Annotated in this window: 47 protein-coding genes, 1 other RNA gene and 1 other annotated feature (1 of these 49 cut by a window edge); of the genes, 17 read left to right on the top strand and 31 right to left on the bottom strand. The window is 60.2% G+C overall.

What is annotated here, in order from left to right:
• The coding region (locus BRD58_RS18200) for a GntT/GntP/DsdX family permease (RefSeq protein WP_236721574.1) at positions 1-573 on the top strand (573 nt) is incomplete at its 5' end.
• A gap of 291 nt (positions 574-864) precedes the next feature.
• On the top strand, positions 865-1,350 hold the full coding sequence (ybaK, locus tag BRD58_RS05565) for a Cys-tRNA(Pro)/Cys-tRNA(Cys) deacylase YbaK (protein ID WP_012847899.1): 486 nt from the start codon (positions 865-867) through the stop codon (positions 1,348-1,350).
• A 90-nt stretch (positions 1,351-1,440) separates the two neighbouring features.
• Here ybaK and ushA read toward each other — a convergent pair whose 3' ends face one another.
• The 14 genes from ushA to BRD58_RS05495 form a co-directional block, all read right to left on the bottom strand.
• Positions 1,441-3,099, bottom strand: a complete 1,659-nt coding sequence (gene ushA / locus BRD58_RS05560; RefSeq protein ID WP_012847898.1) for a bifunctional UDP-sugar hydrolase/5'-nucleotidase UshA — start codon at positions 3,097-3,099, stop codon at positions 1,441-1,443.
• 270 nt (positions 3,100-3,369) lie between these two features.
• The gene (locus BRD58_RS05555; RefSeq protein WP_073381926.1) at positions 3,370-4,440 is read right to left on the bottom strand and encodes a fimbrial protein; all 1,071 of its coding nucleotides are present in this window, start codon (positions 4,438-4,440) and stop codon (positions 3,370-3,372) included.
• A 12-nt stretch (positions 4,441-4,452) separates the two neighbouring features.
• Entirely contained in the window at positions 4,453-7,044 is a 2,592-nt protein-coding gene (locus BRD58_RS05550; protein ID WP_073381923.1) for a fimbria/pilus outer membrane usher protein, read from the bottom strand.
• 14 nt (positions 7,045-7,058) lie between these two features.
• Complete coding sequence (locus tag BRD58_RS05545; protein WP_073381920.1) at positions 7,059-7,745, bottom strand: fimbrial biogenesis chaperone; 687 nt, start codon at positions 7,743-7,745, stop codon at positions 7,059-7,061.
• Positions 7,746-7,793: 48 nt separating this feature from the next.
• On the bottom strand, positions 7,794-8,327 hold the full coding sequence (locus tag BRD58_RS05540) for a fimbrial protein (protein WP_012847894.1): 534 nt from the start codon (positions 8,325-8,327) through the stop codon (positions 7,794-7,796).
• Positions 8,328-9,008: 681 nt separating this feature from the next.
• The gene (locus BRD58_RS05535) at positions 9,009-10,310 is read right to left on the bottom strand and encodes an inosine/guanosine kinase (protein ID WP_015461131.1); all 1,302 of its coding nucleotides are present in this window, start codon (positions 10,308-10,310) and stop codon (positions 9,009-9,011) included.
• A 72-nt stretch (positions 10,311-10,382) separates the two neighbouring features.
• Complete coding sequence (gene hemH, locus BRD58_RS05530; RefSeq protein ID WP_015461130.1) at positions 10,383-11,351, bottom strand: ferrochelatase; 969 nt, start codon at positions 11,349-11,351, stop codon at positions 10,383-10,385.
• Positions 11,352-11,492: 141 nt separating this feature from the next.
• Positions 11,493-12,137 (bottom strand): adenylate kinase, encoded by a 645-nt coding sequence (gene adk, locus BRD58_RS05525; protein ID WP_012847889.1) that lies wholly within the window; start codon positions 12,135-12,137, stop codon positions 11,493-11,495.
• 212 nt (positions 12,138-12,349) lie between these two features.
• Entirely contained in the window at positions 12,350-14,233 is a 1,884-nt protein-coding gene (htpG, locus tag BRD58_RS05520) for a molecular chaperone HtpG (RefSeq protein WP_012847888.1), read from the bottom strand.
• A gap of 201 nt (positions 14,234-14,434) precedes the next feature.
• Entirely contained in the window at positions 14,435-15,040 is a 606-nt protein-coding gene (recR, locus tag BRD58_RS05515) for a recombination mediator RecR (protein WP_015461129.1), read from the bottom strand.
• Entirely contained in the window at positions 15,040-15,369 is a 330-nt protein-coding gene (locus BRD58_RS05510) for a YbaB/EbfC family nucleoid-associated protein (RefSeq protein WP_012847885.1), read from the bottom strand. The genes recR and BRD58_RS05510 overlap by 1 nt, the downstream gene beginning before the upstream one ends.
• A gap of 44 nt (positions 15,370-15,413) precedes the next feature.
• Entirely contained in the window at positions 15,414-17,372 is a 1,959-nt protein-coding gene (gene dnaX, locus BRD58_RS05505) for a DNA polymerase III subunit gamma/tau (RefSeq protein WP_041692581.1), read from the bottom strand.
• Positions 16,017-16,077, bottom strand: a sequence feature (DnaX frameshifting element). Its footprint overlaps the gene before it by 61 nt.
• A gap of 237 nt (positions 17,373-17,609) precedes the next feature.
• Positions 17,610-18,161, bottom strand: a complete 552-nt coding sequence (gene apt, locus BRD58_RS05500) for an adenine phosphoribosyltransferase (protein ID WP_012847883.1) — start codon at positions 18,159-18,161, stop codon at positions 17,610-17,612.
• Between the two features lie 169 nt (positions 18,162-18,330).
• Positions 18,331-18,711: a DUF454 family protein gene (locus tag BRD58_RS05495; protein WP_015461127.1), complete on the bottom strand. Its 381-nt coding sequence runs from the start codon at positions 18,709-18,711 to the stop codon at positions 18,331-18,333.
• A gap of 70 nt (positions 18,712-18,781) precedes the next feature.
• On the opposite strand from BRD58_RS05495, the gene priC reads away from it, so the two are divergent.
• The 3 genes from priC to rsmS all read left to right on the top strand — a co-directional run bounded on the left by priC (position 18,782) and on the right by rsmS (position 19,823).
• The gene (gene priC, locus BRD58_RS05490) at positions 18,782-19,321 is read left to right on the top strand and encodes a primosomal replication protein PriC (RefSeq protein ID WP_069578331.1); all 540 of its coding nucleotides are present in this window, start codon (positions 18,782-18,784) and stop codon (positions 19,319-19,321) included.
• 77 nt (positions 19,322-19,398) lie between these two features.
• On the top strand, positions 19,399-19,650 hold the full coding sequence (locus BRD58_RS05485; RefSeq protein ID WP_012847880.1) for a GlsB/YeaQ/YmgE family stress response membrane protein: 252 nt from the start codon (positions 19,399-19,401) through the stop codon (positions 19,648-19,650).
• An 8-nt stretch (positions 19,651-19,658) separates the two neighbouring features.
• Entirely contained in the window at positions 19,659-19,823 is a 165-nt protein-coding gene (gene rsmS / locus BRD58_RS05480; protein ID WP_012847879.1) for a pleiotropic regulatory protein RsmS, read from the top strand.
• 37 nt (positions 19,824-19,860) lie between these two features.
• Here rsmS and mscK read toward each other — a convergent pair whose 3' ends face one another.
• From mscK to acrR, 3 genes are all read right to left on the bottom strand, one after another.
• Positions 19,861-23,223, bottom strand: coding sequence for a mechanosensitive channel MscK (gene mscK / locus BRD58_RS05475; protein WP_012847878.1), 3,363 nt, complete (start codon positions 23,221-23,223; stop codon positions 19,861-19,863).
• A 216-nt stretch (positions 23,224-23,439) separates the two neighbouring features.
• The gene (locus BRD58_RS05470) at positions 23,440-23,793 is read right to left on the bottom strand and encodes a DsrE/DsrF/TusD sulfur relay family protein (protein WP_015870491.1); all 354 of its coding nucleotides are present in this window, start codon (positions 23,791-23,793) and stop codon (positions 23,440-23,442) included.
• A 6-nt stretch (positions 23,794-23,799) separates the two neighbouring features.
• The gene (acrR, locus tag BRD58_RS05465) at positions 23,800-24,513 is read right to left on the bottom strand and encodes a multidrug efflux transporter transcriptional repressor AcrR (protein ID WP_012847876.1); all 714 of its coding nucleotides are present in this window, start codon (positions 24,511-24,513) and stop codon (positions 23,800-23,802) included.
• A 141-nt stretch (positions 24,514-24,654) separates the two neighbouring features.
• Between acrR and BRD58_RS05460 the strand changes: the two genes are divergently transcribed.
• The 4 genes from BRD58_RS05460 to BRD58_RS05445 all read left to right on the top strand — a co-directional run bounded on the left by BRD58_RS05460 (position 24,655) and on the right by BRD58_RS05445 (position 29,995).
• Positions 24,655-25,839 carry an efflux RND transporter periplasmic adaptor subunit gene (locus BRD58_RS05460; protein ID WP_012847875.1) on the top strand — a complete coding sequence of 395 codons (1,185 nt, stop codon included), beginning with the start codon at positions 24,655-24,657 and terminating at the stop codon, positions 25,837-25,839.
• 43 nt (positions 25,840-25,882) lie between these two features.
• The gene (locus BRD58_RS05455) at positions 25,883-29,035 is read left to right on the top strand and encodes an efflux RND transporter permease subunit (RefSeq protein WP_012847874.1); all 3,153 of its coding nucleotides are present in this window, start codon (positions 25,883-25,885) and stop codon (positions 29,033-29,035) included.
• A 367-nt stretch (positions 29,036-29,402) separates the two neighbouring features.
• Positions 29,403-29,771, top strand: a complete 369-nt coding sequence (gene tomB, locus BRD58_RS05450) for an Hha toxicity modulator TomB (protein WP_015461125.1) — start codon at positions 29,403-29,405, stop codon at positions 29,769-29,771.
• A gap of 20 nt (positions 29,772-29,791) precedes the next feature.
• Positions 29,792-29,995, top strand: coding sequence for an HHA domain-containing protein (locus tag BRD58_RS05445; protein ID WP_012847872.1), 204 nt, complete (start codon positions 29,792-29,794; stop codon positions 29,993-29,995).
• A gap of 275 nt (positions 29,996-30,270) precedes the next feature.
• On the opposite strand, the gene ffs is transcribed toward BRD58_RS05445, so the two are convergent.
• An RNA gene (gene ffs / locus BRD58_RS05435) (signal recognition particle sRNA small type) lies at positions 30,271-30,367 on the bottom strand.
• Positions 30,368-30,515: 148 nt separating this feature from the next.
• On the opposite strand from ffs, the gene BRD58_RS05430 reads away from it, so the two are divergent.
• Both BRD58_RS05430 and tesB read left to right on the top strand, forming a co-directional pair.
• Complete coding sequence (locus BRD58_RS05430; protein WP_173790620.1) at positions 30,516-30,839, top strand: MGMT family protein; 324 nt, start codon at positions 30,516-30,518, stop codon at positions 30,837-30,839.
• 108 nt (positions 30,840-30,947) lie between these two features.
• Positions 30,948-31,814, top strand: a complete 867-nt coding sequence (gene tesB / locus BRD58_RS05425; protein ID WP_073381913.1) for an acyl-CoA thioesterase II — start codon at positions 30,948-30,950, stop codon at positions 31,812-31,814.
• A 34-nt stretch (positions 31,815-31,848) separates the two neighbouring features.
• Here the strand turns inward: tesB and amtB are convergent, their stop codons facing one another.
• The 4 genes from amtB to cof all read right to left on the bottom strand — a co-directional run bounded on the left by amtB (position 31,849) and on the right by cof (position 35,228).
• A complete protein-coding gene (amtB, locus tag BRD58_RS05420) occupies positions 31,849-33,129 on the bottom strand; it encodes an ammonium transporter AmtB (RefSeq protein WP_041692495.1) in 1,281 nt (426 codons plus the stop codon).
• Between the two features lie 21 nt (positions 33,130-33,150).
• On the bottom strand, positions 33,151-33,489 hold the full coding sequence (glnK, locus tag BRD58_RS05415) for a P-II family nitrogen regulator (protein WP_012847867.1): 339 nt from the start codon (positions 33,487-33,489) through the stop codon (positions 33,151-33,153).
• A 304-nt stretch (positions 33,490-33,793) separates the two neighbouring features.
• Positions 33,794-34,255, bottom strand: a complete 462-nt coding sequence (locus BRD58_RS05410; RefSeq protein WP_012847865.1) for an Lrp/AsnC family transcriptional regulator — start codon at positions 34,253-34,255, stop codon at positions 33,794-33,796.
• Between the two features lie 154 nt (positions 34,256-34,409).
• On the bottom strand, positions 34,410-35,228 hold the full coding sequence (gene cof, locus BRD58_RS05405; protein ID WP_069578326.1) for an HMP-PP phosphatase: 819 nt from the start codon (positions 35,226-35,228) through the stop codon (positions 34,410-34,412).
• Between the two features lie 100 nt (positions 35,229-35,328).
• Between cof and BRD58_RS05400 the strand changes: the two genes are divergently transcribed.
• Together BRD58_RS05400 and queC are read left to right on the top strand one after the other, a co-directional pair.
• The gene (locus tag BRD58_RS05400) at positions 35,329-37,041 is read left to right on the top strand and encodes an SgrR family transcriptional regulator (protein WP_069578324.1); all 1,713 of its coding nucleotides are present in this window, start codon (positions 35,329-35,331) and stop codon (positions 37,039-37,041) included.
• A gap of 51 nt (positions 37,042-37,092) precedes the next feature.
• Positions 37,093-37,782: a 7-cyano-7-deazaguanine synthase QueC gene (gene queC / locus BRD58_RS05395; protein WP_015461122.1), complete on the top strand. Its 690-nt coding sequence runs from the start codon at positions 37,093-37,095 to the stop codon at positions 37,780-37,782.
• A gap of 78 nt (positions 37,783-37,860) precedes the next feature.
• On the opposite strand, the gene BRD58_RS05390 is transcribed toward queC, so the two are convergent.
• From BRD58_RS05390 to bolA, 8 genes are all read right to left on the bottom strand, one after another.
• On the bottom strand, positions 37,861-38,196 hold the full coding sequence (locus BRD58_RS05390) for a ComEA family DNA-binding protein (RefSeq protein ID WP_015461121.1): 336 nt from the start codon (positions 38,194-38,196) through the stop codon (positions 37,861-37,863).
• A gap of 142 nt (positions 38,197-38,338) precedes the next feature.
• Entirely contained in the window at positions 38,339-40,219 is a 1,881-nt protein-coding gene (gene ppiD / locus BRD58_RS05385; protein ID WP_012847860.1) for a peptidylprolyl isomerase, read from the bottom strand.
• A gap of 284 nt (positions 40,220-40,503) precedes the next feature.
• Positions 40,504-40,776 carry a nucleoid-associated protein HU-beta gene (hupB, locus tag BRD58_RS05380; protein ID WP_012847859.1) on the bottom strand — a complete coding sequence of 91 codons (273 nt, stop codon included), beginning with the start codon at positions 40,774-40,776 and terminating at the stop codon, positions 40,504-40,506.
• Positions 40,777-40,992: 216 nt separating this feature from the next.
• Positions 40,993-43,347, bottom strand: a complete 2,355-nt coding sequence (gene lon, locus BRD58_RS05375; RefSeq protein WP_015461120.1) for an endopeptidase La — start codon at positions 43,345-43,347, stop codon at positions 40,993-40,995.
• A gap of 220 nt (positions 43,348-43,567) precedes the next feature.
• Positions 43,568-44,839: an ATP-dependent protease ATP-binding subunit ClpX gene (clpX, locus tag BRD58_RS05370; RefSeq protein WP_012847856.1), complete on the bottom strand. Its 1,272-nt coding sequence runs from the start codon at positions 44,837-44,839 to the stop codon at positions 43,568-43,570.
• Between the two features lie 182 nt (positions 44,840-45,021).
• Positions 45,022-45,642: an ATP-dependent Clp endopeptidase proteolytic subunit ClpP gene (gene clpP, locus BRD58_RS05365; protein WP_015461119.1), complete on the bottom strand. Its 621-nt coding sequence runs from the start codon at positions 45,640-45,642 to the stop codon at positions 45,022-45,024.
• A 226-nt stretch (positions 45,643-45,868) separates the two neighbouring features.
• Entirely contained in the window at positions 45,869-47,170 is a 1,302-nt protein-coding gene (gene tig / locus BRD58_RS05360) for a trigger factor (RefSeq protein WP_015461118.1), read from the bottom strand.
• A 471-nt stretch (positions 47,171-47,641) separates the two neighbouring features.
• A complete protein-coding gene (gene bolA / locus BRD58_RS05355; RefSeq protein ID WP_012847853.1) occupies positions 47,642-47,968 on the bottom strand; it encodes a transcriptional regulator BolA in 327 nt (108 codons plus the stop codon).
• Positions 47,969-48,386: 418 nt separating this feature from the next.
• Between bolA and BRD58_RS05350 the strand changes: the two genes are divergently transcribed.
• From BRD58_RS05350 to BRD58_RS05340, 3 genes are read left to right on the top strand one after another with little or no spacing between them, the layout of a single operon-like run.
• Positions 48,387-48,965: a lipoprotein gene (locus tag BRD58_RS05350; protein WP_069579607.1), complete on the top strand. Its 579-nt coding sequence runs from the start codon at positions 48,387-48,389 to the stop codon at positions 48,963-48,965.
• 43 nt (positions 48,966-49,008) lie between these two features.
• Complete coding sequence (gene ampG / locus BRD58_RS05345; RefSeq protein WP_012847851.1) at positions 49,009-50,490, top strand: muropeptide MFS transporter AmpG; 1,482 nt, start codon at positions 49,009-49,011, stop codon at positions 50,488-50,490.
• Positions 50,491-50,526: 36 nt separating this feature from the next.
• Positions 50,527-51,906 carry an MFS transporter gene (locus BRD58_RS05340; RefSeq protein WP_012847850.1) on the top strand — a complete coding sequence of 460 codons (1,380 nt, stop codon included), beginning with the start codon at positions 50,527-50,529 and terminating at the stop codon, positions 51,904-51,906.
• 35 nt (positions 51,907-51,941) lie between these two features.
• Here BRD58_RS05340 and BRD58_RS05335 read toward each other — a convergent pair whose 3' ends face one another.
• Positions 51,942-52,433, bottom strand: coding sequence for a YajQ family cyclic di-GMP-binding protein (locus BRD58_RS05335; RefSeq protein WP_012847849.1), 492 nt, complete (start codon positions 52,431-52,433; stop codon positions 51,942-51,944).
• Between the two features lie 169 nt (positions 52,434-52,602).
• Here BRD58_RS05335 and panE point away from each other — a divergent pair, with 169 nt between their 5' ends.
• Positions 52,603-53,285 carry the 5' portion of a 2-dehydropantoate 2-reductase gene (gene panE, locus BRD58_RS05330; RefSeq protein ID WP_012847848.1) on the top strand. The gene runs 235 nt beyond the window's last position, so only the first 683 of its 918 coding nucleotides appear in the window; the start codon lies at positions 52,603-52,605; the stop codon falls past the right edge of the window.

Here is a 53,285-nt window from a genome sequence, read left to right as displayed (position 1 = left end):
GTCGTCAACTTTATCGGTTCGTCGCCCATCGCCATGTTTATCGCCATGCTGGTCGCCTTTGTGCTGTTCGGCACCGCGCGCGGCCACGACATGCAGTGGGTTATGAACGCCTTTGAGAACGCCGTAAAAAGCATCGCCATGGTAATCCTGATCATCGGCGCTGGCGGGGTGCTGAAGCAGACGATTATCGATACCGGCATCGGCGATACCATCGGCATGCTGATGTCCCATGGCAATGTCTCCCCCTATATCATGGCCTGGCTTATCACCGTGCTGATCCGTCTGGCGACCGGCCAGGGCGTCGTCTCGGCCATGACCGCCGCCGGGATCATCAGCGCCGCCATACTCGATCCGGCGACCGGTCAGTTGGTCGGCGTGAATCCGGCGCTGCTGGTGCTGGCCACCGCCGCGGGCTCCAACACCCTGACGCACATCAACGATGCCTCATTCTGGCTGTTTAAAGGGTATTTTGATCTGTCGGTCAAAGACACGCTGAAGACCTGGGGGCTGCTGGAGCTGGTTAACTCGGTGGTCGGCCTGATCATCGTGCTGATCATCAGTCTGTTTGCCTAACCCCTTCTGCGGGCGCCCGCACGGCGCATAAAAAAAGGCCAATATCGCTATTGGCCAGTCAAAGAGGAACTTCAGATATTATTATTATGCCGGGCCCCCATAGGGACCCGGTATCCCGTATAGGGTAGCAATCGCCAAGCCGCGCTGGCAACCGTTATCCACCGGAAGTTATCCACCGAGTGATCCCGACGCGCTCCCGCGGCACGCGATCCATGCAACGCCGTCGTCCGGCGCTAGCCAACGTTTTTGTATGATATATACTGGCGCAAAACGCATGATGAGGTATTCCTAATGACGCCAGCCGTTCTGCTACTGGAAAAAAATAACATCGCTTTTTCCCTGCATGCCTATGAGCACGATCCCCATGAAACCAACTTCGGCGACGAAGTGGTGCGCAAGCTGGGGCTGAGCGCCGATCGGGTCTATAAAACGCTGCTGGTCGCCCTGAACGGCGACAGCAAGAAGCTCGCCGTCGCCGTCACGCCGGTCGCCACCCAGCTCGATCTCAAGAAGGTCGCCAAGGCACTCGGCGCCAAAAAGGCCGACATGGCCGACCCCATGCTGGCTCAGCGCGTCACCGGCTACCTGGTCGGCGGTATCAGCCCGCTGGGGCAAAAAAAGCGTCTGCCGACGGTGATTGACGCGCCCGCCCGCCAGTTCGACACCATCTTTGTCTCCGGCGGCAAGCGCGGATTAGACATTGAGCTGGCCGCCGCCGATCTCGCCGCCCTGCTGCAGGGAAGCTTTGCCGATATCGCCAAGCGCGACGCGGCCTGAGCCCGGCTTCGCCGCGATCGAAAACGGCATGCCGCGCATGCCGTTATTTATAGGGATGATGACCGCTACCCGCGGCCTGAAACCCGACGCTTAATCGCGATACACGATCTCACCGTTCGGCTGATAGTCCGTCGCCTTGATCGGCGAATGGCGCTGGATATAGTCCTTCAGCACCTCGGCGTCAACGAAGCCGGTGTTCACGTAGCCCGGATGCTGGGTCACATTGGGGTAGTCATCGCCGCCGCTGGCGTTAAAGCTCAGCAGCGCCACGCGATAGGTCCGATCGGCCACCAGCGGTTTCCCGCCGATCTTCACGTCGCTGACCCCCTGCTTGCCGTCCGCCGTCAGGCTCAGATTGGCAAACTGCGCATAGGCGCCGGAGTTGGGCTTTTTATTGGCGACGACGCCCAGGTATTTCTCCAGCTCCGCGCCGCTCATGTCGACATAGGCGACGGTATTGCCGAACGGCTGCACCTTAAGCACATCCTTATAGCTGATATCGCCGCTGTCCATCGAGTCACGCACGCCGCCGCCGCTCATCACGCCCAGGTCGGCATGGGTTCGCTCCATCTGCGCCGCCAGCAGCAGGCGCCCCATGTTGGTCTGCTCAAAGCGAACCTTGCTGCGATCCCCCTCCAGACGCCCCTCTACGCTGCCGATCTTCACCCCCAGCGCGGCCTGCCCCTGATCCTGGAACGGCGTCAGCAGCTTCAGCATCGCCGTATCCTGCGGGATCGCCTCGGTATAGTAGATCCGCGTCTTCGAACCGTCGGCCTGCTTCTCCTGCCGATTGAGGTTCACCGGGATCAGCTGGTAGCGCTGCAGGGTCAGCTCCCCGTTACGGAAGGTGAAGTCGGCCCGCCCGACATATTTCCCCCACTCATGGGCCTGTACAATCCAGGTCCCATTCTGGCGATCCGGCGCGCAGGGCGTACCGGGGACATAGTTCGCCTGCTTACGGTTTTCCTGTGCCATGCACACCGGATCCTGCGAGTGACCGCCAACGATCATATCGAGGTAGCCCGCCGGCAGCGCGCGCGCCATCTCAACATCGCCCGGGGCGTTGGAGCCGTGCTCGCCGTTGTCGTAGTGACCCATGTGCGTCGCGGCGATCACCACATCAGGCTTCTCGTTGGCCCGCAGCTGTTCGACCACGCCCTTGGCCTCCGCCGCCGGGGGACGGAACTCGATGTTCTTCAGGTATTCAGGGTTGCCTATCTTGGCCGTATCGTCGGTGGTCAGGCCGATCACCGCAATGCGGATCCCCTGGCGATCGAACATCTGATAAGGTTGGAACAGGCGCTTGCCGCTATCCTGCGCATAGATATTGGCCGACAGCAGCGGGAAATCGGCCCACTTCTGCTGCTGGCGCAGTACGCTCAGCGGATTGTCGAACTCGTGGTTGCCGATGGCCATCGCATCGTAGCCCACCAGGTTCATGCCGCGAAAATCGGGCTCGGCATCCTGCAGATCGGACTCCGGCACCCCGGTATTGATATCGCCGCCCGACAGCAGCAGCACGCTGCCGCCCTCGGCGGCAATCTCGGCGCGCAGGCGATCCACCAGCGTTTTCTGGGCAGCCAGGCCATATTCGCCCTGCTCGCTCTGCCAGAAGTGGCCGTGGTGATCGTTGGTATGCAGAATGGTCAGGTTATAGGTTTTATCTTTTTCCCAGGCCAGCGACCAGCCTGGCGTCAGCGCCAGCGTTAGCGCGATCGCGCAGGCGGCACCCCGATAGGTAAATTTCATTGCCCTCTCTCCTTGTCACAATAACGCGCCGCTCATGTCAGCCACGGGGGAGGCACGGCGGCGAACGCCCTTATCTTACCCTGAATCAGGCGGTGATTATGTTGTAAATCAGCCATTTATTGTGACGTGACTCACCTAACAATGCATTAAAGACTCTAGAGTTACATGCAGCGCATGCTAAAACGGGGAGAGGATCGGGCGGGCGACGGCCAAAAAGCCGCCGCGGAGGTGACCCGGATTCGCGCCCCACCCACGGGGCGGCGCACCCGGCTATTTAAAGGTGACGTCGATGTTGGCCGTCGCATGGAAGCGCCCCGCCGTCGGCCGATTAGTCAGCCATTTCAGATTGGCGGTAAAGTTCTCGCTCACCTCATTCTGCTTATCCTGCAGCCGACCGCCGAAGTCGACATTGGTCTGCAGCGGGATCGGCGTAGCGCTGGTATCGCCCGCCTTCGTCAGGAAAATCCCCACGCCGGGGTTGGTATCCGGCAGGATCAGCGATCGATCGCTGACGTCCGGCCTCAGGGTGCTGAAGCTGGCCTGTAGCTGCTGCCCGCCGCACTCGCCGCCGCGCAGCGTCGCCTTGATGCTGAACGGTATCTGGCGAGCGATAACCCCCGGACGCGCGCCGGCGGCGCTCAGCGTACCAAAGTCGATACTGTTGCCGTTATTCGCCAGCACGCTGATCTGCGGGTTGCAGTGGATCACCTGGATCTTATCCAGCCCGGAGATATAGGCGTTAAAGTTGCCGTTGGGGCGCGCGTCCAAGCCGCCCACGCCGTCAATTTGAAACAGCGACGGCAGCCCCAGCGCCGGGAAGTTACCCGCCGGCGGCGTGATGCCGGTGGCCTTGATGTACACCGAATAGCTGACGGTGACCGTACGCGGTCTGGCGACGCCGCCGCCGCTGTTTGAGGTCCCCTCACCCAGATCGGGGCCGCTGGGCCGGCTGCCGCTCTGCTTGAGGTTAATCGCATCATAGTCGATCCCGTTGATCGAGACCCCAACCGACAGCGAACGGTGCAGGCTCCCGAACGCATCCTTCGGGTTCCAGTAAATGTAGGCGTGCTCTCCCTTTCCAGTATTCCAGTTATCCCAACAGGTAAAGGTGGTGGTAAAGTTCTGCGAACGCCAAATCAGGTTACCGGCGGTAAAGTCGGCGGCGGACAGGATAATCGGCCGCCCGATATCGATGCGCTGATAAATACTCCCGATGGGCGACCAGCTCCCTGCATTACTGCCCTCTCGGCAGGAGAGCGCGGACGCCTGGCGGCTGACGCAAAGGCCCAGCAGCAGTAGCAGCGTGAATGCCAGCGCCTGTTTTATACTTAGGCTTTTCATTAATCCGTCACCTTATTGAGTCTGACAGGGTAGAGTGAGTTCCTGGTAGCCGGCCGTGGTGTTCCGCATCGACAGATCGGACGGCAGCGTCAGCGTGCACTGCTGGCCCGGCTGGTTGCCCCAGCGCAGGGTCAGCGTCTCGCCCGGCTGTGCCCCGGATACATACAGATCGCCGTTAAGCCCCACGGTTCCGCTGTTACGCCCCTGCGGGTTAAAGACGCTGGCGCCGACCGCCGGATAGCCGCCGTCGTTGAGGTGGCTATGGATCAGCAGACTCACGCCGTAAAACGTATCGAAGCGCACCTTCACGATCGCCTTCTCCGTCGGCACGACCTGCTTGCTGGCCACCGGCACGTCCAGGCCCGGCTCAAAGTCCTGCGTATGCAGCGCCACCGCGTTGAATCGGTATGGCGTCGCTGAGGGGACGACCGCATAGCCAAAGGGATCGATGGCCACGCCGGTCTGGTTATCCAGGCGAACGCCGCTGGCGTGCTTCGCTTCGACCAGAATCACCGTATTCTGCAGCGGCTGCGACAGCGTCACGCCGCCAGAGTGAAGCAAGACGCCGCCGGAGAGCCCCAGCCCCAGCTGGTTATAGCTGTTGCTGTAGCTATAGCTGCTGTCCAGGTTGCCATAGGCGCCGCGGTAGCCCAGGTTCAGCGCACTGCTCTGTCCCGCCGACTCGGTATGGCCGGTGCTCAGGGCGTAGCTCAGCCGCTGATCGCTCAGCGCCGTTCCGCTGATACCGGTGTTATAGCTATCTCCGCTCTGGCGGCTGTGGGTTCCGCTGACGTTCAGCGAGGCCGAGTGGTTTTCGCGTCCCCAGTTCAACGGGATCGACACCGACAGGTTGATGCTGCGATCGGCGTAGCCATACTGGCTGCGCGTATCCTGCAGGTATACGCCATAGCTAATGCGCTTAAAGGCGTCGTTGTAGCCTAACTGGACGGTACGATCCCGACCACCGCCGCCCCAGTAGCTCTGGCTACTGACGTTGGCATACAGCGTCGCCCCCTGCCACAGCTGCTGGTTAATGGAGACATCCACGCGCTCGCGCTTGTTGGCATAGCGCGAGGTATACACGCGGTGCTGGTTGCGATTGTCCAGATCGGGGATCCCGGTCTGCTCATCGCCCGGATTATAGTAGTTGTTCTCATATATCCCCTGCCGCCAGCGGCTGCGCTCCTCGACCGCATCGGCAAAGTCATAATAGCCCGACGTCGCATAGCGATAGCCTGCCAGCTGCACGTTGGTGCCCATCTGGTTCAGGGACTTGGAATAGAGAAAGCGGTAGCTCTGCCCGCGGGCGCGCTCGCCGTTGGCCAGCGTAGTATCGGAATAGGAACCATCGATGGAGATGGCGCCCCATTCCCCCATATTTTTAGCGACGCCCAGCGCGGCGGCGCGGTAGTTATCCGCCACGATCAGCCCGCCATAGGGCGTCAGACCATAGGCGATGCCGCGCGCCAGCGTCCCCTGCATAAAGTTAGGGGTATAGCGGGTATCGCCGTTCTGGTAGCGACCCGCCGTCAGCTGATAGTTCCAGATCCCTTCGCGCAGCATGTTGGCGATAGAGGAGTAAGAAACGGTAAAGTGCTTACGCGTACCATCGGCCTCATTGACCGTTACCTGCAGGTCACCGCTGTTGGAGTGCGGATAGATATCGCGGATCTCAAAGGGCCCCGGCGCCACGTTGGTGCTGTACACCACGTAGCCGTTCTGACGAATGTCGACGCGGGCGTTGGTGGCGGCGACGCCGCGCACCACCGGCGCATAGCCGCGCAGGCTTTCGGGCAGCATGTCATCCACGCTGGAAAGCTGGGCACCGCGAAACTGAATGCTATTAAAAACGGTATTATTGGTGCTGGCCTGCCCCAGCTGCAGTCGACTGCGCCAGGACGCAATATCCGTCTCCGCCCAGGTCGCGATATTGTCCCACTGTGCCGCCTGACCGCTGACTTTATTCATGGTCATGTTATTGCGCAGACGCCAGTTCCACAGGTTAAGACCGTTATTCAGGGAGAGAAAGGTATATTCGCTGTTTTGGCCGCTCTGGCGCTGGCTGCTGTTACGGTTATAGTTCAGGCTGTAGTTGCTAAAGGCGGCGTTGATCCCCTGATCGTACAGGGTCGTCGGAATGGCGCCGCGCGCGTGCTGCGCCAGCATGACCTGCGGCACAGAAAGGTCTATCTGCTGCACCGCCGGATCGAAGGAGAGCGTCGCGCCATTGACGGCGGCGGCCACGTCGACGCAGCTGCCCGGCGTGAGCGTATCGGGCAGTTTCACCCCATAGTTAAGCAGATCTTCCACCGTCAGACAGGGCTGGGCGGCGGCGCCCTCTTTCGCCGTGAAGCGGATGACTTTGTTGTCGACCTGCTGCTTGTTCAGGTAAATCGCGAACGGATACTCTCCGGGCGGCAGCGCGTTGCCCTCGGCCACCGCATGAGCGGCGTTGACGTTTTCGCTGCCGTGAACGAATGACATGTTGAACTCGGCCCAGGCCGATGCGCTGCACCCCAGGGACAGGCTACCGGCGGCAAACGCCAGGCACATCCAGCGTGTCGGCTCTGTCTTCAGTGATACTGTCCGTTGTTGTTGCGCCATCCCGCTTCTCTCCGTCAGTGTACTATCGCGTCCTTAACCTCAGTCCGACCTCCAAAGTCATTGATGTAGCTGAAGGAGACTGTATTGCCGATGCGAGCCCCCGCCGGAATGGCGATCGCCAGGCGGCTGTGGGGGTCAACCATGTTGGCATCGACCGCGATGGGTTTGCCGTTGCTGCCCTGCATCTGTACAGAGCCAAAGGTGATGTGTAGCGGCCCGTCGTTGATGGCCAGCAATTGATTACCCGCTTTCTGCCAGCGCAGCTTATGCACCTGCTCATCCAGGGTGGTATGCAGCGAACTCGGGCGATAAAACAGCTTAATCCGCGTGCGCACGGCAACCTGTAATACGTTTTCTTGCTTGGGCGTCGGCGGAATTTCCTGCACGTTGACCCACAGCAGCGTTTCCTGATCCTGCGGAAAACCCTGCCCAGAATAGATGAAGCGTAAAATTGCCGATTTTTGCGCATCCAGCTTAACAATCGGCGGCACCACAACCATCGGTAACTTATTCTCTACCTTGGTGCTATCCCCTTTATCCAGCCAGGTCTGCACCATATAGGCATCCGCGCTGTCATTGTGGATAGGCAGTGACGCTGACTTTTCATCGCCGTTATAAATAACGCGCGTAGCATCAACCTGAATTCCTGCGTGGGCAGCAAATGCGCTCACCAGTAATAATGCGGCAACGATTCTTTTCATCTTATTCCTCTATACGGACCGTCCCTGGCCGAATATTCCGACGAATAATTATTTATATTCGATGGTGAACGGGCTGGTCGCGTTGGCCAGACCGGCTGTAACCGTGTTAGCGTAAGAGCGATAGCGCGCCTGCAGGTTAAATATCGCCTTCTTATCGCTAACAACCGTCACCGTGGGCACATCGCCCTGGCTCTGATCGGCGATCGGGAACGGCTTGCCGTTAACGTCCGTAATTTCGATACCCACGCCTTTCGCCGCCGCGGTGGCGCCGCTGCTGGAGACGGCCAGCAGGTCAGGATGACCGGCAACGGTATTGCCATCGAAACGTACGGTGTAGCTCCCCGGCTCACACTGCTCCAGGTTGATCTGGAAAGCCTTGGATGCGGACTTATCGCCAACCGCTTTAAATGCAGAGGTCGGATATTTACCCAAATACACGTTGATATTTTGAGAGTCGCTGCTTACCTGGCAGGTGGAGTTAACGATTTCACCCGTAAACTCAACTTTACCGTTAGCTGCGCTTGCCTGACCACTCACAGCGGCGGCGGCCAGAGCCATAACAGGCAGTAAAATTTTCTTCATTATCATAACTCCGTTTATCAATTAAAAATATCCGACCGCTAGGTTGGCGCGGAACGAGGCTGCGAATATATTTCGCGTAGAGAGCCGACGAGAAAAATCTTTATTCCCGACAGCGCATAAAATGATGGATTTATGCCGAAATACATAAATCCAATCGAGGTAAAGGATTTATTTAAAATAGCAAAAATTGGCACTGCGCTATTAATATGGCGCAATGCGAATCGCAATATTGAATATATTGTCAGGGCATATATCCACTCACTGATATTACAGCAAGGATATTTATTTTATTAATGTAAAAACTTGCGCAAAGATTAATTGTCCGACGAGAAACAGTAAAATCAATAAAACTGATAAAAAATAAATAATTGATTAATTTTAAAGATAGTTAAATTTAATAGATTTTGATCAAATGCAAAAAAGAAATCAATTCATTGTTTTACATCATATTTTTTATTTGTATGACATTACCAATAATCAAGAAAATTGCTCTTTGATCATGGTTGCGGAAAGTGAAAAGGGGTATTCCGCTTAGGGGAAATGAGATCGTTTCTAGCCTTTTCGCCCTCTTTAGCCACCGACTCCGCGCAGATAACGCCGAGCGCGAGAAAAGAAAACGCCGGCGCTGCGCCGGCGTATCTCCGTAAGATAATCTCACCTGCCCACGGGCAGAGACGCTATTCAGCGCTCCCAGTAGGACTCTTCCAGGCTGTCTTCCCGCTCGGGCAGACCGCGGGTCAGACGCGGCGAGTGCTGGTTGAGCACCTGATAGCTGACGCGGTTAGCATATTTGCACACCTGCGCCAGGGAGGAGTAAGTCAGATAGCTACGCTGATGCTTACTGGAGTTAGGCACATTGGTACGGTGAAACTCATTGGCCGCGATATCATGCAGCAGCGCAGAGAGCGCGCCATCTCCGGCGCCGTTGGTGTTCATGATCTTCTCCGGGCCCCCCATATAGGGCGCAATATGCGAGTAGATCCGGCACGGCGCGTCGCACATGGCGCGACGCATCGCCCGGCTAAACTCGTACAGGTTGAACTCAGGGATCACCCCCGGCAGCAGCGGATGCTGAGTTTTGCGCTTGCCGTCATCTTCGGTATAGCCCGCCATATACAGGCCGACCGGCCCGGCGGTGCACAGCACCAGATCCACCCACTCCAGCGCCCTGTCCGAGGCCGCCAGCGGATCGGACAGCCCGGTCAGCTCCTGAGCCTCTTCTTCGTTCATCGCCACAATGGTGACGTGATCGCGCAGGAAATCGCGCCAGAACTGCGGATCGTCGGCGATCACATACTTGGTGCCCAGGGTCAGCACCACCGGAACGTGGTGCTTTTTGGCATAGGCGATCGCCTGCATGGTCGCATCGCGCATCGGCTCGCCCGGCTTACAGCGCACCAGATAGGCCGTCAGCACCAGCGCCGAGGCGCCGGCGATCACCGACTCGGGAATGCTTTCCGGGCGCAGCTGGTTCATCATGCCCGGGCTAATGGCAAAGGTGCGTTCGCCGTTATCAGTGATCAGGGTAAAACAGCGCCCGATAGGGCCATCGACGCCCTGCAAATGGTCCAGATCGGTGCGGCTTGAGGTGTTACACAGATAGCGGTAGGCATAGCTGCCGATTTTGACGTTTTCGCACATCACCCCCAGCAGAACCGAGCGATCGTCGGCCAGCACGGAGTAGTTGTGCAGGGTATTGCCGATCGTGCCCCCGGCAAACTCATGGGTAATCAGCTTACTGTCACACAGCTCCTGGTACAGCGCTTCGGCGACATCATCCTCGATCACCAGCGAGTGCCCTTGGCTCAGGCCGTAGCGGGCGATAAACGCCTCATCCACCTTGGCCTCAATATCCACCAGCGTCTGATCGATACCCACGACGTAGGCTTTATCAATTTCATTATGCTGCGTCTTTTGCAGCAGCGGATCGCGGGCATTAACCGGGAAATAGTGTTTGGACTTGCGTTGACCGGGGAATTTCATCTGTGTTATCGGCAAAAAGAAAAGGGAGCGGGCTAGAATAGCACACTCCCCCCGGCCGCGTCAGCGGGCATCCTACGCGGCGGGCTCCGCGACCAGCTGCTGCAGCAGCGTTATCTGCATGTCGTCATCGTTTAGCGCCGGGATATAGGCAAAATGGCGGCCGCCGGCGGCCAAAAAGGCCTCGCGATTCTGTACCGCGATCTCCTCCAGCGTCTCCAGGCAGTCGGCGGCGAAGCCGGGACAAATCACCTGCAGATGACGCGTACCACCGGCGGCCAGAGCGACCACGGTCTCATCGGTATAGGGCGTCAGCCAAGGCTCCCGGCCAAAGCGCGACTGGAAGCTGACGGCATACTGGGACGGCGTCAGCCCCAGCGCCTGAACCACCGCCTGCGTGGTCGCCAGACAGCGCTGCGGATAGTCATCGCCCTCATCGGCATAGCGCTGCGGAATGCCGTGGTAGGAGAACAACAGCGTATCGGGCTGCCCGTGTTCGGCGATACTGCGGCGGATGCGCTGGCACAGCGCGGCAATGTAGGCCGGGTGCTGCGCATAGTCGCGCACAAAGCGCAGCGCCGGTATCCGTCGCTGGCGCGCCAGCCAGGCCGCCACGCCGTCAAACACCGCGGCGCTGGTCGAACAGGAGTACTGCGGATACAGCGGAACCACCGTCAGCTGGGTCACCCCCGCCGCAGACAGCGTGGACAGCGCGCGGTCCAGCGACGGCTCCCCGTAGCTCATGCCCAGCGCGACCGGGATCGCCTCGCCCAGACGCGCCTGCAACCCGTCGCACAGGCGCTGGCTATAGTACAGCAGCGGCGACCCCTGCGCCGTCCAGATAGACTGATACAGACGGGCAACCCGCGGCGCCCGGCGCGGCAGGATAAGCCCACGCAGCAGCGGCTGCCACTGCCAGGACGGCAGATCCACCACCCGCCGATCGCTAAGAAACTCCGCCAGATAGGCCTTGACCGCCGCAGGCGTTGCCGCCGACGGTGTGCCCAGATTCACCAGCAGTACCCCATGTTTTTCTGCCATCATCTCTTCGCTCTCTCACTCGCTTACCCCTATTGTAAAGGATAAACGACGGCGTCCCACCAATCGCTGGCATCGGCCAAGCGCCCCGATAACGGCGACAAAAAAGCGGCCCATAGGCCGCTTCATCGCGTCGCTTCGGCGATATTAGCCCAGTACGCTTTCCAGCTCGGCGCGCACGCGATCGACGCTCTGGGTGCCATCGATCTTCACATAGCGAGTATTGCCCGCCTGCGCTTCCTGGCCATAGTAGCCAATCAGCGGTGCGGTCTGCTGATGGTATTCCACCAGACGCTTACGCACGGTCTCTTCCTGATCGTCCTTACGGGTCATCAGATCTTCACCGGTCACGTCATCCTTGCCCTCAACCTGCGGTGGGTTGAACTTAACGTGATAAACACGCCCGGAGCCCGGGTGCACGCGACGGCCAATGATGCGGTCGACGATCAGTTCGTCCGGTACGGCAAACTCCAGCACGTAATCTACGTTGATGCCGGCCTCTTTCATGGCGTCCGCCTGCGGAATGGTGCGCGGGAAACCATCGAGCAGAAAACCGTTGCGGCAATCTTCCTGAGCGATACGCTCTTTGACCAGCGCGATAACCAGCTCATCGGTCACCAGCTTACCGGCGTCCATAATCGCCTTCGCCTGTTTGCCCAGCTCACTGCCTGCCTTCACCGCAGCGCGCAGCATGTCACCGGTGGAGATCTGCGGAATGCCGTATTTCTCCATGATAAACTGTGCCTGTGTGCCCTTACCGGCGCCCGGAGCGCCCAGCAGAATGATACGCATCGCGTAATTCCCCTCAAATTATTGCCTAAGATTTAAAAAACGCTAAACCTTACCATTATAACGGGCACCGGCTCAAGGCAACGGCATACGGCTGAAACGTGAAACTGGTCGTTCGGGCGCAATTGCCGGTAAAAAAATCGCAGTCGCCTCCGGGCGGGCCCCCAAAAAGAAAGGGCGGCCCGTGGGCCGCCCTTATGCGCGATGGCTGACGATCAGGCCAGCAGCAGCGCGTTGATACGCTTGATGAACTGGTTAGGATCTTCCAGGCTACCGCGCTCGGCGAGCAGGGCCTGATCCAGCAGCAGTTCGATCCACTGGGCAAAGCGCCCATCATCCTGCTGCTCCGCGGCGCGCTGCACCAGCGCATGCTCCGGATTGAGTTCGAAGATATACTTCACTTCCGGCGCCTGCTGTCCCGCGGCAGCAAACAGCTTAGCCATCTGGGTCGTCATCTCGTCGCCGTCGGTGCTGACCACCGCCGGCGTATCGGTCAGACGATGCGTCAGACGCACCTCCTTGACGCGCTCGCCCAGCAGGGTTTTCACCCGCTCAACGAAAGGCTCCAGCGCTTTATCCGCCTCTTTCTGCGCATCGCTGTCCCCCTCGTCGGCCAGTTTCTCCAGCGTCTCATCCTTCTTGCTGACGGACTGGAAGAACTTGGCATCGTACTCGGTCAGGTAGCTCATCATCCACTCATCGATGCGCTCGGAGAGCAGCAGAACCTCGATGCCCTTCTTACGCAGCAGCTCCAGATGCGGGCTGCTGGCGGCGGCGGCATAGCTGTCGGCGGTGATGTAGTAAATCTTCTCCTGCCCTTCCTTCATCCGCCCAATGTAGTCGTCCAGCGACACGTTTTGCAGCGCGCTGTCGTTATGGGTAGAGGCGAAGCGCAGCAGCTTGGCGATCGCTTCACGGTTGGCGAAGTCCTCCGCCGGCCCCTCTTTCAGCACCAGGCCAAACTGCTGCCAGAAGGTCTGATAGGCTTCGGCATCATCCTTGGCCAGTTTTTCCAGCATCTGCAGCACGCGCTTGGTCAGCGCGGAGCGCAGATTCTGGGTGACGCGGCTATCCTGCAGCAGCTCACGCGATACGTTGAGCGGCAGATCGTTAGAGTCCACCAGACCGCGCACAAAGCGCAGGTAGTTCGGCATAAACTGCTCGGCGTCGTCCATGATGAACACGCGCTGGACATACAGCTTCAGGCCGTGCTGATGGTCGCGGTTAAACAGGTCCCACGGCGCCTTGGACGGGATATAGAGCAGGCTGGTGTACTCCTGCTTGCCCTCTACCCGGTTATGGCTCCAGGCCAGCGGATCGCTGAAGTCATGGGCGATGTGTTTATAGAACTCGTTATACTCTTCGTCGCTGATATCCGCTTTATTGCGGGTCCACAGCGCCTGAGCCTTGTTGATCTTCTCCCACTTCTTCTCGCCCTCTTTACCCTCTTCGCCCTCCTCGCTGGTGAGGATCTCGACAGGCAGAGCGATGTGATCGGAGTACTTACCGATAATGTTACGCAGGCGCCAGTCATCCAGGAAGTCATCCTCGCCCTCGCGCAGATGCAGGGTGATCTCGGTGCCGCGATCGGCTTTCTCGATATCGGCGATGGTGTAGTCACCTTCACCGGTTGACTCCCAGAATACCCCCTGATCGGCGCTGGCGCCGGCGGCGCGGGTACGGACGGTGACCTTATCCGCCACGATAAAGGCGGAGTAGAAGCCCACGCCAAACTGCCCGATAAGCTGGCTGTCTTTCGCCTGATCGGAGCCCATGGACTCCAGGAAGGCTTTGGTACCGGACTTCGCGATGGTGCCGAGGTTCTCGATCACCTCATCGCGCGTCATACCGATACCATTATCGCTCAGCGTCAGGGTGCGGTTGTCGCGATCCACGCTGATGCGCACGCGCAGCTCACCGTCGCCCTGATACAGATCCGGGTTGGACAGCGCGCGGAAGCGCAGTTTGTCAGCGGCATCGGACGCGTTGGAGATAAGCTCACGCAGGAAGATCTCTTTATTGGAATAGAGTGAGTGGATCATCAGGTGCAGAAGCTGTTTCACCTCTGACTGGAAGCCACGGGTTTCTTGGCCTTTCATTATTCGCTTTTACCTCTCATCGATAACACGCAGATAAAATGGGTTATAGCGTTACAGATGGGGACCGCGAATTCGCTTTTCAAGGGCAAAAAAACAGATAACAGGTGATAGAGGCGGTAAAGGCGGCGTCGAGGGAATCGCTCGGGTGGATAAAATGGTAGGGATACGCCGGGCGGCGTATCCCCTGGCGACGTCAGCGGATCAGCGCGTCACCGGGTGACGCCCAGCCAACGAGTGAGACAGGGTGGTGCCATCGACCATCTCCAGCTCGCCCCCCACCGGCACGCCGTGGGCGATACGGCTGGCCAGCACGCCGTGCGCCGCACACATCTCCGCGATGTAGTTGGCGGTCGCCTCGCCCTCGACCGTCGGGTTGGTGGCGAGGATCACTTCGCTGAGCGTCTCTTGGCCCAGCCGCACCTCCAGCCTGTCCAGACCAATATCCTGTGGACCTATGCCGTCCAGCGGAGAGAGGTGCCCCATCAGCACGAAATAGCGCCCGGAGTACTGTCCAGTCTGCTCAATGGCATGAATATCCGCCGGGCTCTCCACCACGCAGATCTGCCCATTCTCACGCCGACGCGCGTTGGTGCAGATAGTACAGACCTCCTGCTCGGTGAAGGTGCGACAGTCTCGACAGTGGCCGATCTCCGACATCGCGCGCGTCAGCGCCTGCGCCAGGCGCATTCCCCCGCTGCGATCGCGCTGCAGCAGGTGAAACGCCATGCGCTGGGCCGACTTGGGGCCGACGCCGGGCAAACAGCGCAGCGCCTCCATCAGGGATTCAAGAAGCGGGCTGGTCTGCATCAGAACGGCATCTTGAAGCCCGGCGGCAGCTGCATACCGGAAGAAACAGAGGCCATACGCTCTTTCTGCTCGCTGTCGATGCGACGGGCGGCATCGTTAAATGCGGCGGCGATCAGATCTTCCAGCATCTCTTTATCGTCTTCCATCAGGCTGGGATCGATCTCCACGCGACGGCAGTTATGCGCGCCGTTAATGGTGACCTTCACCATGCCCGCGCCGGATTCACCGGTCACTTCGACCAGGGCGATCTCTTCCTGCATCTTCTGCATTTTTTCCTGCATCTGCTGGGCCTGCTTCATCAGGTTGCCCAGTCCGCCTTTACCAAACATAGCGTTCTCTCTTTTCGTAGGGCCGTGCCGCAGCGGCACAGCGGTTAAACGGGGCGGATGCTCTCTTCATCCAGCTCGGCATCGAACAGACGCCGCAGGGTCTGGATATTGCCATCCGCTGCAATCGATGCGCGGGCCTGCGCCAGCCTCTCTTCATAGATAGCCTGGCGCCACTCCAGCGGCGTGCGCCGTTGGGGATCGTCATCCTCGACAATGCTCAGCGCCACCGGATGCCCATAGTGGTCGCTCAGGGCCTGCTCCAGCGTTTGCCGCGCAGAGGCGGAGTTTAAATGACGCTGGGCCGAACGTAAATGCAGAAGCACGCTTCCCTCCGGCGCAGGCTCACGAAACGCATTCAGCGCCAGCTGCTGCACCAGCTTTGGCAGCCGCAGCTGACTCAGCTCTTGGGCCCACGCATCCCGCGTCAGCGACTCCTGCGCCAGGTGCGCCGCCAGCTCCGGCGTTTTCTCATGCTCCAGCGCGCTGCGCAGCGCCTTGGGGGTCGTCTTGGGTGCCTTTTCCTCTACCGGACGGTTCTGCGCCTTCCAGCGATAGGCCTCTTTGCGCGTCGACGCCTGCTCCTGCTCCGCCGAGGCGATCTTCTGCTGGCCCCGCTCGCTTATGCTGGCCAGACGCTCCAGCGCTGAAGATGCCGGCTGCGCACGCTGCGGCGCCGCCGGCTCACTCTTTTTTGGCTCACTCCCTCCGGCGGCCTTTTGCCGCAGGCGCGAGCGGGCCTGTAATAGCTGCGCGGTACTCTCCGGCACGGCGCTCGCCGCCTGCGGCGGGGCGCTCACCGTCGGCGGCACCGTGGCCGGCGACGGCGGGGCGACGCGCTGCGCTACCGTGGCCGGGACGGCCGGGATATCGCCGCCCTGCGCCGCTGACGGCGCGGGGCTCGGCTCGGCAATCACCGCCTTAGGGTGAAAGGCCAGCGCGCGCAGCAGGGTCATTTCAACCCCCATGCGCCGGTCCGGCGCAAAGGCCAGCTCTTTACGGCCGTTGAGAAGAATTTGATAAAACAGCTGCAGATCCGCCGGCGGCAGCATCCGCGCCAGCTCACGCAGACGCGGCTCTACCGCCGCGAACTGGCTGTCCAGCGCGCTGGGCAGCAGCTGTAGCATCGCCACCCGGTGCAGCAGCGCCAGCATCTCGACCAGCAGGTTTTCCCAGTCCACGCCGCGCCCGGCGGCCTGCTCTACCCGCGCCATCACCAGCGTGCCATCCGCCGCGGTCAGCGCCTCGATCAGCGCCAGGGGCTGCTCATCGTCCAGCGTTCCCAGCATCTGGCTAACGGCGTCGGCGGTAATCTGCCCCTGCCCCATGGCGATCGCCTGATCCGTCAGGCTCAGAGCGTCACGCATGCTGCCTTCGGCGGCGCGCGCCAGCAGCTGTAGCGCCCGCGGCTCCGCCGTCAGGGCCTCGGCATGGGCGATTTTCTCCAGCTGCGCCCGGATCTGCTCATGATCCAGCGCACGCAGGTGAAACTGCAGACAGCGCGACAGGATGGTGACCGGCAGCTTCTGCGGATCGGTGGTGGCCAGCAGAAACTTGACGTGCGGCGGCGGCTCCTCCAGCGTTTTCAACAGCGCGTTGAAGCTGTGGCGCGACAGCATGTGGACTTCGTCGATCAGGTAGACCTTGAACCGACCGCGCGCCGGGGCATACTGCACGTTATCCAGCAGGTCACGCGTGTCTTCGACCTTGGTTCGCGAGGCGGCATCGATCTCCAGCAGGTCGACAAAGCGCCCCTGCTCGATCTCTCGACAGTTGTCGCAGACGCCGCACGGCGTGGCGGTGATCCCGGTTTCACAGTTCAGCCCCTTGGCCAACAGACGGGCGATACTGGTCTTGCCGACCCCGCGGGTACCGGAAAACAGATAGGCATGGTGAATACGGCCCAGAGAGAGCCCGTTTGCCAGTGCCGTCAGGACATGCTCCTGACCCACGACGTCAGCAAAGGTTTGTGGACGCCACTTGCGGGCGAGAACCTGGTAGCTCATTGATGATTCGTCGCTGATAGAATAAGAAGATTCGCCGACCGTCCCACAGACGGCCAGCGGCGTCAGACTGATGGCGCGGGGCGAGCACTGGCGCTCGCCGGCCCCGATCATCTGATCATTGTAACAGTAGTTGTCGCAATGCCCATCACTTTATTCCGCCGCCGGACGGCGGCAAAAACAGCCGGGCCACCGCACTGGCGGTGGCCCGGAGAGAGAGCGTACGACGCGCGTGACAAATTAATGTCCGTCGAAGGAGACCAAGCTGTAGCAGTTAATGTTCATCGCTTCCAGGCGCGCCTCACCGCCCAGCGCAGGCAGGTCGATGATAAACGCGGCGTCGTGCACCACGCCGCCCAGTCGACGGATCAGGCGGGTCGTCGCCTCGATAGTGCCGCCGGTCGCCAGCAGATCGTCCACCATCAGCACGCGATCGGTCGCGTCGATAGCGTCCTGATGGATCTCCAGCGTATCGGTGCCGTACTCCAGCGCATAGCTTTCCGCCAGCGTCGCCCGCGGCAGTTTGCCCGGCTTACGCACCGGCACAAAGCCCACGCCCAGCGCCAGCGCCACCGGAGCGCCGAACAGGAAGCCACGCGCTTCCGTTCCCACCACCTTGGTGATCCCGGCAGCACGGTAGCGCGCCGCCAGCAGCTCGATACTCAGAGCATAGGCGTCGGGCTTTTCCAGCAGACTGGTCACGTCACGGAAAAGGATACCTGGCTTAGGGTAGTCAGGGATGGTCTTGATGCTTTGTTTAAGAAATTCGAGTTGTTGTGCTGTAGCGGTCATAACTTGTTGCCTGATAAACACCGGGTCCGGGCTAACGCAAGCCACCTACAATCCCCCCAAACATGGCTCGGCATAAATCGCCGTCGCCCTCGGAACAGGGAGGTAACCCGCGCACGAAAACGCTCAAATCTATGCAAACCGCCGGGAAATTGCAACCGACATCGCCGGATTAAGGGATTTTTTCTTGCGGTACGTCAATAACCGGCAGGCGCCACAGCAGCAGCAGCAGCGCGGCCAACAGCGCCAACAGCAGCAGGCGCAGCCAGCTGCTCTCCACCAGCCACAGAGAGAGAGAAAAGCTCGCCAGCAGCAGGATCGCCGCGCGGCCGCGCGCGCCCGGCGGTAGGCCACGGTGCTGTTGCCAGTGACGTAGGTAGGCGCCGCACCAGGCGCGGTACAGCAGCCAGTGATGAAAACGCGGCGACGAACGGGCAAAACAGGCCGCCGCCAGCAGCAGAAAGGGGGTCGTCGGCAGCAGCGGCAGCACGACGCCCAGACATCCCAGGGCAAAAGCTATCCAGCCCAGCGCCATTACTATCATGCGTTTCATTCTCTGGCTTGCTCCGCTCCCTGTCGCTCCAGTACCATGCGCTATGGTTACTATCATTTAAAGGTAGGTTATGTCGAGTCAACAGATGCTCAACCAGCTCGAACAGCGCCTGCAGCGGCTGGCGCAGGCGCTGGCGCCGCTGGCCGAACAGCCCGCCGCCCGCTCACGCTTCGATCGGGCGCTGTTCCTGACCCACGGCACCCGGCTGAAGGACTATCTGCAGGAGACCCGGGATAACTTCACCGCCCTGCAGCGCGCCGTCGGCGCCGGGCAGCGCCAGCAGGTCGCCTTTCTCGCCGAGCGTCTGCTGGCGCAGATGGCCGCCCTGCAGCGCGAGCAGGCCACCCAGACGCTGCGACGACAAGAGCCGCAGCGGGCGGAGAGCGCGGGCGATCTGTACCAAGAGCTGGCGCGCCACCAGGACTATGAGCGGCGTCTGCACACCATGGTGCGTGAGCGTGAACTGCGCCTGGCGGCCTGCCAGACCCTGTCCCAGCAGCAGCAGATCCAGCGCGAGCTGGCCGCCATGGAGGGACGACTGCAGCGCTGCCGCCAGGCGCTGCGGCGGATAGAAAAACAGATCGAACGCCGTGAAAACGGATTTCGCTGAGCGCCGACGCCTTATCTATACTGGAGTAAAGTGGCCGCACAGGGGTTCGGCCCATCACCTATGCTGGAGCGTTCGCCATGGGCATCATCGCGTGGATTGTACTGGGGCTTATCGTCGGGATACTGGCGAAGTGGCTGATGCCGGGCCAGGATGGCGGGGGCGTTATCATGACCGTGGCGCTGGGCATCGTCGGCGCCCTACTCGGCGGCTATCTCGGCAACCTGCTATTTCATATGAATATCACCGCGGGCTTCAATCTAAAAAGCCTGATAGTTTCGGTCATCGGTGCGATGCTGGTGCTGTTTATTTACCGTAAGATCCGATCATAGGGAGCCCCATGTCACTGGAGCAAGCGAGCGACGAGGTCAAGCTGGCCGTCGATTTGATTTACCTGCTGGAGAGTAACGCCGTCCCCGCGCATACCGCGCTGGCGGCGCTGGAGATCGTCCTGCGCGACTACCGGCAAAAGCTGGCTCAGGCCAGCCCTGCCCACAGCGAATAGCGGCGGCGGCGCAGAGCGCCCGCCGCCCAACCGTCCATCAGACCCTCGGCGAGTCAGGCGGCAGATCCGTTAGCGTACGCTTCACCTCTTGTACCTCATTGCCCTGCGGGTTATGCAGGTACACCTCCAGCTGGTTAAAGGCGATGTTAATATCGTTCTCTCGGCACAGCTGATCGATGCGCCGGTTCAGCTCATCCACCACATAGCTGCGATCGCGCAGCTCACGCACGTACAGCCGCATCTCATGGTCCAGCGTGCTGGCGCCAAAGGCCAGGAAGAAGACCTGCGGCTCCGGCTCCACCATCACCCGCGGGTTCTCACTCGCCGCCTGCAGCAGGATCTCCCGCACTTTATCCAGATCCGAACCGTAGGCTACGCCGACCTTGATCAGCACCCGGGTCACCGTATCCGTCAACGACCAGTTAATCAGCCGCTCGGTCACAAAGGCCTTGTTGGGAATGATCACCTCTTTGCGATCGAAGTCGGTAATGGTCGTCGCGCGGATACGGATCTTATTCACCGAGCCGGAATAGGAGCCGATGGTGATGGTGTCACCGATGCGCACCGGTCGCTCAAACAGGATGATCAGGCCGGCGATGAAGTTACCGAAGATCTCGTTCAGGCCAAAGCCGAGGCCCACCGACAGCGCGGCGGCCATCCACTGCAGCTTATCCCAGGAGATGCCCAGCGAGCCGAAGAAGATAATCACCCCGACGCTGATAATCGCATAGGTCAGGATGGTGGTGATCGCATAGGACGCCCCCTGACGCAGCTGCAGACGCGACAGTACCAGCACCTCCAGCAGGCCGGGCAGGTTGCGCATCATGATATAGGCCACCACCACCGTCATCATGGCAAACAGCAGGTTGCCCAGCGTCACCGCCTGGGTTATCTGGCTGGCGCCGCTGCCGCTGTTGTAGTGCCACAGGGTAATGCTGTCGAGATAGGAGATCACCGTGAACAGATCGGCCCAAATCCAGTACAGCACGCAGCCAAAGATCAAAAACAGCACCATCGTGGTCAGACGCAGGGACTGGGTATTGATCTGATCGATAGCCAGGGGCGGCTCCTCGATCGCCTCCAGCCCCTCCGCCCCTTCGCGCGAGGCGCCGGCGGCGTTCTGCTGACGGCGCGCCAGCGCGCGGCGATAGGCCAGACGGCGGGCCGCCACGCTCAGGCCGCGCAGCACCGTGGAGTAGACCACGGCCCACAGCAGCATCAGGTACAGGCTCTCGATCCAGCGGGTCCCCAGGCGCAGAGCGGTATAGAAATAGCCGCAGGCCGTCAGGATCATCAGGATCAGCGGCGCGATCGCCAGCAGGGTCACCAGCACCAGCCGTACGCTGTGGGAGTTTTTCTCCCGCCAGGCATCGCGGCACAGCGGAAAGACAAACACCGTCAGCAGCGCCAGGGTGATCAGAATCACCACCTGCCCGATCACGTCTTCGTTCAGCTGCAGCGGTGACTTCTCCCCGATCACGCACCACACCATCAGCGGGATCAGGGTAAAGCCCAGGCGCCGCACCATGCGACGGTAGTGGGCGCAGACCAGCGGCGGTACATTAAAGTGACGCTCGGAGACCCCCCCCGGCGAAATGAGGCGATAGGTGGTGCTGATGATCAGCCAAAACAGCGCGAAGCGCAGAGACATCACCCACAGCAGACCGCCTATCTGGGTTTCGGTATGGTAGAACATCACCCCGACGGCCAGCAGCAGCAGCGTCCCCGGCAGCCCACGCAGGATATTCAGCAGGATGGCCTCCGGCGTATGCAGCTGTCCGTCTCGCTTCAGCTGCCCCACCTCATCGCCCAGCTTATCCAGCCGGGCGTTGATGGCGCGACGGCGCCACAGCAGCAGCCCGGTGCCGATCAGCAGGGGGATGAACAGGTACAGCGAGCTGATAAAGCCCTCCAGCAGCTGCGCCGGCTTGAAGTCAATGTGCAGGTTCGTCGCTTGGGTGTGCAGCGCCCCGGGCAGTCCGATAAACCAGGACAGATTCATCGGCTTGTTGCTGCTGACCCAGAAGATTTGCTGGGTCAGGGTGTGCTGCAGGTAATCATTCACATTGCGCAGCTGCTGCTGATTGATCTGCAGGCTGATGGCCAGCGTCAGCTCACTGCCCAGCTGTTTGTTCAGCTTATCCAGCAGGTCACGGCGCGTATCAACCAGATCCTCCAGCGCCGCGACCGCCTCATCGCTCAGCTTCTCTTTGCTGTCGGCCTGCAGCGCCGCCACATAGTCGCTGCTTTGGCTCAGGGCATCGCGCTGGGCGTTGATATCAAACTGGGCCACGCGCAGATCGGCCACCTGCGCCGCCACATCGTTGCTCAGCTTTTCCGTCGGCAGCTTCTGCTGCTGCTGGTAGAGAATACGCGACAGCAGCAGGCTGCCCTTCAGCACCGAGATCTGCTCTTTCAGATTGCGCTCGGCCTGCAGTGAACGGTCAAGCCAGTTTTTAACCCGGATATTCTCCTGCACCAGCGCATTGGTCTTTTCCGTGGCGTCGATCAGCCGCTGGCTCAGCGCGCGGTTTATCTCCAGCTCTTTGGCTATCAGCGGATTATGGTTAAAGTCCTGGGCCGCATCGTCGGGATTGATCGCCTCTCTGGCCGTTTTTTCGGACTGAATCAGCTGCTTGCTATAACCGGCCTGGCGAATCAGCTGTACGCTGCGCTCCAGCTTGGTGATCCGGGCGCTGGCATAGTCGCGCTGCTTTTGCAGTACATCCTGCAGGGTGGTGTTGTCCGCGAGGCTCTGCTGCTGATAATCCAGGGACTGGTTCAACATCGCCAGCTCCGTATTCAGCATGTTACGCTGGCTGGCGCGCAGCTGGGTGCCTTCGGCCAGGGTATTCCGGATCTGCTGAATTTGTTGAGAACTGGCCATCATGGAGGCCTGGGCGCGCTCCGGCTGGGTCTGCAGGGCGATCAGCTGGCTGCTGTAGGAGGCCAGATCGTCCTGCGCCTGCTTCAGCTCGGCCAGGGTATCATCCCACTGGTTCTGCAGCTGGCGGGTGCCCATGGCTGAAAAGTTAGCCTCGTCTGCCGCATCGCTGCTGCGCTGCAGCGCCTCTAGCCCGGCCAGCGCCTGGTTCAGTTTCCCCGGCGCCTGCTGCACCTGCTGCTTCAGCTGCAGGCTCTCTTTACGGTAGCGCTCGATGCCATCCAGATATTCAAGGGTTTGGTTGAGATCCTGCAGCACCAGCTTATCGCTGGCCGACAGGCTCTTCTGCCGGTTCAGGGCATCGATCTGATTCTGCACCTCGTTGCGCGAATCGATATCGCCGCTCTGCGCCCGTGCAAAGGCGCTGCAAAAGAGCAGGGAAAACAGCAGAGTGACAATAATAACGCGCCAAAGGGCGACACCCTTGCCTGGCCGTAATAACACGCCGTGAGTCATAGTTAAATTAAGCAGACTTTATCAATAAAGGAAGAATAGGTTTCTTGGGCTCGATTCCGCGCGACGCTTGTCAGCGTCCCATCGCAAAAAGCGGCCTAGAGTAACATGAAGCTGTAATAGCAAGAATAGGCGCAATCGGAGAAAATTGCCCGGCGTCGTAGCCCCACGCCGGGCGGTCACGCGTCCGCCGTCGCCAGATGAACGGCGGCGTACGCCTTAGAACGTCAAGACCTTATCGGCGGCCAGCGTCCAGGCGGCCAGCTCGGTCAGCGTACCGATAGCCACCCCCTCAATCAGCGGAAGCGACGCAATGCCGCGGGCGTCGGCGCAGGTCTTACACAGCAGAATGGGCGTGCGCTGCGCGCACAGGATCTCCAGCATCTGCTGCAGGCTGTAGCCTTCGTGGGGCTTCTGCCCCGGCAGCGCCGCCGTCACGGCGTCCGACATCAGAAAAAGCTTCAGATCGATATCCGCCGCCTGCTCCTTCATCGCCAGCGCCAGGCGCAGCGCGTTGAACAGGGATTCATGGCCATAACCGGCCCCATTGGCAATCACGACAATTTTTTGCATTGTTATCTACTCGTCTTTATCAACACAATTTACGGTGGGTGGGAAACCGCTTCCCCATACAGAGGTATCATTGGGGGCGCATACCGCGTCACGGCGCAAAAACGGACTGTGCCGCAGCATGGCAATCACGTTATCCACCAGCGGTATCGCCTGCTGCTGCAGATCGAAGCGGTCCGGGGTAAACAGCCAGCTCTCCATGATACCGGTAATATAGCTGCGCAGGGCGATGGCGCTGCGCAGCGTATCCAGATTCGCCGGCAGTTGCTCCCGGAAGACACAGTGCTGCAGCACCCGCTCGATGCGCGCGTAGCTCTCCAAGTACATCAGTTTACGCCGTTCCCCCAGCGCCCGCATCTCGCCGACGAACTCGCACTTATGGTACAGAATTTCCATCATCGCCCGCCGCTGCGGATCCACCACCGTCGCGACCAAAATAAAAATTAGGAGCTCACGTAATATACGCAGTGGATCATCCGGAAACTTTGTCTGATACTCTAGCTCAAGCTCACTGATCCTGGACTCCATAAACGCCCAGACGGCGTGGAAAATGTCAGTTTTGTTCTTAAAATGCCAGTAAATGGCCCCGCGGGTAACCCCGGCGGCTTTGGCGATATCGTTTAGTGAGGTGGCAGCAACGCCGCGTACGGAAAACTCACGTATGGCAGCGTCAAGGATCTGCTGCCGGGTCTCCTGGGCCTGCTGTTTGGTTTTTCGTGCCATGGCGTTGGTTTTTTAAAGTATCAAGACTTACATGCATTGATGAATGTATGTACCATAACATGCGTTTTTTTATAGCGCAGCAATGGGTTTTTTACCAGTGTGCTCCATACCCATTTTGCACTCGGACTCTTGAGGTATAATATGAAGAAAAACAGAGGGTTAACGCCTCTGGCGGCGATACTGCTGTTTTCCGGCAGTTTACTTCTTACAGGATGTAATGATGACAATGGCGCAACCGGGCAACGTCCTGCCCCCGAAGTCGGTGTAGTCACACTGAAAACGGCGCCGTTAAATGTCTCAACCGAGCTTCCGGGCCGAACCTCTGCGTACCGTATCGCAGAAGTCCGTCCGCAGGTCAGCGGTATTATCCTTAAGCGTAACTTTGTCGAAGGCAGCACGGTAAAAGCCGGCGAATCACTCTATCAGATCGACCCAGCGACCTATCAGGCCGCCTATGACAGCGCCCGCGGCGATCTGGCCAAGGCAGAGGCTGCCGCTAACATCGCCCATCTGACGGTCAAACGCTACACCCCGCTGCTGGGGACCAAATACATCAGTCAGCAGGACTACGATACCGCCGTCGCCAACGCGCGCCAGGCCGACGCGACCGTCGTCGCCGCGAAAGCCGCCGTTGAAAGCGCACGCATCAATCTGGCTTACACCAAAGTCACCTCGCCTATTACCGGCCTGAGCGGCAAGTCCTCCGTCACCGAAGGCGCCTTGGTGACCGCCAACCAGAGCAACGCCCTGGTAACCGTACAGCAGCTCGACCCCATCTATGTCGACGTGACCCAGTCCAGCAATGATTTCCTGCGTCTGAAGCAGGAGCTGGCCAACGGGCAGATCAAGCAGGAAAACGGTAAGGCCAGCGTCGAGCTGGTGATGGAAAACGGCCAGCCCTATCCGCTGAAAGGGACGCTGGAGTTCTCCGATCTGACCGTAGATGAGAGCACCGGATCTATCACGATTCGCGCCGTGTTCCCTAACCCGCACAATGACCTGCTGCCGGGCATGTTCGTCCGCGCCCGTCTGGAAGAGGGCGTCCGCCCCGATGCGCTGCTGGTTCCGCAGCAGGGCGTAACGCGTAACCCCCGCGGCCAGGCGACGGTCATGCTGGTCGGCGCAGACAACAAGGTCGAAATGCGCACCATCGATGCCGCACAGGCGATCGGCGATCAGTGGCTGGTCACCGGCGGTCTGAAGAGCGGCGATCGGGTGATCGTATCCGGTCTGCAGCGTATTCGCCCGGGTGTGCAGGTGAAAGTAGAGGAAGCTAAACTGAATGCAGCGGTCAGCGACGGTGCGGCCAGTGGCGCACAGCAGTAAACGCATCGCGATGCATAATATTGGGAAAAGGAGCCAGTAATACATGGCTAAGTTTTTTATCGATCGTCCGATCTTTGCCTGGGTTCTCGCCATCATCATGATGTTGGCCGGTGCATTGGCGATCATGAGTCTGCCGGTCGCACAGTACCCTACCGTTGCGCCGCCGGCAGTCACCATCTCCGCCAGCTATCCGGGGGCGGATGCGGCCACGGTGCAAAACTCCGTGACGCAGGTTATCGAACAGAACATGAACGGTATCGATAACCTGATGTACATGTCGTCAACCAGTGACTCGGCCGGTAACGCCAGCATCACCCTGACCTTCGAGGCCGGTACCGATCCGGATATCGCTCAGGTCCAGGTGCAGAACAAGCTACAGCTGGCCATGCCCTCCCTGCCGCAGGAAGTACAGCAGCAGGGCGTCAGCGTGGATAAGGCCTCCAGCAGTATTCTGCTGGTCGCAGGCTTTATCTCCGAAGACGGCAGCCTGAGTCAGGATGACATCGCCGACTATGTGGCGTCCAACATTAAGGATCCCCTGAGCCGTACCCAGGGCGTCGGCAGCGTACAGCTGTTCGGCTCCCAGTACGCCATGCGTATCTGGCTGGACCCCAACAAGCTGAATAAGTACAACCTGACGCCGGTCGACGTGGTCTCCCAGATTAAGGTGCAGAACAACCAGATCGCCGGTGGCCAGCTGGGGGGAACCCCGCCGGTGCCGGGACAGCAGCTGAACGCCTCGATCATCGTGCAGACCCGTCTGAAGGATCCGACCGAGTTCGGCAAGATTCTGCTTAAGGTCCAACAGGATGGTTCCCGCGTTCTGCTGCGCGACGTTGCGCGCGTAGAGCTGGGGGCGGAAAACTATGGCACCATCGCCCGCTATAACGGTAAACCGGCCGCCGGTATCGCCGTGAAGCTCGCGACCGGCGCCAACGCGCTGGACACCGCCAAGGCCGTGAAGACGGAGCTGGCCAAGCTGGCCCCTTACTTCCCGGCAAGCCTGAAGACGGTCTACCCGTATGACACCACGCCGTTCGTTCAGCTCTCGATCGACGAAGTGGTGAAGACCCTGCTGGAAGCGATCGTGCTGGTGTTCGTGGTGATGTATCTGTTCCTGCAGAATATCCGCGCTACCCTGATCCCCACCATCGCCGTACCGGTGGTACTGCTGGGGACCTTCGCTATCCTGGAGATCGTGGGCTTCTCCATCAACACCCTGACCATGTTCGGGATGGTGTTGGCGATAGGCCTCTTGGTGGATGACGCCATCGTGGTGGTGGAGAACGTCGAGCGCGTCATGTCCGAAGAGGGGCTGCCACCGAAAGAGGCGACCAAGAAGTCCATGGAGCAGATCCAGGGGGCGCTGGTCGGTATCGCCATGGTGCTCTCCGCGGTCTTCGTACCGATGGCCTTCTTCGGCGGCTCAACCGGGGCCATCTATCGCCAGTTCTCCATCACCATCGTCTCCTCCATGGTGCTGTCAGTGCTGGTGGCGATGATCCTGACGCCGGCGCTGTGTGCGACCATGCTCAAACCGATCGCCAAAGGCGATCACGGCGTACAGACCGGCTTCTTTGGCTGGTTTAACCGCCTGTTTGAAAAGAGCACCCACCACTATACCGACAGCGTTGGCCGCATCCTGCGCGGCACCGGGCGCTATCTGGTGATTTACCTGCTGATCGTAGTCGGCATGGGGCTGCTGTTTATCCGCCTGCCCACCTCCTTCCTGCCAGAAGAGGACCAGGGGGTACTGCTGACCATGGCCCAGCTGCCGCCGGGCGCGACCCAGGAGCGCACCAACAATGTGCTCAAGCAGGTCTCCCAGTACTACCTGACCAAAGAGAAAGATAACGTTGAATCGGTCTTTACCGTCAGCGGCTTCGGCTTCAGCGGTCAGGGGCAGAACAACGGTCTGGCCTTCGTCAGTCTGAAGCCATGGGACGAGCGTAAGGGCGATCAGAACAAGGTTACCGCGATCATTCAACGTGCGGCGGGCGCCTTCAGTAAGATCAACGACGCCATGGTGTATCCGTTTAACCTGCCGGCTATCGTTGAGCTGGGTACGGCATCCGGCTTCGACTTTGAGCTTATCGATCAGGCCAACCTGGGCCACGAAAAGCTGACCGAAGCGCGTAACCAGCTGCTGGGCATGGCAGCGCAGCACCCTGACCTGCTGGTCGGCGTGCGCCCCAACGGCCTGGAAGATACGCCGCAGTTCAAGCTGGATATCGACCAAGAAAAAGCGCAGTCGCTGGGGGTTTCTCTCGCCGACGTTAACCAGACTATCTCTGCCGCGCTGGGCGGGGCCTACGTCAACGACTTTATCGACCGCGGACGCGTCAAACGCGTTTATGTCCAGGCCGATGCGCCGTTCCGTATGCTGCCAAGCGATATCGATAACTGGTACGTGCGCAGCAGCAATGGTCAGATGGTACCGCTGTCCGCCTTCTCCAGCTCACGCTGGGAGTACGGCTCACCGCGTCTGGAGCGCTACAACGGTCTGCCCTCCATGGAGATCCTGGGCGAAGCCGCACCCGGTAAGAGTACCGGTGAGGCCATGGCGCTGATGGAGTCCCTGGTCGCCAAGCTGCCGGCGGGCGTCGGTTATGACTGGACCGGTATGTCCTATCAGGAACGCCTGTCCGGCAACCAGGCTCCGGCCCTGTATGCCATCTCGCTGATCGTGGTCTTCCTGTGTCTGGCCGCCCTGTATGAGAGCTGGTCTATTCCGTTCTCCGTCATGCTGGTGGTCCCGCTCGGCGTCGTCGGCGCCCTGTTGGCGACCTCGCTGCGCGGCCTGACCAACGACGTGTACTTCCAGGTCGGTCTGTTGACGACGATCGGGCTATCGGCGAAGAACGCCATCCTGATCGTCGAATTCGCCGTCGACCTGATGCACAAAGAGGGTAAGGGGCTGGTAGAAGCGACGCTGGAGGCGGTGCGTATGCGTCTGCGCCCGATCCTGATGACCTCGCTGGCCTTTATTCTCGGGGTTATGCCGCTGGTCATCAGCAACGGCGCGGGCTCCGGAGCCCAGAACGCCGTCGGTACCGGGGTCATGGGCGGGATGGTCTCCGCTACCATCCTGGCCATCTTCTTCGTACCGGTGTTCTTTGTGGTGGTGCGCCGCCGCTTTGGCCGCCGCGGCGAGGATATTGAGCACAACCATCCGGTTGAACCGCACAATAAATAGTTATAAAAAATGAAAAGACCGCCCGCGGGCGGTCTTTTTTTATCCATCGATTGCCTACGGCCCTCCCCGACGCGCTCACCAGACAAACATTAATACGCTTAATTCAGTATGATGATATGCCCCAGCGGGATAACTCATTAAAAATATTTATTCTTCATTCCTCGTATTCATAAAATGAGGGCTATACTTAATCAGTCTGGGTATAGTTTAAATACTTACTAACACAAAACTTTTCCCATTGCCCTGCGCCTTTGCTATGATACTGAGGTTACTTGTCATAGCCATTGCGTAACCGCTTGATTATTGCATCGATTTGCTATATTCCTTGCTACAGGAAAGCAGGTTTGGTTCCCGCAGGGGGTAGACTATGGATGAGTACACTTCTTATCAGCATGACATCGCAGAGTTAAAATACCTGTGTGATTCTCTGTATCATCAGGGAATAGATGTCCTGGGAGAGAGCCATCACGGCTGGGTCAGCGACCCGACGGCAAAGGTAAATCTACAGCTTAATGAGCTGATTGAGCATATTGCCAGCGTCGCGCAATCATTTAAGATCAAATATCCGCATCATTCGGATTTAGCCGAAATATTGGATGATTATCTGGATGAAACCTATGCCCTGTTTGGCGCCTATAGCGTCAGTGAAACGGCGCTCCGGCACTGGCTGCGCACCAAGCGGCGGGTGGCATACTGCCTGGCGCATGAAAAGCGCAACGCTGCCTTACATGTTTAGTCCAATAATAGGATGTTGTGATGACCAAGATCGATTATCTGATGAAGCTGCGTAAATGCACGACGCTGGATACTCTAGAACGCGTGATCGAAAAGAATAAATACGAACTTTCAGATGATGAATTAGAAATTTTTTATTCTGCCGCAGATCATCGTCTGGCCGAATTAACTATGAATAAGCTATACGACAAAATTCCAGCAGAAGTCTGGCAATACGTCCGCTAAGTGCCCCGGGCGTTTCAGCGACGCCCTGGCAACGTTAGTTATATTACTATTAATATATTTATTCTTTATTGATACCCCAGCGTTACGCGGGTAGGCCTGTTTTCGCCCGTCCCCCACCGCCCGTAGATCGGCGTCAATCTCAGCGATAAATTCCGTGTAGCCACCGATTGCAAACCGCAAGCGAGAAGCGAGAAGCGAGAAGCGAGAAGCGAGAAGCGAGAAGCGAGAAGCGAGAAGCGGCGAGGAATAAATAGCACGGCTCAAATGGGTGGGAGCCCTGCCAGCTACATCCCGGCACACGCGTCACCCGCTGCGGCTGCTTCCTTCCGGACCTGACCGAATTCACGGGTTAGCATTGCGGGAGAACCAACAGGGCCCCCATAACGAGCGCTATAACCTCAGCGCCCGAGCATTATCAGCGATGCCACGCCCAATTGCAAGGCGCCCCCCGCCAACCGTTGTTTTCTTAAACAGGCCTCTTGAGCTAATGTCATCGGACAGCGATAATCGCGCTATGACAATGACGACCTCGCCCCCCGCACAGGATGACTTCCGCCAGCGCGTACTGCTGTGTATCGCCGCCATTCCCGTAGGCCGAGTCGCAACCTATGGTCAGATAGCCGCGATGGCCGGCCACTCGCGCGCCGCGCGCCGGGTGGGGGCTATCCTGCGCACGCTACCGGCGGGCAGCGCCCTCCCCTGGCACCGGGTGGTCAATCGCCTTGGCACCCTCTCTCTGGTCGGCGAAGGCTTTACCCGCCAGCGCAGCGCGCTGCAGGCCGAAGGGATCGACGTCAATGCCGATGGACGGCTCGACCTGGCGCGCCTGCGCTGGCAGCCATAGCCCCGTCTCCGGTGCTACCCTTGCGTGCGGGGCGTCGTATCGGCGCCCCTGGCCCCATCGCCAGCGCGTTACCGAGGTCTCCCACCGTTACAAAATAAGGTATTACCAATGAGTCAGGCGTTACAGCAGCTGTTAAACCTATTAAATCTCGAAAAAATTGAGCAGGGTATCTACCGAGGGCAAAGCGAGGATTTGGGACTGCGCCAGGTCTTCGGCGGCCAGGTTCTCGGTCAGGCGCTGTATGCCGCCAAACAGACCGTTGACGCCCAGCGCCAGCTGCACTCATTCCACAGCTATTTTCTGCGCCCCGGCGATAGCCGTATGCCGATCGTCTATGATGTCGAAGTCCTACGCGACGGCAACAGCTTTAGCGCCCGCCGGGTCAACGCCATCCAGCATGGTAAGCCTATCTTTTATATGACGGCCTCTTTCCAGTCTCTAGAGGCGGGGTTTGAACACCAGAGCAGCATGCCGCAGGTCGCCGGTCCCGAAGGCCTGCCCAGCGAGACCGATATCGCCCGCTCGCTGCGGCACCTGATCCCCGAGGCCGTCCGCGATACGTTCACCCGTGAACAGGCCATTGAAATGCGCCCAGTCACCTTCCATAACCCACTCAAAGGCGACGTATGCCCGCCGCAGCGCTACGTCTGGCTGCGCGCCAACGGCGTCCTTCCTGACGATCCGCGGGTGCATCAATACCTGCTGGGCTATGCCTCAGACTTTAACTTCCTGCCGACGGCGCTTCAGCCCCACGGCAAGGGCTTTCTTGAGCCCGGCATGCAGGTGGCGACCCTCGATCACAGCATGTGGTTCCACCGCGCCTTTCGCCTCGACGACTGGCTGCTGTACGCGGTGGACAGCCCCTCCGCCTCCGGCGCCCGCGGCTTGGTCCGCGGTCAGTTCTTCGACCGGCAGGGGCGTCTGGTCGCCTCTTCCGCACAGGAAGGGGTCATTCGACAGCACCCGGCGCGCTGAGTGCCCTGCGGCGCCGCAGCGCGGCGCCGTGCATCTAGCGGTTATAGGCGCTCTCACCGTGGCTCGTCACATCCAGCCCCTCGCGCTCCTGATCCTCACTGACCCGCAGCCCCACGCAGAGATCCGCCGCCTTATAGGCAATCAGCGCCGCCGCCGCGGACCAGATCACACAGACCAGCACGCTCAGCGTCTGAACCCACAGCTGATGACCCATGGTGACACCGCTGGCATAGCCCGTACCGCCCAGCGAGGCGGCGCTCAGCACCCCAGTCGCCAGGCAGCCGACGATACCGCAGACGCCGTGCACGCCGAAGACATCGCAGGCGTCATCTATCTGCAGCCAGCGTTTCAGCGCCACCACGCCCCATAGGCCTGCCGCTCCCGCGATCAGGCCGAGCAGCAGCGCACCGCCGACACCCACGCTGCCCGCCGCCGGCGTCACCGCCACCAGCCCGGCAATACAACCGGAGCAGGCGCCTAGCAGGGAGGGGTTCCCACGTAACCCCCATTCCGCCAAGACCCAAGAGAGAATGGCGGCGGCGGTGGCGATCATCGTGTTGATAAACGCCAGCGCAGCAATATCGTTGGCGGCGCCGGCGGAGCCCGCGTTAAAGCCAAACCAACCGATATACAGAATGGCGGTGCCCAGAAAGACCATGGGTAAACTGTGCGGCTTAAACGACTCCCGTCCATAGCCGCTGCGCCGTCCCAGCAGGCGAGCGCCCAGCAGTCCTGCCACGGCGGCGTTAATATGCACCACCGTCCCGCCGGCAAAGTCCAGCGCACCGTCGGCGGCCAGCCAGCCCCCGCCCCAGACCATATGGGCCAGCGGCACATAGGAGAGCGAAAACCACAGCGCGGCAAAGATCAGCACCGCCGAAAACCGAACCCGCTCAGCCAGAGCACCGGTCACCAGCGCCACCGTAATACAGGCAAACGATCCCTGAAAGGCCACGTGCACCAGCGTCGATATCGAGCCGGTCACCTCGTGCAGTCCGATCCCCTTGAGCAACAGCGCGTGCAGGTTGCCAACGATAGCGTTCCCGCTGCCAAACGCCAGCGTATAGCCATAGATCACCCACAGCACGCTCACGACGGCGAAGGTCACCATCACCTGCGTCATCAGCGACAGCACGTTCTTGGCGCGCAGCAGGCCGCCGTAAAACAGTGCAATCCCCGGCAGAGTCATCAACAGCACCAGCGCCGTCGCTAGCATCATAAAGCCATTATCCGCCCGATCCATCTGCGGCGCGCCGGCCAGCGCAACCCCCGGCAGCAGCGCCATGCCCACCATTCCCCTGCGAACTCGCCTCATCTCACACCTCCATGCCGGCCATCACAGCGCCGCGTCATCGCACTCGCCGGTGCGAATGCGCACCACGCGCGTCAGTTCGGCGACAAAAATCTTACCGTCACCAATGTTTCCGCTGCAGGCCGCCTGGCGAATGGCGTCGATCACCGCCTCCAGCCGTTCATCCTCCAGCGCCACCTCAATTTTGACCTTGGGTAAAAAATTGACGCTGTACTCGGCGCCGCGGTAAAGCTCAGCGTGCCCTTTCTGTCGACCGAATCCCTTCACCTCCGTCAGGGTCAGCCCCTGAATACCGATGGCCGACAGCGCTTCGCGCACCTCCTCCACCTTGAACGGCCTGATCACCGCGCTCACCAGCTTCATGACGCCCCCTCCTCTGTCAGCGGATTCATTCACAAAAATTATGAGCAAAGGTCATGCCAACCCAGAAGACGGGCGACAGATCCCGCCGCCCACGCGGGATGGCGCATGATTCACGGCGGCGCGGCAGGGGCAATAGCACCAAAACGGTGCAATGCGCCGGCCGTGGTGCAGGTTAGACGTCGGAGACGCGCGATCGCCCCGACGGCGACGCCGTCGGGAGCGCAATATTGGCAGGATTCGGGGAACGCGGGCATAGCGGCACGCTCAGCGGGGTGAGGAGATGACCGTTAGCGGGAAAGACGGCTTACTCGCGCAGCGGCAGCGCCGTCGTGAACTTAATCTGCTCCATGGCAAAGCTCGACGTGACGTCGCTCAGCCCCTTTACCGCGTTGACCAGACGCTTATAAAAATCATCGAAGCTTTTCATATCGGCAACCTGCACCTGCATCAGGTAATCATACTCACCGGCCATGCGGTAGAACGCCAGGATCTCCGGCATATGCTCCACCTGCTGCACAAAGTTGCGATACCACTCCGCGCTGTGGTGCTGGGTCTTGATCGCCACAAACGCCGTCAGCCCGAGGCCCAGCTTCTCTTTATCCAACAGCGCGACCCGCTGGGTAATATAACCCTCCTCCTCCAGACGCTTTAGCCGCTTCCAGCAGGGAGTCGACGTCAGGTTCACCGCCTCTGACAGCACCTGCAGCGAGAGGGTGCAGTCCCGCTGCAGCATGTTCAGCAGGCTACGGTCAATTTTATCCAGCATAGGGGGCTCCGGGAGAAATATTTCCTCCAATTAGGCCAATCCACGCAACAATAATCAATCTTTTTCCCGCGGCGTCGAATGTCCGGCGCAGGTAAAGATAAAAAGAAAACCGGGTGCGCGCAGTCAAACACGCAGCCCGGCTGGCTGAATAGCCTCAGTGATTCGGGGGAATTGTGAGGTGAGATTGCGTTAGCCAAAGAGAAAGCTGTTGCGCAACCGCCTGCTGGCGGCAGTCACCGATCACCCGCAGGTGCGGTAAGGCCTGCCGAAGCTGCGTCAGCGCGTTGCCCATGATGAATCCCTGACCGACCATGCCAAGCATCTCCCGGTCGTTCATCGCGTCGCCGAACGCCATACATTCATCCAGACCAATATTCAGGCGATCGCACAGAGCCGCCAACGCGCTGCCCTTGTTACTGCCCGGCGGGATCACCTCCAGCGAGTCATGGCCCGAGAAGCAGAGATCGACGGCGCGGCCGAAGTGGGTACGCAGACGCTGCTGCAGCGCCAGCAGACGTTCATGACCATCGATAAAGCACACCTTGCTGACGCCGTAAGCCGGCAGACGGTGCAGATCCGTCAGGCGATAGGTAAAGCCATCGGCCCGGTGGGGCGCCAGCAGCGCGGGGCAATCGCAGGCCGTCAGCCAGCCATCGTCGCGAAACAGGTGCAGCGAGGCGGTATCGCTCCAGTCGGCGTGCATCAGCTCATAGGCCACCTCCGGCGCCAGATCCTGGCTGAACAGCAGCTGGCCGTCGTGATCATGCACCCGAGTGCCATTAGCGGTGATCAGGTGTCCCCGCAGCCCCAAGCGGCGCGTCATGCGGCTAACCTCTAAAAAGTGACGCCCGGTAGCAAAGGTGAGAACGACCTGCTGCTGCGCCAGGCGCTGCAGGGCATCCAGCGTCTCCGCACCGATGCGGTGATCCGGCATCAACAGAGTGCCGTCCATATCAAACGCTGCCAAACGCATACCGCCTCCGTTTGTGACCGCTACTGCATGGCCTACAGTATCGCGTGGCATTTGCGGAACTAATAGTGAACAATTAGAAAAAAGAGTTCAGGATTTTTTAATGCGCCTGCTGCAACGCCTTAATCAATATCAACGTCTGTACCAGTTTGCCGGCGATGCCCCGGTGTCGGTTACCGTCGCCGAGCTGGCCGCCATTATCTGCTGCAGCGATCGCCACGTGCGAACCCTGCTCGGCCAGCTGCAGGAGGCCGGATGGATCCGCTGGCAGGCCAGCGCCGGGCGCGGGCGGCGCGGCAGCCTGCGCTGCCTACTTCCGGTATCGCAGCTGCGTCGCCAGCTAATGGAGCACCTGCTGCGCGAGGGCAACCATCAGGGGGCCCTGCGGCTGGCGGCCCGCGATCCGGCTCAGCTAACCCCCTATCTGCAGCCCCACCTCGGCGGCCAGTGGCAGGCCGAGCTGCCTACCCTGCGTATTCCTTACTATCGCCCGCTGGAGCCCATCCAGCCCCTGCGGCTGAGCGGACGCGCCGAGCAGCACCTGGCGCACACCCTGCACGCCGGCCTGACGCGGTTCGTTCCCGGCAACGCCGCGCCGCAGCCAGATCTGGCCCACCACTGGCAGATCAGCGACGACGGCCTATGCTGGCAATTTTTACTGCACAGCGATCTGCGCTGGCACCACGGCCAACCGATCGGCGCCGAGCAGCTTCTGGCGACGCTGCGCGCCCTCTGCGCCCATCCCCAGGCCGGCGCCCTGCTGGCCAGCGTCGCCGCTATCGACCACCCCCATCCGCTGTGCCTGCGCTTTACCCTGCATCAGCCCGACTACTGGCTGGCGCACCGGCTGGCCAACCTGCTGTGCCTGCTGCCCCACCCGCAGCAGCCCGATATCGGTGCGGGGCCATTCCGCCTGGTCAGCGCCAGTCCAACCCTGCTGCGCCTAGAGCAGTATGAGGGCTACCATCTGCGGCGGCCCTATCTGCACGCCATCGAATACTGGATCACCGCCGGGGCCGGTACGGCGCCGCCCTCCTGCCAGAGGGCGGTCAGAATACAGATAGGACAAGATGAGGGAACCCAGGACACCCGCCGTCTCAAAAGCAGCACCAGCCTGGGCTTTGGCTACATGGCCGTTAACCTGCGTCAGGGACGCCTCTCTCCGCGCCAGGCGCGCGCTCTGCTCGGCCTGATGCGCGAGGAGCAGACCTTCAGCGCCCTGTCGCAGGAGGAGGGGATCACGCTACGCTGTGAGGAGCTGCTGCCCGGCTGGGCAATCCCGGCGTTCACCGAGCCGCCCGGTCCGCTGCCGCCCCGCCTGACCCTTCTTAGCTACCCGGCGTCCGCCCTGCACCAGCTGGCGCGCCGACTGCAGATCCGCCTGGCCGCCTACGGCTGCGCCCTCACGCTGCAGTTCGTCAGCGGAAAACGCTGGAGCGATGATGCCCAACTGGCTCAGGCAGACATTATCCTGGGGGATAAACGCATCGGCGAATCGCCCGGCACCACCCTGGACAACTGGCCGCGCACCGACCGACTGTGGCCGGCGATCCTCCCCGCCAACGCCTATGCGGATACGCTGGCGCGCCTCAATCTCCAGCGACAGGCCCGCGCGGAGGCACAGCGCTTAGCCGCGCTGCGTCAGCTGTACGGCGCGCTGATGGCGCAGGGATATATGGCGCCGCTATTCAACTATCGCTACCAGGTCAGCGTTCCGCCCCGGGTCAACGGCATCGTGTTGACCGCCCACGGCTGGTTCGACTTTTGTCAGGCCTGGGTGCCGGCGCCGGAGACGGGCTGTTCATCGCCGGGCTGAGCGGCTACCATACGACAGATATTTTCTTTTGCGCACAATTGAGGTTATTGCATGAAACGCGCCGTAGTAGTTTTCAGTGGCGGTCAGGACTCGACCACCTGCCTGATCCAGGCGTTGCACCGCTATGATGATGTCCACTGCATCACCTTTGACTACGGGCAGCGCCACCGCGCCGAGATAGACGTAGCCCGTCGGCTGGCCGAGCAGCTGGGCGCCAGCGCCCACAAGGTGTTGGACGTCGGCCTGCTCAATGAGCTGGCCATCAGTAGCCTGACCCGGGATAACATCCCCGTGCCAACCCAAAGCGAGGATGGCATTCCCAATACCTTCGTCCCCGGCCGCAACGTACTGTTTCTGACCCTGGCGGCGATCTATGCCTACCAGGTTGAGGCTGAGGCCGTGATCACCGGCGTCTGTGAAACCGACTTCTCCGGCTATCCGGACTGTCGGGATCAGTTCGTGCAGGCGCTGAATCACGCCGTCTGCCTGGGCATGGCGCGCGACATTCGCTTTGAAACGCCGCTGATGTGGCTCAACAAAGCCGAGACCTGGGCGCTGGCGGACTACTATGGTCAGCTGGAGAGGGTGCGCCACGACACCCTGACCTGCTACAACGGCATTCAGGGCGATGGCTGCGGTCACTGCGCCGCCTGCCACCTGCGCGCCCATGGCCTGCAGCAGTATCTGGCCGATCCGGCGGCGGTGATGGCCGCGCTGAAGCAAAAGAGCGGGCTGCAGTAACCCCCCCTTTCGCCGTCCTGCGCCAAACGCGGAGACTACGCGACACCGCCCGTACGCCGGCGCGGTGCCGCGCTATCGCTAGAGCGCCAGACGCGCCCGGTTCTTCTCCAGCAGCGCAGCGCCGATCCCCTTCACCTGCAGCAGCTGCTCCAAACGGGAAAACGCGCCGTGCTGTTCACGAAAGGCGACGATCGCCCGGGCCTTCTCCAGGCCGATGCCGCTAAGCCCTTCGGACAGCGCCTGCGCCGACGCCTGATTGATATTCACCCGCCCACGCTCCGCGCCCCCACCGCTGGGCGTGGCGGGGCTCGCCGACGGTGTCGCGGCTGGCGCCGTGGCGGCCTGCGGCGCGGCGGGAAAAAAGAGTAAAGCGATCCAGAGTGGGGAAGATAACAGCAGAGTTAATGGATTCATGGCCGGGCTCCTTAGGGATGAGAGTTATCGTCCCTTACGATGCCCTGCGGCGAGGGGGCCGGCAAAGCCGGAGCGCGCAATATGCAAAAGGCCGCGAATGCGGCCTTTTGTTGTTACATCATATCACCCACAACGCTGGGGATTACTGCACATCTGCCGCCGCGCCCAGCTTGATCTTGGCATTAGCGCGCAGGTTATCCATCAGGGCATCGAAGGTGATCCCGGTCTCCCCGGTGAGCATCTGAGAGGCGAACGCCTTCATTTGCTCCGCCGACAGATGACCCGCCGTGACGGCGTTCAGACGAATCAGCTCAATGTTGTCATGGCGGTCCGCCGACAGCCCGTACACCGGCTTATCGGTCTGCGGGTGCGGCATGGCGAATACCGTATCCGTCAGCTGACGATCCTCTGAAGCGCGAGTCAGCGTCTGCTCGGCACCAAAGCTCAGGCCGGCAGCCTTCAGCGCCGCGTCGCCCTTGCCTGCCTGCAGCGCAGCCAGCAGCTTCTCGCCCTCGCTACGCGCCTGGGCAATCGCCTTCTGACGCTTCAGCAGCTCCGTCACCTGATCGCGCACCTCAGCAAAGGGTTTAACCGCTTCCGGCTTGTGCTCACTGACGCGCAGTACAAAGGCGCGATCGCCCTCGACGCTGATCACGTCAGAGTTACTGCCCGGCGTGCCGTTTTCCCCGAACAGGGAACCGTCGAAAATAGCCTGAACCACCGGTTTAAAATTAAGCACCTGCGGTACGTTATCGCGGGCAAACCAGCCGGTCTCCGTCGCCTTCACCCCGGCGGCGTCTTCTGCCCCGGCCAGCGAATCATTGTCGTTGGTCGCCGCATCGCTCACTTTCTGCTGCAGCGCATAGAAGGCATCCAGCGCCTTCTGCTGCTTCACCTTATCGGCGATCTCGGCACGCACCTCAGAGAGCGGCTTAACCACCGCGGGCTGCATATCGTTCAGACGCACGATCAGGTATCCCACGCTGGACGCGATCGGCGCGGAAACATCCCCTTTATGGCTCAGCTTAGCCGCGCGGATCTCATCCGGCGTGGTTTCCGGCTCCAGCCAACCCAGCTCGCCGCCGTTTTTACGGGAGATAATATCGGTGGACTTCTCCTTGGCCAGGGTCGCGAAATCGGCGCCGTTGGCCAGCTGCGCGGCGATGGCCTTAGCCTCCGCCTCTGTCTTCACCTGAATAACGCTGTAGTCACTGCGCGCCGGCTGGGTAAAGCTGCCTTTATGCTGATCGTAGTAGGCGCTAATCTCCGCATCGCTGACCGTCATCTTATCGTTGATGGCCGCGGCATCCATTTCGATATAGCGTACCTTGACCGCCTCTGGGGCGATAAAGCTGCTCTGGTGCTGCTGATAATAGCCCTGCAGCTCCGCGTCGCTAACCTGCTGCTGCGGCATCAGCTTGCTGATATCGATGGTTGCCAGGCTGACCTGACGCTGCTGCATGGTCAGCGCCGCCAGGGCGTCGACCTCTGCCGGCAGGGTAAAGCCGGTGGCGGTGAACCCCTGGATCAGCTGCTGGGTCACCAGCTGCTGACGCATCAGCTGAGCGTAGGCGTCCGGGCTCAGGCCCAGACGCGCCACCATATCGAGATACTTCGCGTTATCGAAGTGATTGTCGGTCTGGAAATAGGGCATCGCGCGGATCGCTTCTTTTACCTGCGCATCGCTGATCGCCAGATTAAGCTTTTGGGCATACTGATCGAGCAGCACGTCATCGATCATGCGAGAAAGTACCTGCTTGCGCAGCTCTTTCATATAGCCTTCGTTTCCTGCCAGCACGGAGAACTGATCGCCCAGCTGCTGCTGCAGACGGCTGCGCTCGTTCTGCACCGCCTGTTCGAGCTGGGCCCGACCGATCTCTTGGCCATCCACCTTGGCCGCGTAGTCGCCGGAGCCGCCGATCAGATAATTACCTACCCCGGTCAGCACAAACGAGATGATGATCAGAGCCAGGATAACCTTGAGCACGACGTGATTGGCGGCCGCGCGTAAATTGTCCATCATAGTGTGGCAACACTCCGCTGTGATTGTTGGTAATACGTTGTGACTCCGCTTTGTTCCAGGCCATGGCCCGTATACGCACAGCACACGATATAGATTAACTGCTTCAGGCTGCCCTGACGGACGATCGCGCCGCCGCGTCTAGGGAAGGCAGTTGCCCGCCATAAAAAAAGCGCATCAGCATGATGCGCCTTGTATTTTACCTTAGCTATGCCATGGCGTCAGTCGATTGTTTGCGATTTATGGAAATCATCGCCCGCTGACGCCCGGCGCAGCGCGCCATAGGCTTAGTTAACGGCGTCTTTCAGCGCTTTGCCCGCGCGGAAACCCGGAACTTTCGCGGCAGGAATATCAATTTCCTGGCCCGTCTGCGGATTACGGCCAGTGCGGGCAGCACGTTCGCGGACGTCAAAAGTACCAAAACCGACCAGTGCGACGGCGTCACCTTCCTGCAGGCTTTCGGTCACGGATGCAATGAATGCATCCAGCGCGCGACCGGCTGCCGCTTTGGAAATATCTGCACCCTCAGCAATCTTGTCGATCAGTTGTGATTTATTCACTCTATCATCCCCTTTAGAAATCTCGCCGTACAGGAAACCGTTCTCCCTACCGTACGGCTGCGCAGCAGTTATATCTAGCCTGTCTCTGTCCGGCAAGGCGCTTCACGGGCGCTTGCTACGGCCGACAGGGCTCTACGTTAGCCGTACAAAAAAAGGCTGGCAAGCCCGAAATGCGCTGCCAGCCGATGTTTTATCAACGTATTTTGCGATATATCACTATTTCGCCGTCACCACGTCCATCCCAAACGGGGAATTCTGCAGCGCCAGGGCCAAAACCTCGTCGATCCGCTTCACCGGATGGATGTCGAGATCGCGCAGAACGTTCTCCGGCATCTCCTCCAGATCGCGTTTGTTGTCGTCCGGGATCAGCACGGTCTTGATCCCACCGCGGTGGGCCGCCAGCAGCTTCTCCTTCAGCCCGCCGATCGGCAGCACCTGGCCACGCAGCGTAATCTCCCCGGTCATCGCCACGTCGGCGCGCACCGGATTACCGGTCAGGCAGGAGACCAGCGCCGTACACATGGCAATACCGGCGCTCGGACCATCTTTCGGGGTCGCCCCCTCCGGTACGTGCACGTGGATATCGCGCTTCTCGTAGAAATCCGGGTTGATCCCCAGCTTGTCGGCGCGCGCGCGCACCACGGTCAGCGCCGCCTGAATCGACTCCTGCATCACTTCGCCCAGCGAGCCGGTATAGGTCAGCTTACCCTTACCCGGGACACAGGCGGTTTCAATGGTCAGCAGATCGCCGCCGACCTCGGTCCAGGCCAGGCCGGTGACCTGACCCACGCGGTTTTCGCTGTCGGCGCGGCCATAGTCAAAGCGCTGAACGCCCAGGTAATCCTTCAGGTTATCGCCGTTGATCTCAATATGGCGCAGCGACTTATCCAGCAGCAGCTGTTTCACCGCCTTGCGACATAGCTTGGAGATTTCACGCTCCAGCGCACGCACCCCGGCTTCGCGGGTGTAGTAGCGAATAATCCCAACGATGGCGCTATCATCCACCGTTAGCTCGCCTTTCTTCAGCGCATTACGCTCAATCTGCTTCGGCAGCAGGTGCTGGCGGGCAATGTTAAGCTTCTCATCCTCGGTATAGCCGGACAGGCGAATCACCTCCATGCGGTCCAGCAGCGGCGCCGGAATATTCATGGAGTTAGAGGTGGCGACGAACATCACGTCGGACAGATCGTAGTCCACCTCCAGATAGTGATCGTTAAAGGCGACGTTCTGCTCCGGGTCCAGGACCTCCAGCAGCGCCGAGGCCGGATCGCCGCGCATGTCAGAGGACATCTTATCGATTTCATCTAACAGGAACAGCGGGTTGCGCACCCCCACCTTGGCCATCTTCTGGATCAGTTTACCCGGCATGGAGCCGATGTAGGTCCGACGGTGACCGCGGATCTCCGCCTCGTCGCGCACCCCGCCCAGCGCCATGCGCACATACTGGCGGCCGGTCGCCCGGGCGATAGACTGCCCCAGCGAGGTCTTACCTACCCCCGGCGGCCCCACCAGGCACAGGATCGGTCCTTTAATTTTGCTGACCCGGCTCTGTACCGCCAGGTATTCCAGGATGCGATCCTTGACCCGCTCCAGACCGTAGTGGTCGGCGTCGAGCGTCTCCTGCGCTTTGCGCAGATCTTTTTTCACCTTGCTGCGCGCATGCCACGGCACCTGCACAATCCAGTCGATATAGCTGCGCACCACGGTCGCTTCCGCCGACATCGGCGACATCATCTTCAGCTTCTGTAGCTCGGACTCCGCCTTCTCGCGCGCCTCTTTCGGCATTTTGGCCGCTTCTATCTTGCGCTTCAGGGCCTCAAACTCATCCGGCGCGTCGTCCATTTCGCCGAGCTCTTTCTGAATAGCCTTCATCTGCTCATTCAGATAATACTCGCGCTGGCTCTTCTCCATCTGCTTCTTCACCCGGTTACGGATGCGTTTTTCTACCTGCAGCAGATCGATCTCGGACTCCATCATCGCCATCAGGTATTCCAGACGCTCCGCCACGTCGGACATCTCCAGTACCGTCTGCTTATCGTTCAGCTTCAGCGGCATATGGGCGGCGATAGTGTCGGCCAGACGGGCGGCGTCGTCGATGCTGTTCAGCGACGTCAGCACCTCCGGCGGAATTTTTTTGTTCAGCTTGATATAGCTTTCAAACTGATTGATGGCGGTGCGAACCAGAACCTCTTGCTCGCGCTCCTCCATCTCCGGCGTATCCAGGTACTCCGCCTGGGCAGCAAAGTGTTCGCCGCCGTCAGACAGTGTGGTAATGCGCGCGCGCTGGATCCCTTCAACCAGCACTTTTACCGTGCCATCGGGCAGCTTCAGCATCTGCAGAATGGAGGCTACCGTGCCGACCGTAAACAGATCGTTGATCCCCGGCTCATCGGTCGAGGCCTCTTTTTGCGCCACCAGCAGGATCTTCTTGTCGTGATCCATTGCGGCTTCCAGGCACCGGATCGATTTTTCCCGGCCTACAAACAACGGAATCACCATGTGCGGATAAACCACCACATCGCGCAGCGGCAATACGGGGATTTCTATGCGTTCGGAACGCTCAGGATTCATAGAGCTCTCTCTTTGTTTAGCTTCCGCCAGGTTATGGAGAAACAGCGCCGCACAACGGACAATGGCTGCTTCGCCAGAGGATTATCTGAGTATATGGGGATACATTTGCGGGATTCAACGCTATGGCCCGCGGAAAAAAATGGGGGATGCTATCCCCCATTTTTTACCCCGTCTCCCGTATCGCTGCCGGCGGCCTGCGCGCGACGGCGGCAACGGTGAGTTACTCGCCGGAGGCCTGCGCCTCTGGCTGACCATAGATCAGCATCGGCTTGCTCTGGCCATCGATAACGTTCTCATCGACTACCACTTTCTCCACGTTCTCCATGGAGGGCAGATCGTACATCGTGTCGAGCAGCGTCCCTTCAACGATAGAGCGCAGCCCGCGCGCACCAGTCTTACGCGCCATGGCCTTCTTGGCGATAGCGGTCAGGGCCTCGTCACGGAACTCCAGCTCGACCCCTTCCAGACCGAACAGCGCCTGATACTGCTTCGTCAGGGCGTTCTTCGGCTCTTTCAGGATCTGGATCAGCGCCGCTTCATCCAGCTCTTTCAGGGTCGCAACGACCGGCAGACGGCCGATAAATTCCGGGATCAAGCCAAACTTGATCAGGTCCTCGGGCTCGACCTGGCCCAGCAGCTCGCTTTCGCTGGCCTTGTCCGCCTTCCCTTTCACCTTGGCACCAAAGCCGATGCCGGTGCCGGTATTCACGCGCTGACCGATCACCTTATCCAGGCCGGCGAAGGCGCCGCCGCAGATAAACAGGATCTTGGAGGTGTCCACCTGCAGAAACTCCTGCTGCGGATGCTTGCGCCCGCCCTGGGGCGGTACCGCGGCAACCGTACCTTCGATCAGCTTCAGCAGCGCCTGCTGCACCCCTTCGCCGGACACGTCGCGGGTGATCGACGGGTTGTCTGACTTACGGGAGATCTTATCGATCTCATCGATATACACGATGCCGCGCTGGGCCTTCTGTACATCGTAATCACACTTCTGCAGCAGCTTCTGAATGATGTTCTCAACGTCTTCACCGACATAGCCGGCTTCCGTCAGCGTCGTAGCATCCGCCATGGTAAAAGGCACATCCAGCAGGCGTGCCAGCGTCTCCGCCAGCAGGGTCTTGCCGCTGCCCGTCGGGCCAATCAGCAGGATGTTGCTCTTGCCCAGCTCGACGCCGTTGCTGGAATCGCCGTTACGCAGGCGCTTGTAGTGGTTATATACCGCCACCGCCAGCACCTTCTTCGCCTGCTCCTGACCGATGACATAGTCATCCAGATGATGACGGATTTCATGGGGCGTCGGCAGCGCGCTGCGCTCACGGTGCGGCGTTACGTCTTTAATCTCTTCGCGAATGATGTCATTGCACAAATCGACACATTCGTCGCAGATATACACTGACGGCCCGGCGATCAGCTTACGAACTTCATGCTGGCTTTTGCCGCAAAAAGAGCAGTACAGCAGCTTGCCTGAACCGTCTTTGCGCTTATCTGTCATCAGTAAACCTCTTTCATTTAATAGCTGTCCCGCCAACGGCGGGCGTACGTCCCATCAATGCGTGTAGGGTCCGCGCGGTTCACAGCGATATCCGAACGAAAGCGCCCGCGGGCGCTTTGCATCACTCTAGTATATCGGCGAATGGCCAGACAGGCAGCATGAGGGTCGGTTCGCCGCACAAATCAGGCGCGCTGGGTCAGTACGGCGTCAACCAGACCGTACTCCACCGCGTCCTGTGCAGACATGAAACGATCGCGCTCGGTGTCGCGCTCGATAACCTCAATCGGCTGTCCGGAGTGCTTGGCCATCAGGGTATTCATGCGCGCCTTGATGCTGAGGATCTCTTTAGCATGGATCTCAATATCGGTCGCCTGCCCCTGGAAGCCGCCCAGCGGCTGATGGATCATCACCCGAGAGTTCGGCAGACAGAAACGTTTGCCCTGCGCGCCGGCCGCCAGCAGGAACGACCCCATTGAACAGGCCTGCCCCATACAGATCGTGCTGACATCCGGTTTAATAAACTGCATGGTGTCATAGATGGACATCCCGGCGGTGATCACCCCACCCGGTGAGTTGATATATAAGTGGATGTCTTTTTCCGGGTTTTCTGCTTCCAGGAACAGCATCTGGGCCACGATCAGGTTGGCCATATGGTCCTCGACCTGCCCTGTCAGAAAGATAATGCGTTCTTTGAGCAGACGGGAAAAAATATCGTATGAACGCTCGCCGCGCGAAGTCTGCTCAACAACCATGGGCACCAACGCCATGTGCGGTGCTAACTCACGCTGGTCACTGTATGACATTAACCGTCTCCTATAGAAATCTCTTCAGCAGTGGTACGTTTTGATTCTACTTGAGATAGGCCGGATTGACTATGCGCAATCGGGCTCTCCCCTGCCGTCCCTGCACATCAGGCAGACAGTATTTAAACGATCTGGGGGCGGATGAGATAAAATAAAGCCGCCGCATAAAAAAAACCTTCGCCCGAGGACGAAGGTTTTCATACTCACGAACCTAATGGCCTGGGGCTTACGCCTGCGGCTGGTTCATCAGTTCGTTGAAGGTGGTCGCTTTTTCGCTGACTTTAGCCTGGGACAGCAGGGCTTCAACCGCCTGCTCTTCCAGCGCCATGTTGCGCATGTTGTTCATCAGCTCTTTGTTCTTGCTGTAGAACTCGACCACTTCCTGCGGATCTTCGTAGGCGGATGCCATCTCTTCGATCAGCGCATTCACGCGGGCATCGTCGGCTTTCAGCTCGTTCTTGCTGATCACTTCGCCCAGCAGCAGACCCACGATAACGCGACGCTTCGCCTGCTCTTCGAACAGTTCGCGCGGCAGCTCCATCGCCTGCTGCTCGTTACCGCCGAAGCGCTGTGCAGCCTGACGGCGCAGCACGTCGATTTCGCCGTCGACCAGCGCAGCCGGAACGTCGATTTCGTTCGCCTGAACCAGACCGTCCAGAACCTGTGCCTTGATGCGGTTACGCACGGCGTTTTTCAGCTCACGGGTCATGTTCTTGCGCACTTCGGCCTTCAGGCCATCCAGAGAACCATCGGCAACGCCAAAGCGCTTGATGAACTCGGCGGTCATCTCCGGCAGCTCGCGCTCTTCAACTTTCTTCAGCACGATGTCGAACTTGGCCGCTTTACCCTTCAGGTTTTCAGCGTGATAGTCTTCCGGGAAGGTCACATCGATAACGAACTCTTCGCCGGCTTTGTGACCCAGGATACCGTCTTCGAAGCCCGGGATCATGCGGCCCTGGCCCATGGCCAGTACAAAGTCAGTCGCCTTGCCGCCTTCGAAGGCTTCGCCGTCGATAGAACCAGTGAAGTCGATGGTCGCACGATCTTCAGCGCCCACTTCGCCCTCTTTGGCCACCCAGGAAGCCTGCTGCTTACGCAGGGTTTCGATCATCGCGTCTACGTCAGCGTCGTTAACATCAACCTGCGGCTTCTCAACCACGATGGTGTCCAGACCCTTCAGTTCGATCTCCGGGTACACCTCGAACTCTACCGCATAGGCAAAGTCGTCACCCAGTTTGTATTCGCCCGGCACATACTTCGGCGCGCCGACCGGGTTCAGTTTTTCTTTGATGATCGCGTCGACGAAATTACGCTGCATCAGATCGCCCAGCACGTCCTGACGTACAGATGCGCCATAACGCTGAGCGACGATGTTCATCGGCACTTTACCCTTACGGAAACCGTCAATGCGTGCCTTCTTGGCAACATTACGCAGTTCGCTTTCTACTGCTTTTTCGATGCTATCAGCAGTAACAGTAATATTTACGCGACGACCCAGGCCTTCGGTGGTTTCAACAGAAACTTGCATCTTATACCTCAAAAAATCACAGTGCTCGGTCAACGCCAGAAGCCGTTCTCTGCATCATGCCTGAGAGCCGCAACTTACTCTGAAGCGGGATGACGCAAGACGTAACCCCGTCGCTTTTCAAGCAGCATCGCCGCTGGCTTCTCCGCGCCCTCCCGGTCACCTACCTCAGTAAGTTTCAGAGAGTCCACTGCGTCGCCGCGCCGATGCAACCCGAAGCGCATCGGGTGTATACCGCTTTCCCTGTTTTCAGAAGCGTCCCGAATACCATTCCGGAAAAATAGACGCGACATTATAGCGATGCGCGCACTGGGAGTCGAGAACCGCCGGGATTAAGTCACGTGGCGCCTCACATTTTCGCGCCGAGCTATCCCGTCCGACTCTGCACAGGGTATAAAAAAGATGGCCCGCAGGCCATCTTCTTCTTTTCGTGCGCTCGCCGATGCCATCCCCCGCCCGGCAGAGAGGGCGCCCTCAGGCCAGACGTGCGCTGCCGCTGCCCACGCCGCGGCATACCGGGGAGGCCAGCACCGTATCCTGTAGCCCCGCCCACTCTTTACGGGTATAGGTATGCAGCGCCAGGGCGTGCACCCCATCGGCCATCTCGTCCGCCAGCGCGCCATAGATCGCGCGGTGGCGCGACAGGAAACGCTCGCCCTGGAAGCGATCGCTGACCATCACCACCTTAAAGTGCGTCTCCGAGCCGGCCGGAACATTGTGCCGGTAGCTCTCGTCCACAACATCCAGATAGACCGGCTCAAAGGCCGCCCGCAGTTTGGCTTCTATCTGCTCTCTCATCATACGACATCCCCTTATCCGGCAACGGCAGTGGTACATGACACGCTAACGCGTCGGGAGCACATCGCGGCGGCAGGCGCAGTACCTGCATCCGATATACCCGCCCTTCGCGGGGCTAAACGGTATACCTTTCCCGCCTCCTACCCTAAAGCGTAGCCGCTTTTTACTATTCTACGCACTCCCGCCTGTAATTTAACGTTACGTATAATCTGCTTTCAACCCTAAATAAATCCTTATAATCAATGCGGTAAAAACGATATCTTCGCCACGATCAGCGCTCGCCGCGCCGCGCCGCGAAAATCCCCCGCCGCAGGCCTCCCGCCTCTGCGGGGGCAATGATATGATATGAAAATCTGTGCCCGGCACAGTGGACACAATGCCTGTTATCACTCAACACCAGACAATGGCTATCATAATGACGATGCTAAAAAAACTCTTTATTCCTCTGCTGGCGCTCATCGCCCTGGCCGGCTGTGCCAGCCACAGCACCACCCTGAATATCAACCCGCAGATGGCGCTGCCGCAGCAGGATCCGACGCTGCAGGGGATCACCATCAGCATCAACGGCGCCGACATGCGCCAGGACAAAGCGCTGGCCAAGGTAAACCGCGACGGCCAGCTGGTCACCCTAACGGCACAGCGCGATCTGCGCTTCCTGCTGCAGGAGATCCTAGAGAAGCAGATGACCGCCCGCGGCTACATGATCGGGGCGAACGGCGCCGTGGATCTGCAGATCGTGGTTAACCGTCTGTATGCCGACGTCAGCGAAGGCAACCTGCGCTACAGCATCACCACCCACGCCGATGTCTCTATCATCGCCACCGCGCGCAACGGCAGTAAATTGGTGAAAACCTACCGCGCCAGCTATAACGAGCAGGGCGCCTTTACCGCCAGCAATAGCAAAATCGCCAATGCCGTCAACAATGCGCTGAGCGATATTGTCAGCAGCATGGCCCAGGACAGCAGCATCAGCGACTTTATCAAAACCAACGCCCGTTAACCCCTGACGCCGGTGCGCCGCGGCGCGCCGGCCAATACCCTATATGCCAACAGCCTATTTAGCCATTTTCACCCAACGCCGCAGCGCCGTTTTATTGCTGCTCGGCTTCGCCTCGGGACTGCCGCTGGCCCTGACCTCCGGCACCCTGCAGGCGTGGATGACCGTCGCCGGCGTCGACTTGAAAACCATCGGCTTCTTCTCCTTGGTCGGCCAGGCCTACGTCTTTAAATTTCTCTGGTCGCCGCTGATGGATCGCTACACGCCGCCGCTGCTTGGGCGACGTCGGGGCTGGCTGTTGCTGAGCCAGGTGCTGCTGCTGATCGCCATCTTTAGCATGGGCCTGCTCAATCCGGAGCGGCACCTGTGGTGGCTGGCCGCGCTGGCGGTCATGGTCGCGTTCTGCTCCGCATCACAGGATATCGTCTTCGACGCCTATAAAACCGACCTGCTCAGCGCAGAGGAGCGCGGCGCAGGGGCGGCCATCTCCGTGTTCGGCTACCGCCTGGCGATGCTGGTTTCCGGAGGGCTGGCGCTGTGGCTGGCCGATCGCTATCTGGGCTGGCAGGCCACCTATTGGCTGATGGCGGCCCTGATGCTGATCGGTATCGCCGCCACCCTGATGGCGCCGGAGCCTCAGGCCGATGTCCCGCCGCCGCGCACGCTGGAGCAGGCGGTGCTGGCGCCGCTGCGCGACTTTTTTCTGCGCGACAACGCCTGGCTGATCCTGCTGCTGATCGTGATGTACAAAATGGGCGATGCCTTCGCCGGCAGCCTGAGTACCACCTTTCTGATCCGCGGCGTCGGCTTCGATGCCGGCGAGGTCGGCTTGGTTAACAAGACCCTGGGACTCTTGGCCACCATCGTCGGTGCCCTGTGGGGTGGGGTATTGATGCAGCGCCTGTCGCTGTTCCGCGCCCTGATGCTGTTCGGCATTCTGCAGGGGGTCTCCAACTTCGGCTACTGGCTGCTGGCCGTGACGGATAAGAACCTGCTGACCATGGGCGGCGCCATCTTCCTGGAGAATCTGTGCGGCGGCATGGGCACCGCGGCGTTTGTCGCCCTGCTGATGACCCTGTGTAACCGGGCCTTCTCCGCAACCCAGTTCGCCCTGCTCTCCGCGCTCTCCGCCGTCGGGCGGGTCTACGTCGGTCCCATCGCCGGCTGGTTCGTTGAGCTGCACGGCTGGCCGCTGTTCTACCTGTTCTCCGTCATCGCCGCCCTGCCGGGGTTGGCGCTGCTGCTGCTGTGCCGCCGCACCCTGGAGTATGCCCAGGAGACCGGGCGCTTTCGCCCGCGTCACGCCTCGCCACAGGCCTACCGCCGCGCGCTGCGCCTGCTGCTCTCCGGCGTCCTGCTGATCGGCATCTGGCTGCTGATCCTGCTGGCGCAATACCTGTACGATCCCGCGCTGCGCATCCCGTCTGAACCGCTGTTTACGCTGGGGCTCACCCTGTGCGTGTCAGGCATCCTCTGGGGAGCCTGGCTCGACTACCGCGCCCAATCCCTGCCCGCGCCGCAGCGCTAAACCACGGGAAAATCCCCATACCGACGTGAGGTTGTAATGAATGATTTTCGCATGACGCCAGACGAGCGTAAGGCCACCTGGGGACTGGGCACCGTCTTCTCCCTGCGGATGCTGGGCATGTTTATGGTGCTGCCGGTGCTCACAACCTATGGTATGTCCCTCAGCGGCGCCAGCGAGACCCTGATAGGGCTGGCCATCGGTATCTACGGCATCACCCAGGCGCTATTTCAGATCCCCTTTGGCATCATCTCCGATCGGGTAGGCCGTAAGCCGCTGATCGTCGCCGGGCTGCTGATCTTCGCCTTCGGCAGCGCCGTCGCCGCCATGACCGACTCTATCTGGGGCGTCATCCTCGGGCGCGCGCTGCAGGGCGCCGGCGCCATCGCCGCGGCGCTGATGGCGCTGCTCTCCGATCTGACCCGCGAGCAAAACAGAACCAAAGCCATGGCCTTCATCGGCGTCAGCTTTGGCGTCACCTTTGCCATCGCGATGGTCGCAGGGCCGCTGGTTACCCACGCGCTGGGCCTTTCTGGGCTGTTCGGCCTGATCACCCTGCTCGCGCTGCTCGGCATCGCCATTACCCTGTACCTGATCCCCGCGCCGACCAGTCATCTGCTCAACCGCGACGCCAGCATGGTACGCGGCGCCTTCGGCAGCGTGCTGCTACGTCCGGCCCTGCTGCGCCTCAACGCCGGCATCATGTGCGTACATATTTTGCTGATGTCCAGCTTTATCGCGCTGCCGCCGCTGATGGAGCAGGCGGGGCTGGCGCGCGGTGAGCAGTGGAAAGTCTATCTGTGCACCATGCTGATCGCCTTTATCACCATGGTGCCTTTTATTATCTACGCGGAAAAACAGCGGCGGATGAAGCAGGTTTTTCAGCTGTGCGTCGTGCTGATGATCGCCGCCGAGGTGGTACTGTGGTACGCCGAACTGCATCTGTGGGGCATTATTCTCGGGATTCAGCTCTTTTTCTTCGCCTTTAACATGATGGAGGCGCTGCTGCCGTCGCTGATCAGCAAGGAGTCACCGCCGGGCTATAAGGGAACGGCGATGGGGGTCTACTCCACCTGCCAGTTTATCGGCGTCGCCATCGGCGGCATTCTCGGCGGGATCGTCTACGCCCGCGGCGGGGCCGAAGCCATCTTTACCGGCTGTGCGGTGCTAGCGGTGATGTGGTTTGTGATCAGCCTGACCATGAAGGAGCCGCCCTACGTCAGCAGCCTGCGTATCGTGCTGCCGCCGGCGCTGGCGGCCGATACCGCGCTGGCCTGCCAACTGCGCCAGCAGCCGGGGGTGAACGATGTCATGCTGATCGCCGATGAGCATACCGCCTACATCAAGATCGACAGCCAGGTGACCAGCCGCGAGGCGCTGGAAACGTTCCTGCAGCGCGCCGCAGAACGGGGAGAGTAACCCCTTGGGGCAGGACTGAGCCTGCCCCAAGGGGATCAGTCGCGGAAGTTATTAAACTGGAACGGCTGGCCCAGATCGGCGCCGCGCACCAGCGCCATCGCCCCCTGCAGATCGTCGCGTGACTTGCCGGTGACGCGCAGCTGTTCGCCCTGAATCTGCGTCTGCACCTTCAGCTTACTGTCTTTAATCAGCTTCACCAGCTTCTTCGCCATGGCGCTGTCGATGCCCTTCTGCAGCTTCGCCTCTACGCTGTAAAGCTTACCGCTGTGCTCGCACGCCTCCGGGATCTCCAGCGCTCCGGCCTCGATGCCGCGCTTGACCAGCTTCTCGCGCAGAATATCGATCAGCTGCTTAACCTGAAAGTCAGAGATGGTGGTGAGCTTGATGGTTTCATTCTTTTCATTCAGCTCAATGCTGGCCTCCACATTACGAAAATCCCAGCGCGACGCCAGCTCACGCGTGGCGTTTTCGACGGCGTTACGCACTTCCTGCAGATCCACTTCGGATACGATATCGAATGACGGCATGCTACTTCTCCTCTCGCTATAATGCCGTGCATGATAACGGCTCAGCGCCATGATGCAAGATCGCCGGGCCGCCGCCGCTAACGGCGACGGGACACCGAGCGGCATAAAAGTTTATACTGTATGGGGTAACATGCGTTTTCGGCGCGCACGGAAATGCCGTGGAGGTGTAATGAAGATAACCGTTCTGGGCTGTGGCGCTCTGGGCAAACTGTGGCTGTCTGCACTGGCGCGGCGCGGACACCAGGTTCAGGGCTGGCTGCGGCTTCCCCAGCCAGACTGTAGCGTCCACCTGATCACGCCGCAGGGGCTAACCTACCAGCGCCAGCTTCCTGCCAATGACCCCGAGCTGCTGGCGCAAAGCGATCTGCTGCTGGTGACCCTGAAAGCCTGGCAAATCGCCAACGCCCTGCCGCCGCTGCTGCCCCGGCTCTCCCCGCACTGTACCCTGCTGCTGCTGCACAACGGAATGGGGGCGATCGATGAGCTGCGGACGCTCCCCCGTCAGCCCCTGCTGCAGGGGAGCACGACGCACGCCGCGCGCCGAGAAGGGCATACCGTCTGGCACGTCGCCGGGGGGATCACCCATATCGGCCCGCTCAATGAGGCGGGGCAATCCTGCAGCGCGCTGGCCGACGCCCTGCACCGGGCCCTGCCCGACGTAGCCTGGCACGACAATATTCAGCCCGCGCTGTGGAATAAGCTGGCGATAAACTGCGTAATTAATCCGCTCAGCGTGCTCTATAGCTGCCATAACGGCGCGCTGGCCCGTCATCAGGATCACATTCACGCCCTGATCGCCGAGATCGCCGAGGTGATGGAGGCCGAGGGCTATCGCACCACCCCGGAGACCCT

Source organism: Edwardsiella piscicida, from assembly GCF_001896205.1.
In the GTDB taxonomy this organism is placed as follows: Bacteria; Pseudomonadota; Gammaproteobacteria; order Enterobacterales; family Enterobacteriaceae; genus Edwardsiella; species Edwardsiella piscicida.
This window is presented reverse-complemented; position numbering and strand designations above follow the sequence as displayed.

Bases quoted from the DNA above. Each gene is read 5' to 3' on its own strand.
- acrR (WP_012847876.1), bottom strand. From the start codon at position 24,513: ATGGCACGAAAAACCAAACAGCAGGCCCAGGAGACCCGGCAGCAGATC.
- BRD58_RS05350 (WP_069579607.1), top strand. From the start codon at position 48,387: ATGCTAAAAAAACTCTTTATTCCTCTGCTGGCGCTCATCGCCCTGGCC.
- BRD58_RS05430 (WP_173790620.1), top strand. From the start codon at position 30,516: ATGACGACCTCGCCCCCCGCACAGGATGACTTCCGCCAGCGCGTACTG.
- BRD58_RS05340 (WP_012847850.1), top strand. From the start codon at position 50,527: ATGAATGATTTTCGCATGACGCCAGACGAGCGTAAGGCCACCTGGGGA.
- amtB (WP_041692495.1), bottom strand. From the start codon at position 33,129: ATGAGGCGAGTTCGCAGGGGAATGGTGGGCATGGCGCTGCTGCCGGGG.
- ppiD (WP_012847860.1), bottom strand. From the start codon at position 40,219: ATGATGGACAATTTACGCGCGGCCGCCAATCACGTCGTGCTCAAGGTT.
- tesB (WP_073381913.1), top strand. From the start codon at position 30,948: ATGAGTCAGGCGTTACAGCAGCTGTTAAACCTATTAAATCTCGAAAAA.
- adk (WP_012847889.1), bottom strand. From the start codon at position 12,137: ATGCGTATCATTCTGCTGGGCGCTCCGGGCGCCGGTAAGGGCACACAG.
- ampG (WP_012847851.1), top strand. From the start codon at position 49,009: ATGCCAACAGCCTATTTAGCCATTTTCACCCAACGCCGCAGCGCCGTT.
- BRD58_RS05400 (WP_069578324.1), top strand. From the start codon at position 35,329: ATGCGCCTGCTGCAACGCCTTAATCAATATCAACGTCTGTACCAGTTT.
- tig (WP_015461118.1), bottom strand. From the start codon at position 47,170: ATGCAAGTTTCTGTTGAAACCACCGAAGGCCTGGGTCGTCGCGTAAAT.
- BRD58_RS05555 (WP_073381926.1), bottom strand. From the start codon at position 4,440: ATGAAAAGCCTAAGTATAAAACAGGCGCTGGCATTCACGCTGCTACTG.
- ushA (WP_012847898.1), bottom strand. From the start codon at position 3,099: ATGAAATTTACCTATCGGGGTGCCGCCTGCGCGATCGCGCTAACGCTG.
- ybaK (WP_012847899.1), top strand. From the start codon at position 865: ATGACGCCAGCCGTTCTGCTACTGGAAAAAAATAACATCGCTTTTTCC.
- BRD58_RS05540 (WP_012847894.1), bottom strand. From the start codon at position 8,327: ATGAAGAAAATTTTACTGCCTGTTATGGCTCTGGCCGCCGCCGCTGTG.
- lon (WP_015461120.1), bottom strand. From the start codon at position 43,347: ATGAATCCTGAGCGTTCCGAACGCATAGAAATCCCCGTATTGCCGCTG.
- BRD58_RS05445 (WP_012847872.1), top strand. From the start codon at position 29,792: ATGACCAAGATCGATTATCTGATGAAGCTGCGTAAATGCACGACGCTG.
- BRD58_RS05470 (WP_015870491.1), bottom strand. From the start codon at position 23,793: ATGCAAAAAATTGTCGTGATTGCCAATGGGGCCGGTTATGGCCATGAA.
- BRD58_RS05485 (WP_012847880.1), top strand. From the start codon at position 19,399: ATGGGCATCATCGCGTGGATTGTACTGGGGCTTATCGTCGGGATACTG.
- BRD58_RS05550 (WP_073381923.1), bottom strand. From the start codon at position 7,044: ATGGCGCAACAACAACGGACAGTATCACTGAAGACAGAGCCGACACGC.
- BRD58_RS05335 (WP_012847849.1), bottom strand. From the start codon at position 52,433: ATGCCGTCATTCGATATCGTATCCGAAGTGGATCTGCAGGAAGTGCGT.
- clpX (WP_012847856.1), bottom strand. From the start codon at position 44,839: ATGACAGATAAGCGCAAAGACGGTTCAGGCAAGCTGCTGTACTGCTCT.
- bolA (WP_012847853.1), bottom strand. From the start codon at position 47,968: ATGATGAGAGAGCAGATAGAAGCCAAACTGCGGGCGGCCTTTGAGCCG.
- dnaX (WP_041692581.1), bottom strand. From the start codon at position 17,372: ATGAGCTACCAGGTTCTCGCCCGCAAGTGGCGTCCACAAACCTTTGCT.
- BRD58_RS05545 (WP_073381920.1), bottom strand. From the start codon at position 7,745: ATGAAAAGAATCGTTGCCGCATTATTACTGGTGAGCGCATTTGCTGCC.
- BRD58_RS05455 (WP_012847874.1), top strand. From the start codon at position 25,883: ATGGCTAAGTTTTTTATCGATCGTCCGATCTTTGCCTGGGTTCTCGCC.
- clpP (WP_015461119.1), bottom strand. From the start codon at position 45,642: ATGTCATACAGTGACCAGCGTGAGTTAGCACCGCACATGGCGTTGGTG.
- priC (WP_069578331.1), top strand. From the start codon at position 18,782: ATGTCGAGTCAACAGATGCTCAACCAGCTCGAACAGCGCCTGCAGCGG.
- hemH (WP_015461130.1), bottom strand. From the start codon at position 11,351: ATGATGGCAGAAAAACATGGGGTACTGCTGGTGAATCTGGGCACACCG.
- tomB (WP_015461125.1), top strand. From the start codon at position 29,403: ATGGATGAGTACACTTCTTATCAGCATGACATCGCAGAGTTAAAATAC.
- recR (WP_015461129.1), bottom strand. From the start codon at position 15,040: ATGCAGACCAGCCCGCTTCTTGAATCCCTGATGGAGGCGCTGCGCTGT.
- mscK (WP_012847878.1), bottom strand. From the start codon at position 23,223: ATGACTCACGGCGTGTTATTACGGCCAGGCAAGGGTGTCGCCCTTTGG.
- BRD58_RS05390 (WP_015461121.1), bottom strand. From the start codon at position 38,196: ATGAATCCATTAACTCTGCTGTTATCTTCCCCACTCTGGATCGCTTTA.
- cof (WP_069578326.1), bottom strand. From the start codon at position 35,228: ATGCGTTTGGCAGCGTTTGATATGGACGGCACTCTGTTGATGCCGGAT.
- htpG (WP_012847888.1), bottom strand. From the start codon at position 14,233: ATGAAAGGCCAAGAAACCCGTGGCTTCCAGTCAGAGGTGAAACAGCTT.
- BRD58_RS05410 (WP_012847865.1), bottom strand. From the start codon at position 34,255: ATGCTGGATAAAATTGACCGTAGCCTGCTGAACATGCTGCAGCGGGAC.
- rsmS (WP_012847879.1), top strand. From the start codon at position 19,659: ATGTCACTGGAGCAAGCGAGCGACGAGGTCAAGCTGGCCGTCGATTTG.
- apt (WP_012847883.1), bottom strand. From the start codon at position 18,161: ATGACCGCTACAGCACAACAACTCGAATTTCTTAAACAAAGCATCAAG.
- BRD58_RS05535 (WP_015461131.1), bottom strand. From the start codon at position 10,310: ATGAAATTCCCCGGTCAACGCAAGTCCAAACACTATTTCCCGGTTAAT.
- BRD58_RS05510 (WP_012847885.1), bottom strand. From the start codon at position 15,369: ATGTTTGGTAAAGGCGGACTGGGCAACCTGATGAAGCAGGCCCAGCAG.
- BRD58_RS05460 (WP_012847875.1), top strand. From the start codon at position 24,655: ATGAAGAAAAACAGAGGGTTAACGCCTCTGGCGGCGATACTGCTGTTT.
- BRD58_RS05495 (WP_015461127.1), bottom strand. From the start codon at position 18,711: ATGAAACGCATGATAGTAATGGCGCTGGGCTGGATAGCTTTTGCCCTG.
- queC (WP_015461122.1), top strand. From the start codon at position 37,093: ATGAAACGCGCCGTAGTAGTTTTCAGTGGCGGTCAGGACTCGACCACC.
- glnK (WP_012847867.1), bottom strand. From the start codon at position 33,489: ATGAAGCTGGTGAGCGCGGTGATCAGGCCGTTCAAGGTGGAGGAGGTG.